Here is a 55,444-nt window from a genome sequence, read left to right as displayed (position 1 = left end):
TTCTCCACCCGCACGGCTCCGTCGGCGCCGACCGCCACCTCGGCGACCTCGGCGAAATAGCCGAGATGGCTGTAGTGGAAGGCCACGCCCTTGCCGCGGCGCGGCTCCGACGGCTTCTGGTCCCAGCCGGACTTCTCCGCCACCAGACGCAGGACGGCGGCCATGCGGCCGGCGTCGTAGCCGCCACGGCCGGGCTCGCCCACCAGGCCCCGGTCGCCCAGGAGCTGCAGGCGGAAGGCCACGGGGTCGGCCCCGGCGGCATGGGCCAGTTCGTCGATGAAGGACTGCACCACGAAGGCGATGGCGTTGCTGCCCGGCGCCCGAAGCGGCCCCGTGGGCACGCCCAGCGGCATCATCGAGACGTCGAGCCGGTAGTTGTCGACGAACCGCGCCGGGAACTCGGTCGGGGCCATGCCGGCGCTGCGGGCGGTCTCCTCGCCCTGGCCGAAGGTGACAAAATGGTCGGCCCAGGCGGCGATCTTGCCGTCGGCGCTCACCCCGCCCCGCAGGAAGTGGAAGCCGGCCGGGCGGTAGAAGTCGTGGCGCATGTCGTCTTCGCGCGTCCAGACGAGCTTCACCGGCGCGCCGGTGCGGTGCGCGATGGCCGCGGCCTCGACCATGTAGTCGTTCATCAGCCGGCGGCCGAAGCCGCCGCCGATGCGCGTCATGTGGACAATGACGTCCTCGGGCTTCAGGCCCAGCGTCTTGGCCACGATCTGACGGCCGGGCTCGGGCAGCTGGGTCGGCGCCCAGATCTCCATCTTGCCATCGTGGAAGTGGGCCGTGCAGTTCTGCGGCTCGAGCGTCGCATGGCTGAGGAAGGGGTAGAAGTACTCCGCCTCCACCGTCTTGGCGGACGCGGCCAGACCTGCGGCCACGTCGCCGTCCTGGCGCAGCGTCTTTCCGGGCGCGCCGCCCGCCAACGCCTGGGCGCGGGCGGCGTAGCCGGCGCTGGACTGAGACGCGGTCGGATGGTCGGCCCACTTCACCTTCAGGGCCTCGCGGCCCTTGCGCGCCTGCCACCAGGAGTCTGCGACCACCGCCACCCCGGGGGCGAGGCCGTCGAACTCCTCGCCGCCCTCCAGCACGAAGGCGTCGCGCACGCCCTTCACCGCCTTGGCCGCCGCCAGGTCGGCGCTGGCCACCCTGGCGCCGAAGACCGGGGCCTTCTCATAGGTCGCATAGAGCATGCCCGGCAGACGCATATCGATGCCGAACAGGGGCTGGCCGGTGACGATGGCGTCGACGTCCACCTGCGGGGTGGGCTTGCCGATGATGCGGTACTGGGAAGCGTCCTTCAGCGGCACGCTGTCGAGCGCAGGCGCAGGCATGGTCGCGGCCTTGGCGGCCAGCGAACCGTAGTCGGCCCGGCGGCCGGAGGCGGCGTGGACCACCACGCCCGGTTCGGTGGAGAGCTCGTCCGCCGGCGCGCCCCAGTCGGCGGCCGCGGCGGAAATCAGCATGGCGCGCCCGGCCGCGCCCACCTGGCGCAGCTGGTCCCAGTGCAGGGGGGTGGCCATGCTGCCGCCGGCGAACTGGCGGCCATAGGCCTCCGGATCGTTGTCGGCCTGGACCGTGCGCACGCGCGCCCAGTCCACGTCCAGCTCCTCGGCGATCAGCATCGGCAGGGAGGTCTTGATGCCCTGGCCGATCTCGGGGTTCTTGGAGACGATGGTCACCCAGCCGTCCGGCGCGATCTGGACGAAGGCGTTGAGCTTGCCGGCCTCCTGGGCCGCAGCGTTCCTGCCGGCCAGGCTGAAGGCCAGGACGAGACCGCCGGCGCCGCCGCCGGCCAGGATCGCACGCCGCGAGGGGGTGAAGGTGGGAATGAGGCCCATGGTTCAGACCTCCTGGCCCGAGGCGCGCTTGATGGCGGCGCGGATGCGGACATAGGTGGCGCAGCGGCAGAGGTTGCCGGCCATGGCCGCGTCGATGTCGGCGTCGGTGGGCTTCGGATTCGCCGTGAGCAGCGCCGTGGCCGACATGATCTGGCCCGGCTGGCAGTAGCCGCACTGGGCCACGTCGAGCTCGCGCCAGGCCTGCTGGACGCGGGCGCCCGGCTCCAGCGCCGCCGCGCCCTCGATGGTGGTGATCTGGACCCCGCCGACCGCCTCGACCGGGGTCACGCAGGCGCGGATCGGCGCGCCGTCCGCATGGACGGTGCAGGCGCCGCATTGGGCGATGCCGCAGCCATACTTGGTCCCCACGAGGCCCAGCGTATCGCGCAGCACCCAGAGCAGCGGGGTGTCCGCCTCCACGTCGGCCTCATAGGCCCGGCCATTGACGTTGAGCTGGTAGGCCATGCCCCGTCCCCTGTTGTCGTTTCCTCGTCGGAAAGAGTACGGGCGCGGAAGCGGCGGTGTAAACGGCCGTTAGAGCGCCGGCAGCTCCACCACGGAATCGGGCAGCTCGTTGGGGTTGTCCGTCGCGTCGGCCGGGAAGCGGCGGGCGAGGATGTCGCCCACCATTTCGACGGCCTTGGCGAGGCCATCGGCCGGCCGCCCGGCGCGGGCCTCGGCCACCAGGGCGGCGACGGCGGCGTCCCACTCGGCCTGCTCGACGACCGCCGAGATTCCCTCGTCCGCCAGGATCTCGGCGGCGTGCTCGGCCAGAGAGACGAAGACCAGCACGCCGGTCCGCTCCCGCGTCTGGTGCAGGTTCTTGGCCAGGAACAGCTCCTCGGCGCGGCGTCGGGCGCGGTCCTGCTTGACGCTGCGCGGCGTCATGAAGCGGCGGAAGGGCGTGATCGAGCCGATCGCCGCCACCGCGACGAACAGGCCCGCCTGGAGCACCAGCGCCATGGTCAGGGCGCCGCGCACCGCCTGTTCGGCCGCCGCCCCGGCCTGGGCCGCGGTCCAGGGGACGAAGGCGTCAGGGACGGAGACCTCGACCCCGGCCAGCAGCAGGATGGCGGGCGCGGCCAGGGCGGCGAGGCCCGCCCAGATGAAGGGGGTTTCGCGATAGTCGGAGGATTCCTCGGCGATCACGCAATAGAGCTCGCCGGTGGTGCGCCGCTCGGCCGCGCGGACGGCGGCCTTCACCTTGGCGCGATCTTCGTCGTTCAACATCTCACCAGCTCCCCGAGGATCCGCCGCCGCCGAAGGAGCCGCCCCCGCCGGAGAAGCCTCCACCGCCGAAGGAGCCGCCTCCGAAGCCGCCGCCTCCGCCGCGATGACGATGGCCGCCGCTGGAGATCAGCAGCGGCAGGAGCCACCAGAGGCCGCCCCGCCGGCGCCGGCCCCGGCCGAAAGCGCCCATGAAGCCGCCGATGATCCAGAAGACGATGAACAGGACGAAGATGATCGGCACGGCGACGCCGCCGTCGTCGTGACTCGCCTGCCGCTCGGCGGCCTGGGCGGCGAGGGCGCGCGCCTCCTCCTCCGGCAGGCCGAGCTGGCGGATGATGGCCTCGGTCCCGGCGACGACGCCCGCCTCCATCCGCCCCTCGCGGAATTCGGGCAGGACGATGCGCTGCAGGATGGTGGACGACAGGGCGTCGGTCAGGATCGGCTCCAGGCCGTAGCCGACCTCGATCCGCACCTTCCGCTGGTTGGGCGCGACGATGAAGAGGGCGCCGGAGTCGGTTTCAGCCTGGCCGATGCCCCAGGCGCGGCCGAGCTGATAGCCATAGTCCTCGATCTCATAGCCCTGCAGGTCCGCAAGCGTGACCACGACCAGCTGGCGGCCGGTCTGGGCCTCCAGGGCGGCGAGCTCGCCGGTGAGCTGCGTCTCGGCCTGGGGCGAGAGGATGTCGGCCCCGTCGACGACGCGGCCGGTCAGCTCGGGAAAGGTCGGCGCCGCCAGGGCCGCCGGGGCCCCGGCGAAGGCCAGAACCACCGAAAGCGCCAGCCCGCGGACGGCGCGGGCCAGAAGCGTCATTGGGCCGGCGCGGGCTCAGGCGCGGGCTGAGCGGCCGGTGCAGGCGCAGGCTGGGCGGCCGGCGCCGCGGGCTGGTCGAAGGACACGGTCGGCGCGGTCTGGGCCGCGGGCGAGGCCTCGAAGGTCTGCATGGGCTCGGCCCAGCCGTGCACGGTGTTGGCCCAGATCGCCCCCGGGAAGGTGCGGATCTCGGTGTTGTAGTCGCGGACGGCCTCGTTGTAGTCGCGCCGGGCGATGGCGATGCGGTTCTCCGTGCCTTCCAGCTGGCTCTGCAGGGCCAGGAAGTTCTGATTCGAGCGCAGCTCGGGATAGCGCTCCTGGATCATCATCAGGCGGCCCAGCACGCCGGTGAGCTGGTCCTGGGCCTGGGCGAAGCGCTGGAACTGCTCGGGATCGGTGATGGTGGAGGCGTCCACCTGCACCTGGGTCGCCGAGGCGCGGGCCTCGGTGACGGCGGTCAGCACCTCCTGTTCCTGGTCGGCGTAACCCTGAACGGTGGCCACCAGGTTGGGGATCAGGTCGGACCGGCGCTGATACTGGTTCTGCACCTCGGCCCAGGCCGCCTTGGCCTGCTCGTCCTTGGTCGGAATGGTGTTGATCCCGCAGCCGGCGAGCGCCAGCGGCAGGAGGACCAGCGCGGCGGCGCGGGCGAGACGGGCGGCGAGACTTTTCAAGGCGGGCGCTCCGAGTTCGAACCTGAAAGGCGCAGTTTCGCGGGGGAATGTGGGCTGCGCCTTGAGCGGGCGCAATGCCGGACCTTGCCTTTCCCTCAGGCGCGGCCTCTCCTTCACGTCCAGGGAGTGAAAATGGCCGAGGTCAAACCCTATTATTCGCCCGGCGGTCTGTCGGCGCCCTTCTACGACCTGACCACGGCGCTCGACCCGGACCTCTCCGGGGACGTCGACATCTATGCGCGCCTCGCGCCCGAGGGCGGCCGCGTTCTGGAGCTCGGCGCCGGCACGGGCCGCGTCTGCCTGGCCCTGGCCGAGCGCGGCTTCACGGTGGTCGGCCTCGACCTCTCGCCCCTCATGCTCGCCCAGGCCGAGGCGCGGCGCCAGGCGGCGCCGCCGGAGATCGCCGCGCGGGTGACCCTCGTGCGGGGCGACATGGCCGCCCTGTCGGTTCCAGGGCCGTTCGATGCGATCGTCTGCCCCTATTTCGGCCTCGCCCACCTGCCGGCGGGCGCCGCCTGGAAGAACGTCTTCGGGGGCGTGGCGGCGCGGCTGGCGCCCGGCGGCCGGGCCGCCTTCCACCTCCCCCGGGCCGACAGGCTGGCCGCGGCCCCGGCGCCGCCGCCCGATCGGCCCGTGCTGCGCGCGCCCTTCAACGACCAGGGTCAGGAACTGCTGGTCTTCGTCCACGACCGGCGCGCGCGGCCGGAGATCGGCCGTTTCGACCAGGTGCTCGACTATCAGGTCCGCGACGCCCAGGGACGGGTGCAGGCGTCCTCGCGCGAGCGCCTGACCTACTACGCCGCCGATCCGGCGCCCTTCGCCCGTTCCGCGGGCCTGGAGCCGGACGGCGATCTCATCGCCCTGGGCCAGGTGGGCGACGTCCACGTGTTCCGGCGCCCCTGAGCGTCAGGCGGCGAGCTCGGCCTCGACCTGATCCAGCCGGTCCTTGCCGAAGAACATCTCCGCGCCGACGAAGAAGGTGGGCGCGCCGAACGCCCCGCGGGCGGCGGCGGCCTCGGTGGCGGCCATCAGCTCGGCCTTCACCGCCGGGTCCTGGGTCGCCTCCAGAAGGACGCGGGAATCCAGACCCGCAGCGTCCAGAACCTGGGCGACCACCGCCGGGTCGTCCATCTTCAGCCCCTGCTCCCACATGGCGGCGAGGACGGCCTCCCGATAGGCCTCGGCCACGCCCGCGCGCCCGGCCGCCACGAGGCCGCGCTGGATCAGCAGGGTGTTCACCGGGAAGTGCGGATTCATGCGGAAGGCGGACAGGCCGTGCCGCGCCACGAACCGCTGCGTCTCCAGGTTCTCATAGGCCAGCTTGCCCTTCACCCCGGCGAAGGCCTCCACCGGCGAGCGGTTGTCGGTCAGTTTGAACAGCCCGCCCAGCAGGATGGGCGTCACCTGCAGCGAGGCGCCCGTGCGCCGCAGGATCGGCGGCAAGGCCTTCCAGGCCAGATAGACATTGGGACTGCCGAAATCGAAGAGGAATTCCAGGGTCTTGGCCACGGCCGACCTCCTTTCGCTCACCACTTCTCCGCCCACGGACGAAGATCGAGCTCGTGCGTCCAGGCGCTTCGTGGCTGGCGGTGCAGCGCCACATAGGCCGCGGCGACGTCGGCGGGGTTCAGAATCCGATCCTGCGCCGCCCGCTCTTCCACGTCGGGAATGTTCCCGCGGCTGAACACGCCGTCGACCGCTCCGTCGATCACCACATGGGCCACGTGCAGGCCCTGCGGCCCCACCTCCCGCGCCAGGCTCTGCGCGACGGCGCGCAGGCCGTGCTTGGCCGCAGCGAAGGCGGCGAACCCCTCGCGCCCGCGGACCGAGGCGGTCGCGCCGGTGAAGATGATCGTGCCCCGCCCGCGCGGCAGCATCACCCGCGCCGCCTCCCGTCCGGTGAGGAAGCCTGCGAAACAGGCCATCTCCCACACCTTGGTGAAGACCCGGCTGGTGGTCTCCAGGATGGGAAAGCGCACGTTCGCCCCGATATTGAAGACCACCACCTCCAGCGGACCCACATCGGCCTCGATCTCATCGAAGAGAGCGATCATCTCGCCCTCCTCCCGGGCGTCCACGCCGTAGGCCCGGGCCTTCCCTCCAGCCTCTTCGATCTGGCGGGCCAGCGCGTTCAGCGCGTCGCGGCGCCGCGGGCGGCGCGTGACGCAGGCCGTCAGGCCCTCGGCGGCGAAGGCGCGGGCCGTCGCTCCGCCCAGCCCGTCGCCGGCGCCGACCACGAGACAGGCTCCGGCGCGATCCTGCGGCTGCGACATGGCTACTCCGTTCGGTTTCTGGACTGACGTTCGTATTGAATCCGGACGGAGTCAATGGGATCATGCGCCGCCAACCGGAGGCCGCCGATGAAGTGGGAAGAACTGAGCCGCGAACCCTGCTCCGTCGCGCGCACCCTGGCCGTGATCGGCGACCGCTGGACGCTGATGATCCTGCGCGACTGTTTCCTCGGCGTGCGGCGGTTCGAGGCCTTTCAGGCGCGGCTCGGCATCTCCCGCAGCATCGTGGCCGAGCGGCTGAACCTGCTCGCGGCCGAGGGCGTGCTGGAGCGCCGGCCCTATCAGGAACGGCCGGTGCGGCACGAATATCGGCTGACGGCCAAGGGGCTGGATCTGCACCCGGTGATCATGGCGCTCGTGGAGTGGGGCGACCGCCATTACGCCGGAGAGGAGGGCCCGCCGATCCTGCGCCGGCACAAGGGCTGCGGCTGCGACTTCCACGCCGTGCAGGTCTGCTCCGAGTGCGGCGAGCCGGTCGCCGCGCGCGACGTCGAAGCGCGGCCGGGCCCCGGGGCGGTCGCCCGCGCCGCGCCGCTCAATCGCTGAGCGCCTAGGTTCGGGTGGCGAACTCCGCATCGCCCGTCTCGGCGACCTGGGCGTCGTCGAAGGAGGCGTGGGCGGAGGCGTAGAGACGGGCGTAGAGGCCGCCGTTCCGCATCAGCACCTCGTGCGAGCCCTGCTCGATGATGCGCCCCTGTTGCAGGACGATGATCTTGTCGGCGTCGCGGATGGTGGCCAGGCGGTGGGCGATCACCATGCAGGTGCGGCCGGCGAACAGCACCTTCAGCGCCTTCTGGATGGCCAGTTCGGTGAAGGAGTCGATGTTGGCCGTCGCCTCGTCGAGGATCAGGATCTGCGGGTCGGCGACCAGGGCGCGGGCGAAGGAGATCAGCTGCCTCTGGCCGAGCGAGAGGTTGCGTCCGCGCTGACCGAGCGGCGTCGCATAGCCCTCGGGCAGCCGCATGATGAAGTCGTGGGCCGAAACCGCCTTGGCCGCGGCGACGACGTCTTCCCGGGTGGCCCCTTCGGTGTTGTAGCGGATGTTCTCCTCGATCGTGCCCGTGAACAGGAAGGGCTCCTGCAGCACCATGCCGATCTTCCGGCCGAGGGAGTCGAGCGTCACGTCGCGCACGTCGCGGCCGCCGACCAGGACCTGGCCCTGGTCGACCTCGTAGAAGCGGTGGGCGAGCGCGATGATGCTGGTCTTGCCCGAGCCCGTCGGCCCCACCAGGGCGACGACCTCGCGGGGTTTCACGGTGAAGCTGACATCGTGCAGCACCGGCCGCGCCGGGTCGTAGCCGAAGGTGACATTGCGGAATTCCACCGTCGGCTCGACATCGCCCAGAGGTTCGGCGTCCGGCTTGTCCTGGATGGTCACGGGCACGTCCAGCACCTCGAAGATGCGATGGCCCGCCGCCATGGCGCGCTGCATGATCGTGTACTGCATCGACAGCATGCGGACCGGATCGAAGAAGCGCTGCACGTAGAAGATGAAGGCGACCATGACGCCCACGTCCAGCCGGCCGCCGAGCACCGCATTGCCGCCGACCACGATGACGATGGCCATGGCGAAGCCGGTCAGCACGTCGACCGTCGGAACCATGACCTGGGTCATGGCCGCGGAATTGGTCTGGGCCTTGAGGTTCTCCCGCGCCTTCTCCTCGTAGAGTTCGAAGTTGAGCGCCTCCCGCCGGCTCTCCTGCACGGTGCGCACGCCGTTGATGTTTTCGGCCAGAGCGCTGTTGGCGGTGGAGGAGGCGTCGCGCGCCTCCCGGAAGGTCTTCTTCGAGAACGGCAGCCAGATGGCCCGCACCACGATCAGGGCGGGGATCACCGTCAGGGTCAGCAGGCCAAGCTGCAGGTCCATGGACAGCAGCACCACCGTGATGCCGATCAGCAGGGCGATGTCGCCGACGGCGCCGGTGGTGCTTTCCAGGAATTCCTGCAGGGCGTTCACGTCGCCCTGCAGCCTCGCCATGATCCGGCCCACATGGGTCTTGTCCATGAAGGACAGGGACACGTCCTGGAAGTGGGCGAACATGGAGCGGCGGACGTCGAAGATCACCCGCTGGGCGAGCCGCGCGCTCATCCACTGCTCCAGGAAGAAGGCTCCGGCGTTCAGGATCACCACGGCGACGAAGGCCATGATGATGAGGTCCAGCCGGTCCCCGTCGCCGCCGCCCACCGAGGCGTTGACCGCCTGGCCGATCAGATAGGGAATGGTGATCGCCGTGGCGGCCGAGATCAGCACGGCGACCTGGGCGCCGATGGCGAAGCTCTTGTGCGGCTTCAGATAGTCCAGGAAGCGGCCGAGGATCTTCGGATCGATGGAGGCGAAGATCTCCTCGGCGTCGTCGCTGCCGAGGGTGGCGCGCGGCCGGCGCGGCGCCTGGGCCGGGTCGTCGGAGCCGCGGTCGAAGACGAAGTCGCTCACGCCCGTTCCTCCTGGCGGCTGGCCGGCGCTTCCTCCGGCAGGCCGGGATCGGCCTTGGTCTGCAAGGCGTAGAGATCGGCATAGGCGCCGCCGCGCGCGACCAGTTCGGCGTGCGTGCCGCGCTCCACCACCCGCCCCTCGTCCAGCACCACGATCTGGTCGGCGTGCATCAGGGAGGACAGGCGGTGGGCGATGATGATCGTCGCCTTGGTCCTGGTGGCGCTGGCCAGGGCTTCGCGCACCTTGCGCTCGGTCACCGCGTCGATGGCGGCGGTGGAGTCGTCGAAGATCATGACGCCCGGCCCCGGCACCACGCCGCGGGCGATGGACATCCGCTGGCGCTGACCGCCCGAGAGCGCCACGCCCCGCTCGCCCACCCGCGTCGAATAGCCGGTCGGCAGGCCCGCGATGTAGTCGTGCAGCTGGGCCGTGCGGGCGGCCCCGACGATGCGGTCCTCCTCGGCCCAGGGATCGGCATAGGCGACGTTGTTGGTCACGGTGGTGTCGAACAGGAAGGCTTCCTGCTGCACCAGACCCACATACTGGCGCAGGGAGGCGAGCGTCACCTCGCGGATGTCCTGGCCGTCGATGGTGATCCTGCCGCCGGTGACGTCGTAGAAGCGGGGGATCAGGTTGGCGATGGTCGACTTGCCGCTGCCCGGCGCGCCCACGACGCCCAGGGTCTGGCCCGGCCGGACCTCGAAGCTGACGTCGCGCAGGACGGGCCGCCCCTCGTCATAGGCGAAGTCCACATGCTCGAAGCGCAGGACGCCCTCGCCGGCCTTCAGCGGCTGCGCGCCCGGCGCGTCGGCGATGCCGGGCGCCAGGTCCAGGACCTCGAACACCCGGCCGCCGGACGAGGTCGCCCGTGCGGCCGAGGCGAAGATCATGGCGATCTGCCGGATCGGCGCCTGCAGCAGGGTCATATAGGTCAGGAATTCGGTGAGCCGGCCCACCGACATGGCCCCGTCGATCACCTGGTGGCCGCCATACCAGAGCAGCAGGGCCATGGAGCCGTAGTAGCTCAGCGTCATGGCCGTCACCGCGCGGAAACGCAGGGTGATGCGCTTGAAGGAGTACTGCAGGGCGTCGTTCGCCGCCTTGTCGAACTTCCCCATCTCGAAGGCCTTGGCGGCGAAGGCGCGCACCACGCGGATGCCCTGGAGGTTCTCCTCCATGGTCAGCGTCAGGACCGACATCAGCTGCTGCACGCGCAGCCAGGTGACGCGGAGCAGGACGCCCATGCGGGCCAGCGCCCAGCCGGCGATGGGCACGAAGGCCAGCGCCATCACCGCCATGACGGGGTTGGTGGCGAACATCATGAAGGAGGCGACCGACAGCAGCATGACCAGCGTCAGGCTCTGCATCATGCCGCCCTGGATGAAGGCGCGCGTCCCCTCAAGATCCAGCATGCCGCGGGTGATCAGGTCGCCGGAATGGATCTTGTCGTGGAACCCGAAGGAGAGCCGCTGCAGCTGCTGGAAGAAGGCCAGGCGCAGGTCGTAGGCCACTTTCTGGCTCACCTGTTCGGCCACATAGCCGCCATAGCCGGTGAGCAGGCCCCTCAGGCTGGCCGCGCCGATCACCAGCAGGGCGGTGGTGAGGAGCGCGTCCTGCGCCGCCTCGGCGGTCGCCGCCCCGCCGGTCAGCAGTTGGTGGGCCTGGTCGACCGCGTGGCCGAAGAGTTTGGGCAGGGTCAGACTGAAGAGGGCCGCGCCGATCGAGCATCCGATGGCCAGCGCCGTAAGGCCGCGATAGCGCAAGGCGAGACCGATGATCCGGCGCAGGACCCTGGGCGCCGCCGACATGTCGATCGACGCAGAATCCTCCGCCGCACCCCGCAGGGAGGGGCGTGAAACACTCATCTGAAAATGTCCAATTCTGGTATGGCGGACATCATGGGGCGCCACCAGGGGTCGCGCCAGCCCCCTTTTGACGCCGGCGTCAGATAGTCCGTCTACGTGACGGTTCGTGCCTTGCGCGGGCCCGAGAAGGACCGACAAGCGCGGTCGCCTGCGATCAACTCACAGGCTTTGGCCAGGCCACCGTGACAGGGGCTTTCGGCCGGGGCGGACGGGGCCGCAGGCGCTCGCCCTTCAGCCAGATCTTCAGCGCTTCCCAGTGGATGGCGGCCATGACGCCGAGGATCATCCAGGGGTGGCTGAGGACGGCGCCCGCCAGGGCCCGGTCGGTCAGGGGCCGCCGCCGGCCTGCGAAGGCGGCCGACAGCACCGGCCCCTCGCCGTCGGACACCTCGACGCCCACCGAAACCGCCTCGCCCGGCGGCTGGATGCGGAAGGCGTAGCGGAGGTCCATGTCCATGAAGGGCGAGACGAAGAAGGCCTTGTCCGCCCCCTGCTCCACCAGGTCCGCGCAGGCCGCCTCCGGCGCCGGGATCAGATAGCTGTGCCGCTCGCCGAAGGTGTTGTTGACCTCGTAGAGGATGGCGCTCAGCCGCCCGTCCGGCCCGTGGCAGAAGTAGACGGTCAGGGGATTGAAGACGCCGCCGAACACGCGGGGCATGCAGAGCACCTGGATGGGCCCGCCATGGCCGAGGCCGGCGGCGGCCAGGTGGCGCTCCACCTGCGACTTCAGCGGGGCGGGCGAGCCGTCGCCGTGGTCTCGGGTCTGCAGCGACAAGGGCGCGGCCCGGTCGAAGCCGAAGACCCTGAGCCTGCGCGACAGGGTTTCGACCTCGTCCAGGTCGGCGAGCAGCATAAAGATGCGGTAGCGCAGCACGTGACGCCGCGGCTTGAACCGCGCGTGCGTCACCAGGCCGGGATAGAGGCCGCTCCTCACGCGGCGACGCTCACCGGATCGACCTGCGTCCTCGGCAGGCGGATGCGGCCCGACTCGTCGGCGACCCTCCAGGGCCGCCGCACGCCGCCGAGCTGCTCGGCGACGGCCAGGCCCGACTGCAGGCCGTCCTCGTGGAAGCCGTGCCCGAAATAGGAGCCGCAGAACCAGGTGCTGCGCACCCCCTGCAGGGACCAGAGCTCGTCCTGGGCGGCGATGGCGCCGGCGTCGAACAGGGGATGGTCGTAGACGTCGGTGCGGACGACCGCCTCGGGCGCGATGTCGCGTGTCGGGTTCAGCGTGACGAACAGCTCCGGCTTCGCCGGCAGGCTCTGGAGGCGGTTCATCCAGTAGGTGACGCAGCCCTCCTCGGGCGCGCTGCGCTTTCCGATGTGGTTCCAGCTCGTCCAGGCGGCGCGGCGCTTGGGCATCAGGCGGCGGTCCGAATGCAGCACCGCCAGGTTGCGCGTGTAGCGGAAGGCCGAGAGGATTCGCCGCTCCTCGGGCGAGGGATCGTCCAGCAGGGCCAGCGCCTGGTCGCCATGGGTGGCGATGACCACGTGATCGAACCGCTCCACTTCGCCGCCGGCCAGCCGGACCTCGGCGCCGTGCGGCGTGCGGCGAACGCCGGCCACGCGGGCGCCGGTGCGCGTCTCGCCCCAGAACGCCTCGGCGAGCTTCTCCACATAGGCGCGGCTGCCGCCCTCCACCGTCCGCCAGAGGCCGCGGCCGAAGATGCGCATCATGCCGTGGTTCTGGAAGAAGCGGATCAGGGCTGCGGCCGGATAGTCCCGGATGGCCGAGAGCGGCGTCGACCAGATGGCGGCGGCCTGCGGCAGAAGGTGGTCGTCGCGAAAGGCCTGGCAGTAGCCCTTCTGCTTCAGATAGTCGTCCAGGCTGGTCAGGGGCCCCTCGAGGGCGGCGATGTCCCGGGGGCCATGGCGGTAGAAGCGGGTGACGTCGCGCAGCATGCGCCAGAAGCGCGCGCTGAAGAAGTTCCGCCGCTGCGCGAACAGCGAGCCCGACGAGTACTCGAACGCGCCGTCGTCCAGAGAGACGCTGAGCGCCATGTCGGCGTCGAGCGTCCGCACGCGCAGATGCGCCAGCAGGGCCGTGAAGTTGGGGTAGTTTTCCTCGTTATAGACGATGAAGCCCGTGTCCACGGGCGTCTGGCCGCCCGCCCCGTCCGGCGCCTGGACGGTGTTGGCGTGCCCCCCCAGCCGGCCGTCGCCCTCGAACAGGACCACCTCGTGGCGTTGCGAAAGCAGCCAGGCTGCGGAGAGGCCGGAGATGCCCCCGCCCACGACGGCGATCCGCAAGGGGCGGGTTGAACGGTCTGGGCGCACGGAGTCTCCTCAAGATCTTCTGCGGGCGGGCGCCGGAGCGGCGCCTGCGGTGTGAAGCTGTACGGGGCGAGTGCGGGGCCGGATGCAGCCGCAGGCTTCGCATCCGAAGGCTCGGCCGCCGCGTACCGGGAAGGCAACGACCGGCTTGGCCGTTGATCCGCCATGCGAGGGACCGCGCCCATGAGCTTCATCAGTTCGACGATCCAGGCGTTCGAAGGGGCGCCCCTGCCCGACGCCATGCGGCGCGCGGCCATCGACTTCCTGGTGGCCAACGCCCGGCGGCAGCTGAACGCCGCTCCGCCGGACGCAGAGGCCGTCTTCGCGCGGGAGATGGCCGCCCGGCCCATCGCCGAGCACGTCCAGGCGGCCAACGAGCAGCACTACGAACTGCCGGCCGCCTTCTTCGAGAAGGTCCTTGGGCCGCAGCTGAAGTACTCCAGCTGCCTCTATGGCGAGGGCGTCGACACCCTGGCCGCGGCGGAGGAGAACGCCCTGTCCGAGACCGCCGCCCACGCCGATCTGCGCGACGGCCAGACGATCCTGGAGCTTGGCTGCGGATGGGGCTCGCTGAGCCTGTGGATGGCGCGCGCCCTGCCCAAGGCGCAGATCACCTCGGTCTCGAATTCGGCCAGCCAGGGGGACTTCATCCGCGCCCGCGCCCGCTCGGCGGGCCTGACGAACCTGACCGTCGTGACCGCCGACATGAACGACTTCGACGCGCGGCGCCGCTTCGACCGGGTCGTTTCGGTGGAGATGTTCGAGCACATGGCCAACTGGCGCGCCCTGCTGGACCGCACGCGGAGCTGGCTGGAGCCCGACGGCCGCGCCTTCATCCACGTCTTCACCCACGCGGCCACGCCCTACCGCTTCGACGTCGAGGACGAGGCCGACTGGATCGCCCACCACTTCTTCTCCGGCGGGGTGATGCCCAGCCACGGTCTGATGCGGCAGTTCCCGGACCTGTTCGAGGTGGAGGCCGACTGGCGCTGGTCGGGGCGACACTACCAGCGCACGGCGCTGGACTGGCTGGAGAATTTCGACCGCAACGACGCCGCCATCCGGGCCGTTCTGGCCGACGTCTACGGCGACGCCGCACCGCTCTGGCGTCGGCGCTGGCGGCTCTTCTTCCTCGCCACGGCCGGGCTCTTCGGCCACCGCGGCGGGGACGAGTGGGGCGTCAGCCATTACCGCCTGAAACCGGTCGCCTGAGGAGCCTCAAGACCATGCTCAAATACGTCATCGGCTACCTGGGAACGGGCCTCGCCTTCGCCATCGTCGACGCCGTCTGGCTCAGCACCGTCGGCCCGCGGCTCTACCGCCCGACCCTTGATCCCGTCCTGGCCGAGGAGTTCGCCCTCGCGCCGGCGATCGCCTTCTACGTCATCTACATCGCCGGCGTCATGATCCTGGCCGTCACGCCGGCCGTCCGGGAGGGGGAATGGACCCGCGCCCTGTTCACCGGCGCGGTGCTGGGCTTCCTTTGCTACGCCACCTACGACCTGACCAGCCAGGCGGTGCTCAAGGTCTGGTCGACCAAGATCAGCGTGGCCGACATCGCCTGGGGGACCTTTCTCACCGCCGTCTCCGCAGTCGCCGGCTATTTCGCCATGCGCTGGGGCGAACGCGCCTTCTGAGTCGCAGTTCGGTTTCAGCAGACCCGTCAGATTCTCAGCCCGATCCGGCCGCCGTTCGGATCGGGCGGCGTTGTCGTCGCGGAATTCCGCTGCCATTGTAGGAGCAAGGATGGCCCGGGGGCGCCGCAGGCATATTGCGTCTGCGTCCTCCGACAAAAACGGCCGCCGCCAACGATAATGCTAACGCGTCCGCCCCCGGGTCCGCCGGCCAGCGGCCGCGGGGAGGAATTTGATGGAAGATTTGAAAGAGCGCGTGGGTCTGGAAGACCGTCTGAACGAGGCGGCCGTGACCGGCATGACCATGGCCGTCTGGGCCGACGTCCAGCCCGACAAGGTGGCGGTCGTCGATCCGTCCGGCCGCGAGAAGACCTTCGCCGAGGTCAACGCCAACGCCAACAAGCTCGCCCGCCTCTTCCGTCAGCACGGCCTTGAGCCGGGCGATTCCCTGGCGCTCGTCTGCTCCAATCGCGCCGAATTCGTCGAAGTCCTCTCCGCCACCATGCGCACGGGCGTCCGCATCACGCCCGTCAACTGGCACCTGACCGCCGATGAGATCGCCTACATCATCAACGACTGCGAGGCGAAGGTGCTGGTCGGCGACGCCCGCGTCGCCGCCGTGGCGGTCGCGGCCAAGCAGTGCGACAACCTGGTCCTGAAGCTGGCCGTCGGCGGGCCGATCGAGGGCTTCCAGGACTACGACGCCGCCCTCGCGCCCCTCGACGGCGGCGACATCGCCGACCCGGTCCTGGGCAACCAGATGATGTACACCTCGGGCACCACCGGCCGTCCCAAGGGCGTCTTCCGGCCCAACCCCGTGGTCACGCCGGCCAACGTCCTGGCCGGCCGCGGCTATGACGCGACCTCCATCCAGCTCTGCGCCGGCCCCGCCTACCACGCCGCTCCGCTCGCCTTCGACGTGCGCGCGGCCATGGGCACCGGCTCGACCCTCGTCTTCATCGACAAGTGGGACTCCGAGCTCGTCCTGCGGACGATTTCGGAGAGGAAGGTCACCCACCTGCACCTGGTGCCGATCATGTTCCAGCGCCTGCTGGACCTGCCGGCCGAGGTGAAGGCCAGGTATCCCGTCGACCATGTCCGCTACATCGTCCACGGCGCGGCGCCCTGCCCGCCCGAGGTGAAGATGGCCATGATCGACTGGTTCGGCCCGGTGCTGTCGGAATACTACGCCGGCTCGGAAGGCGGGGCGGGCTTCGCCATCTCCTCCGAGGAGTGGCTGAAGAAGCCGGGCAGCGTCGGCAAGCGTCCGGCCCTGCTGCAGGTCCGGATCATCGACGAAGAGGGCAACGACTGCCCCAACGGCGTTCCGGGCACCATCTACCACCAGCTGCCCCCGGGCGGCGGCTTCCAGTACTACAAGGACGAGAAGAAGACCCAGGCCTCCAGGCTCGGCGATTTCTTCACCATGGGCGACGTCGGCTATTTCGATGAGGACGACTATCTCTTCCTCACCGGCCGCAGCGCCGAGACGATCATTTCGGGCGGGGTGAACATCTACCCGCAGGAGATCGACAACGAGCTGATCAAGCACCCGGCGGTCGCCGACTCCTCCACCGTCGGCATCCCGCACGACCAGTGGGGCGAGGAGGTTCGCGCCGTGATCCTGCTGAACCCCGGCTATGAGCCCAGCGACGACCTGGCCCAGGAGATCCTCGGCTTCGCCCGCCAGGCCCTGCCCGGCTTCAAGGTGCCGCGGGGGCTCGACTTCGTCGACGACCTGCCGCGCAGCGAGGCCGGCAAGATCCAGCGCAACAAGGTGCGCGCGCCCTACTGGGAAGGCCGCGCCCGCCAGATTTGAGTGTTCGAGAGCAGGGAAACGCCGCGTCGGGGCCGTCCCCGGCGCGGCGAAACCTTGCGAAAACATCCGTGTTTGGCGTGACTGCGGCCGTCGTGGCATGTACCGCGGCCTTCAGAGCAGCGAGTTTGCGCCATGCCCATCCCCTTCATCGACCTGCAGGCCCAGCGCCGCCGACTGGGCGAACCGCTGGAGGCCGCCATCCTCGAGGTGGTGCGTTCGGGCGCCTACATCATGGGGCCGCAGATCGCGCAGCTGGAGGCCGCACTGGCGGAGTTCGGCCAGGCGCCGCACGTGCTGTCCTGCGGCTCGGGCACCGAGGCCCTGGTCCTGCCGCTGATGGCCTGGGAGATCGGGCCGGGCGACGCCGTCTTCTGCCCCTCCTTCACCTTCGCCGCGACCGCCGAGGCCATGCCGCTGGTCGGCGCCTCGCCCGTCTTCGTCGACATCCTGCCCGACACCTACAACATGGACGCCGAGCACCTGGATGCGGCCATCGAGGTGGTGAAGCGCGAAGGCAAGCTTAGGCCCAAGGCGGTGATCGCCGTCGACCTGTTCGGCCAGCCGGCCGACTATCCGGCCATCAGCGAGGTCTGCCGCAAGCACGGCTTGAAGCTGATCGCCGACTCCGCCCAGGGCTTCGGCTGCACCCTGGACGAGCGCCATCCGATCTTCTGGGCCGACGTGGCCACCACCAGCTTCTTCCCGGCCAAGCCGCTGGGCGCCTATGGCGACGGCGGCGCGGTGCTGTGCAAGGACGCGCGCCTGCACGACCTGCTGGTCTCGCTCCGCGTCCACGGCCAGGCGGTGAAGTCGGATCTCGAGGGCCGCACCTTCGAGCACGATCCGAAGTACCTGAACATGCGGGTGGGCATGAACAGCCGCATGGACACCATCCAGGCCGCCGTCCTGCTGCAGAAGCTGTCGATCTTCTCCGACGAGATCGCCGCCCGGAACCGCGTCGCCGACCGCTATGCGCAAGGGCTCTCCGACGTCGTCACGGTCCCGAAGGTCATCGAGGGCGGCGTTTCGGTCTGGGCGCAGTACACGATCGAATGCGACGACCGCGACGGCCTGGCCGCCCACCTGAAGGCCGCCGACATTCCCACCGCCGTCTATTATCCGATCCCCATCCACAAGCAGGGCGTCTATTCTGGCTATCCCGTGGGCCCGGGCGGCCTGCCGGTGACGCAGGCCAAGGCCGAGCGCGTCATCAGCCTGCCCATGCACCCCTATCTGGAGCCGGACGTGCAGGATCAGATCATCGCCGCCGTGCGGGCCTTCGCCGGCCGTAACGCATGAATTCCATGACGCGCCCGCCCGGGACGGGCCCGACGCCGGAGGCCATGGCCGAAGCCTTCGAGGCCCGCGCCGAGTCGCGCGAGCTGGTGATCGGCATTCTGGGCCTGGGCTATGTGGGCCTGCCGCTGGCCGAGGGCTTCCTCGGCAAGGGTTTCCACGTCCTCGCCTATGATCCGGACGCCGCCAAGATCGAGGCGCTGAACGCCGGCCGGTCCTACATCAAGCACATCTCCGACGCCCGCGTGGCCGCCATGGGCGGGACCGGCCGCCTGGAGGCGACGACCGACGAAGCGCGCCTCGCGGCCGCCGACGCCCTCCTGATGTGCGTCCCGACGCCGCTGAACGTGCACCGCGAGCCGGACCTGACCTATGTGGCCGACTGCGCGAAGACGATCGCGCGCCACCTGCGTCCCGGCCAGCTCGTGGTCCTGGAATCGACCACCTATCCCGGGACCAGCGAGGAGCTGATCCGACCGATCCTGGAAGAGGCGACGGGCCTGAGGTCGGGCGTCGACTTCGCCATCGCCTACAGCCCCGAGCGCGAGGATCCCGGCAATATCGACTTCGGGACCACGTCGATCCCCAAGGTGGTCGGCGCCGACACCGAGGCCGAGCGGCGCATGGCCGTCGCCGTCTATTCGCCGCTCACCCAGGTGGTGCCGGTCAGCGACCTGAAGACGGCCGAGGCGGTCAAGCTGACCGAGAACATCTTCCGTCTGGTCAATATCGCCCTCGTCAACGAGCTGAAGATCGTCTTCGAGAGCATGGGCATCGACATCTGGGAGGTGGTCGACGCGGCCAAGACCAAGCCCTTCGGCTATATGCCCTTCTATCCGGGGCCGGGCCTGGGCGGTCACTGCATCGCCATCGACCCCTTCTACCTGACCTGGAAGGCGCGCGCCCACGGCGAGGCCACCCGCTTCATCGAACTGGCCGGCGACGTGGTCGCCGCCCTCCCGCGCCGCGTGGTCGAAGCCGTTTCCGAGGCCCTGTCGAGCCGCTTGGGCAAGGCGGTCAACGGCGCCCGCATCCTGGTGGTGGGCCTGGCCTACAAGAAGAACGTCGACGACATGCGCGAGAGCCCTTCGCTGCACGTCATCCGCCTGCTGCGCGAGCGGGGGGCGAAGGTCGACTATTACGACCCGCACATCCCCGCGGTTCACGACAATGGCGAGCATCCGGAAGTCGCCGGCATGACCTCCATCGCCTGGGACGAGGCGGCGCTGTCGGCCTACGACTGCGCGGTCATCGCCACCGACCATGACGCCGTGGACTATGCCGCGCTGACCAAGGCCGTCCCCCTGGTCATCGACACCCGTAACGCGGTGGGCCGCCTGGCGCCGGACTTCGTGGACCTGGTGCGGAAGGCCTGATCTCTGTTCCGCGTCATTCCCGGCCTTGTGCCGGGAATGACGAAGACGGGGCAGCCCCTATTTGAACCAGCAGAGCTGTTCGGTCGTCGCCAGCAGGACGCCGTCGCGGGACCACAGCGCGCCGTGCTGGTCGAAGAAGCCGCTCTCGAAGCGCCGGGCCTTGGCCTCGGCCAGGACGAAGTCGCCGGCGACGGCTTCCAGCTCCCCGGGCGTCGCATGGAAGTAGACGCTCATGCTCACCGTCGAGGCCGGCCGCCGCTCGGCGCTGCGATAGAAGATGCGCGGGGCGAAGACGTCGGCGAGGCCGGCCAGCAGCACATAGTCCAGAGGCCGGGCCTGATGGTCGCGCACCCAGTTGCGGGTGAGGCTGTCGGGGTTCTCCTGCAGGGGCGCCGAGCCCTGGACCGGGCGCTGCTCGAACATGGCGGTGAAGAAGCCCGGCCGCGTCGGCACGCTCTCGATCGCCTCGGGCGGCTTCACGCCCTCGGGGAAGCTCGCCTCGTGGGTGGAGAAGGTCTCGCGCCGCTGGCCGAGCGTGACCATGGCCATGGCCACAGGCGCGTTGTTCTGGAGAAGCTCCGAGGTCCAGAACTCCACCGACTTGCCCTGACGGACCGGGCGGGTGGAGAGCTGCAGCGGGCTTTCGTCCAGGCCGCCCATCAGGTTGACCGTCAGGCCCACGGGCGTGCCGCCGTGATCGGACTCCGCCAGCACCGCCTTCAGCAGCAGGGCCGCCGTCCAGCCGCCCCACGGGCCGATCATGTTCCAGTAGCGCTTGTCGATGCGCGAGTCCCACAGGCGCGGGCCGGCGGGGCTGAGGGGCAGGGATTCGTCGAAATCGTGCAGGCGCACGGACGCAGCGTCGTCCACGGGCAATTCCTCGAATGAATGCGGGCGCGGCGGGGAGGCCGCGATGAATGCCCCCGCTTCTAGAAAGGGCGCCGTAAGGGAAGGCTAGGCGAAGGGCCGTCGCAAGGGCGCAAACGAATGAGAGCGCAGCCAAGGACTGCGCTCTCTCCGTCAGGATGAGGCCGGTACTCCCCCAAGCCCGGCTACGTCACAGCAGAGGATGTGACGCTCCTAACAGCCCTTTTCGCGGTAGATGACCAGCAGGTGGTTCATCCGCTGCTGCTCTGGCGAGACGGTGGCGACGGGGACATCCCCGCCCTGGGCGATGGCCTGGCCCACCGCCTGCGACGAGGACTCGGCCACGGACGCCATGGCCTGGGCCGCATAAGGGCTGAAGGCCCCGCCCACCATGCCGCGGGCGAGGCCATAGCGCGCGGCGCCGCCGAGCACGCCGCCAGCCAGACCGCCCATCACGCCCCGACCCTGCTTGGCGCGCTGGGCCTGCCGGGCCTGCTCCTGCTGCTGGGTCATGAGAAAGGCGTTGAGCGTGTTGGCTTCGGCCCCGAGCTGGGCGCAGCTCATCTGCCGGTCGCCCGGGCGCAGGACCTGATAGATATTGGGATCGATCGCCGGAGCGGCCGGCGCCGCGGGCGCGGCAAGCGGCTCAGGCGCCGCGGAGGGCGCGGGCGCCGGCGCCGGAACAGCCCCGGCCGGGTCCGTGGCCGGCGGGGTCGCGGGCGCGGCGGGTGCGGCGGGCGCCGTCTGGGCGACGGCGCCGCCGGCGACGGCCAGCAGGGCTGCGGTGGCGCAAAGCAGGCGCTTCATGGGTTGATCTCCGAACAGCTTGTGGATGGGGACAGGCGCGGCGCGGGTCATGCGCCGCGCGCCTTGCGGATTTCAGCGACCAGGGCGGCGTTGAAGCCGCGATAGGCCGCACGGGCGAGCGCGCTGTAGCGGCGGGGCGAAACCTCGGCGTCAAAGACGAGGCTCTGGCGGTAGACCGAGTTGACGCCGACGGTGACCAGGGCGTTGTGCATGGCGACCGAGTCCGAGCGGTCGGCGGTCTGAGCCAGGATGCCGAAGGGCTGGGGGGAGCTGGCGCCCTTGGTGGTGAACCAGCCGGGCATGGCGCCGCCGTGGTCGTTGCCCCAGACGAAGTCGATGCGGCTCAGCGGATGGATGGCGAAGCGCAGGTCGGCGTCCACCGAAGCCGAGCCGCTGAAGGTGCGCCGCCCGCTGCTCTCCATATCGACATAGTCGATCATCAGCCGCGGATTGACGATGACGGCGTCCAGTTCCTGGCTCGCCTTGCCGAAGGTCAGCAGAGCGCCGGACGCCGCCACCGCGCCCAGGCCCTGCTCGAAGGCGTAGCCCTTGATCGGCGGCAGGGCGCGGGGGCCGTAGGCGACCCAAGCCTTGGTCGCCCGGCTGTCGATGACGCCCTGGCCGCCCACCGGCTGCGCGTAGCGGGGGAGGTTGCGCATCCGCTCGGACACTTGCAGCGCGCCGAGGTCGAGGACCTCGAAACCGGCGGCCTCAAGCTGGCGCACGAGGTCCGCATGGGCCTCGTCCGTCAGGTCCTGCGCCATCTGGTCGGTCAGGCCCACGAGGCGCGTGGCGACCTTGGTCGCGCGGCCGTTCCGCTCCAGGCCGGCGCCGGCGCCGTAGGCGCTGGCGCTGGCGGCCTGGATGAAGCCGATGGTGTAGCCCGGCACGGCGATCTTCGGCCGGTTCTTCAGATATCGCGTCGCCCCGCCGTCGAGGGCCACCGGCAGGGCCGGCAGATCGGCGGGCATCATGTCGAGCTGGGCGAGGCTGACCGCCCCACCGGTCTCGGAATTGGCGTAGGAACGGCCCACCGCGCCGCTCACCGAGGTCGCGCCGCTCCGTCCGGACGACGCGTCCCTTGCCGGCGCGCCGCCCCCTGGCGGGGCGTAAAGGGCGCCGAAGGGGTCGGCCTGGGCCGACGCAGGGCCGGCCGCCGCCAGACTGAGGAGAAGGGCGCCCACAGCGGCGCTGACGGTTTCGTGGCGCATGGGGGTGCGGCCTTCGACGGACAACAGATTGAATCGCCTGGAGAGTCGTGACGCCTGCGGCGGCCTGCCGCATGATCCAAACGGACTATGCCGACCGCCCGTGCGGCCGGCCGGGGCCCGGGCGCCTTGCGAAGGCCCTTCCCGCGTGGGAAGTCTCAGGCCTCAAACAATTGTTTTAAGCCATTAGGGAGAAGGCGCATGAAGGCGGCTGTCTATTACGAGAACGGCGGTCCCGAGGTCCTCAAGTACGAGGAGATTCCCGACCCCACCTGCCACCCCAAGGGCGTCATCATCCGCGTCGAGGCCATCGCCATCGAGGGCGGCGACACCCTCAACCGCTGGCGCGGCCCGCTGATGACCAATCCGCATGTGGTCGGCTACCAGGCCGCCGGCGAGATCATCGAGGTCGGCGAGCAGGTCACCAATGTGAAGGTCGGCCAGAAGGTCGCCACGGTGAACAACTGGGGCAGCCATGCCGCCCTGCGCTCGGTCCCGGCGCGCAACTGCTGGCCCATTCCCGAGGGCTTCGACGTGCGCAAGGCCGCCGCCATCCCGGTCACCTTCGGCACGGCCCATGACTGCCTGTTCGAATTCGGCCGCATGAAGAAGGGCGAGACCGTGCTGGTCCAGGCCGGCGCCTCGGGCGTGGGCGTCGCCGCCATCCAGCTGGCCAAGCGCGCCGGCGCGGGCCTGATCCTCGCCACCGCCTCCTCCGACGAGCGGCTGGAGAAGCTCAAGCGCCTCGGCCTCGACCACGGCATCAACTACACCCGCGACGACGTGGTGAAGGAGGTCAAGCGCCTGACCGACAACAAGGGCGTCGACGTGGTCGTCGATTCCGTCGGCGGCTCGACCCTGCAGGGCTCGATCAACGCGCTGGCCTATCGCGGCCGTGTCTCCATGGTGGGCGCAGCGGGCCGCGAGCCCATGGTGGTCGACGTCGGCTCGATGATGGGCGGCAACCGCTCGCTCTCGGGCGTCTTCCTGGGCGCCGAGATCGGCACGGACCGCGTGCACGACAACATCCAGCAGCTGATCGAGGACGCCGCCAGGGGCGAGCTGGAGGTCGTCATCGACCGCGAATTCCCCCTGTCGGAAGCCGCTGCGGCCCACGCCTACATCGAGAGCCGTCAGGCCGTCGGGCGGGTGGTGATGGTCCCGTAAGAGGGCCGGAAACGAAAAGACGAAGCGAGGAGGACGCCATGCCCCGGGCCAAGGCCAACGGAATCGAGATCGAGTACGAAACCTTCGGCCCGGACGACGCGCCGGCCGTCCTGCTCATCAACGGGCTGGGGTCGCAGATGACGCGATGGCCCGCGCCCTTCTGCGAGAAGCTGGTCGCCCGGGGGTTCCGGGCGATCCGCTTCGACAATCGCGACGTGGGCCTCTCGACCTGGTTCCAGTCCGGCGACCGCTACACCCTGTCCGACATGGCCGCCGACGCCGTCGGGCTGCTGGACCACCTGAAGGTCGGCCGCGCTCACATCGTGGGCGTCTCCATGGGCGGCATGATCGCCCAGACCGTCGCCATCGAGCATCCTGATCGGGTGCTCTCGCTGACCTCCATCATGTCGGCCACCGGCGCGCCCGGCACGCTGGACTCCACGCCCGAGGCCGCAGCGGTGCTGAACACGCCGGCGCCCGACCCGGCGGCCGACGAGGAGGCCTTCGTGGCCCATGGCGTGCGCAATGCGCGCGTCATCGGCAGCCCGGCCTACCCCTGGGCCGACGCGCCCCTGCGCGAGCGCGTGCTCTCGGACATGCGCCGGGCCTTCAATCCCAAGGGCGTGCAGCGCCAGCGCGGCGCCATCGGCGCCAGCGGCGACCGCACCGAAAAGCTGAAAACGCTGAAGGTCCCCACCGTCGTCGTCCATGGCGAGGCCGACCCCCTGGTGCCCCTGGCCGGCGGGCAAGCGACCGCCGCGGCGATCCCCGGCGCGGAACTTCGCATCATCCCGGGCATGGGCCACGACCTGCCGGAGGCCCTCTACGACACCTTCATCGACGCCATCGCCGACGCCGCTGCGCGCGCCGGCTGACGCCATTCCAGAACCCGCATTCCGAAGGAGAGATTCATGGGACGTCTCGAAGGCCGCTCGGCCGTGGTCACCGGCGCAGCCAGCGGCATCGGCCGCGCCAGCGCCGCCCTGTTCGCCAAGGAAGGCGCCCGCGTCGTCTGCGTCGACCGCGCCGACGCCGTCGAGGAGACCGTCGCCTCCATCAAGGCCCATGGCGGCCAGGCCGTGGCCATGACCGGGGACGCCGGCGACGAGGCCTTCGTCCAGTCCTACATCCAGCGCGCGGTGGACGAATTCGGCGGGCTGGACGCGGTCTACGCCAACGCCGGGATCACCGGCGGGCCGACCCCCTTCTTCGAACTGACGCCTGAGATCTGGACCGAGGTGCTGCGCATCAACCTGATCGGGCCGTTCCTGGCCATCAAGCACGCCACCAAGGTGATGATCCCGGCCGGCAAGGGCTCGATCATCTGCACGGCCTCGGTGGCCGGCATCCGGTCGGGCGCCGGGCCGGCCTCCTATTCGGCCTCCAAGGCCGGCGTCATCAACCTGGCGACCACGGCGGCCAACGAGCTCTACGGCACCGGCGTCCGGGTCAACGCCATCTGTCCGGGCCTGATCGAGACCGGCATGACCAAGGGGGTCTTCGACTTCGCCCGCTCGCGCGGCAGCGAGGACAAGATCGGCCAGCTCAATCCGCTCAAGCGCGCCGGCGTCCCGGAGGAGATCGCCTATACCGCCCTCTTCCTGGCCAGCGACGACTCCTCCTACGTCAACGGCCAGGCCATCGCCGTGGACGGCGGCCTGTCGTCGTCGCACCCGGTGGGCAAGCGCCAGGGCCCGCGCTAGACGGCGCCGGCCGGGGGCGCAGGGCCTTTGCCTTGCGCCCTGTGCGGCGTTAGAAGCGGCGCTTCCGTTTCTTCGCCAGCTTCAAAGCCAGCCCAAGACCCAACCAGGACCCATGGCCGGACATTCGAAATTCAAGAACATCATGCACCGCAAGGGTCGCCAGGACTCGATGCGGTCGAAGCTGTTCTCCAAGCTTTCGCGCGAGATCACCGTGGCGGCCAAGTCGGGCCTGCCCGACCCGACGATGAACGCCCGCCTGCGCCTGGCCGTGGCCAACGCCAAGGCCGAGTCCATGCCCAAGGACAACATCGACCGGGCGATCAAGAAGGCGTCGGGCGCCGACGCCGAGACCTATGACGAGGTCCGCTACGAAGGCTTCGGCCCCGGCGGCGTGGGCGTGATCGTCGAGGCCCTGACCGACAACCGCAACCGCTCGGCGGCCAATGTGCGGGCCATCTTCGCCAAGAACGGCGGCAATCTGGGCGAGACCGGCTCGGTCTCCTTCATGTTCGATCGCGTGGGCCAGATCGTCTACGCCGCCGCCGTGGGTTCGGAAGACAAGGTCATGGAGGCCGCCATCGAGGCCGGCGCCCAGGACGTGGAGTCCGACGAGGAGACCCACACCATCTTCACCGCCTTCGAGGACCTGTCCGACGTGGCCCAGGCGCTGGAGGCCGCGCTCGGCGAGCCCAAGTCCACCGCCATCGCCTGGCGGCCCAAGACGCTCACGCCCGTCGAGGGCGAGCCGGTCGGCACGCTCATGAAGCTGATCGACGCCCTGGAAGAGGACGACGACGTCCAGAACGTCTACGGCAACTACGACGTCTCCGACGAGGACGTGGAAAAGTACGCCGGCTGACGGCTTTCGGCGCGGGCCGGGGAAGCTCGGCCGCGCCTTCTGCGTTCTCCTGGAATGGAGGCGCTCGACAAGTTCATCCTGCCGGTGATCGGCGCCGTCCTGGCGGGCGGGTTGATCGGTTTCGAGCGGGAGTATCGCGGCCGGCCGGCGGGTTTTCGCACCCACATCCTGGTCAGTCTCAGTTCGGCCCTGCTGATGCTGGCCGCCGTCCACCAGATGGAGTGGATGGAGAACGCCACCGACGAGATCATCCGCATCGATCCCGTCCGTATGGCCCACGGCATCCTGACCGGCATCGGCTTCCTCTGCGGCGGCGTGATCTTCCGCCAGGGGCTCAGCGTCCATGGCCTGACGACGGCCGCCTCGCTCTGGATCACCTCGGCGCTGGGCACCCTCTACGGCGTCGGCTTCTACGGCCTGGCGATCGGCGGGACGGCGGTGACGGTGGTGGTGCTGGGCGTGCTGCGCTGGGCCGACCGCCACATGCCGCAGCTCAACATCATGGACGTCGCCGTCTGCTACCGGCGGGCCGAGGCGGTCGACGAGAGCGCCTTCCGAGAACTGATGGCCGAGTTCGGCCTGCACACCGGCGCGGTCTCCCAGCGCCTGTGGGCCGGCGACGGCGGGCCGGGCCGGGTGGAGTACCGCGCCACCCTGCACGGCAGCGGCCGGCTCGCCGTGGAGCGACTGGCCCAGCGCCTGCGGGAGGACGGGCGCGTCATCGAATACAACCTCTCGCCCCGCAAGGACTGAGGGCGACAGGCGCCGGCCCGCAGTGATAAGGACCGCCCCCTCATGAGCGTGAAGATCTGGATCGAGACCGAGCACCAGCCGGTCTACCGGGCCGGCGGATTCGCCTGGCTTCGTCACGGCGCCGAGGGGCTGAGCGGCGCGGCCGGCGGGTTCCGCGACGTGGACGCCGAGGATCTGGCGGCGCGGTCGCTTCTGTCGGCGGTGAAGGGCCTGCCGCCCGGCGAGGCCGTCGCCCTGCACCTCTCCGAGCCGCGGCTGATCGAGGGCGTGCGCCAGCTCGGCGCCCGCCGCGCCGCCGGATGGAAGGATGCGGAAGGCGCGCCGCTGCCGGCGGCGGAGACCTGGGAGGCGGTCGCCAAGGCGCTGGCCGGCCGGGGCCTGAGCCTCGCCCGCACCGACCGCGCCGACGCGCGAAAGCCCGCCAGCTTCTGCGCCGCCTGGGCCGAACTCGGGCTCGACCGCGCCAAGTCGCGCGGCGATGTCCAGAACCCGATCCCCCGGCCGAACCTGGCCAAGGTCCCGGGCCTGCCGAAGGGCTGAAGGCCGTCTTAACGCGGGGCTAACCCTGTCCGCGGCCAATAGGGCGGTAGGAACAATCCCCGAACAGACCTATAGAGACGCCATGGCCGCCCTGCGAATCCTCGGACTGGACCCGGGCCTCCGCCGCACCGGCTGGGGGGTGATCGCCGTGCAGGGCGCGCGCATCAGCCATGTGGCGCACGGTGTGATCGCGCCTTCGGACAAGCTGCCCTTCGCCGACCGGCTGCTGACCCTCTTCGAGGAGATCACCGCCCTGGTCGCCGCCCACGCCCCGGCCGAGGCCGCGGTGGAGGAGACCTTCATGAACAACAACGCCGCCAGCGCCCTGAAGCTCGGCCACGCCCGGGCCATGGCCATGGTGGCGCCGGCGCGCGCCGGCCTGCCCGTGGCCGAGTACGCCGCCACCGTTGTCAAGAAGGCCGTGGTCGGCACCGGCGCGGCCGACAAGGACCAGGTGGCCTTCATGATCGCCCGCCTGCTGCCCGGCGCCGGGGGCGCGACGGCTGACGCCGCCGACGCGCTCGCCGTCGCCATCGCCCATGCGCACGCCCGCAGCGCGCGCGACCTGTCGGCGAGGCGGGTGGCGTGATGATCGGACGCCTGCGCGGGACCGTCGCCGAGATCGGCGAGGAGGACGCCCTGATCGACGTCATGGGCGTCGGCTATGTGGTCCGCTGCGGATCGCGCACCCTCTCGCGCCTGCCGCCCGTGGGCGAGGAAACGGTCCTGCACATCGAGACACAGTGGAGCGAGCAGGCGGGCATGCGCCTCTACGGCTTCCCCACGCGGGACGAGCGGCGGACCTTCCTGATCCTGAAGGAGATCCAGGGCGTGGGCCCCAAGGCCGCGCTCGCCGTCCTCGACGTGCTTTCGCCGGCCGAACTGGCCGCCGCCGCCGGCCGGCAGGACAAGGCCGCCGTGGCCCGCGCCCAGGGCGTGGGGCCCAAGCTCGCCGTCCGCATCGTCACCGAGCTGAAGGACAAGGCGCTGACCGACCTGCCCGTCAGCGCTTTCGTACCGGCCGGCGAAACGCCGACGCCGACGCCGGCGCCTTCGGCCGCAGGCGAGGCCGTCGCCGCCCTGATGGGCCTGGGCGTCACCGAGCCCCAGGCCCGCCGGGTGGTCGAGGCCGCCGCCGCCCGCCTGGATGAGGACGTGCAGCCCGCCGCCCTGATCAAGGCGGCGCTGCAGGAGCTCGGCCGGTGACCCGCCTCGTCTCGGGCGAGGCCGCGCCGATGGAAGGCGCCGACCGCGCCTATCGGCCCCAGACGCTTTCCGAGTTCGTCGGTCAGCAGCAGCTCAAGGCCAATCTGAAGATCTATATCGACGCCGCCCGCGCCCGGGGCGACTCGCTGGACCACGTGCTGCTGTTCGGGCCGCCGGGCCTGGGCAAGACGACCCTCGCCCAGATCGTGGCCCGCGAGCTCGGCGTGAACTTCCGCGCCACCTCCGGCCCGGTCCTGGCCAAGGCCGGCGACCTGGCGGCCATCCTGACCAATCTCGAGCCCAACGACGTCCTCTTCATCGACGAGATCCACCGCCTGCCCTCGCAGGTGGAGGAGATCCTCTATCCGGCCATGGAGGACCATGTGCTGGACCTGATCATCGGCGAAGGGCCCTCGGCGCGGTCCATCCGCATCGACCTTTCGCCCTTCACCCTGGTGGCGGCGACGACGCGGGCGGGCATGCTGGCCACGCCCCTGCGCGACCGGTTCGGCATTCCGCTGCGGCTGGAGTTCTACACGCCCGACGAGCTGATGAAGGTGCTGGCCCACGCCGCCGGCAAGATGGGCGTGAACCTGGCGCCGGACGGGGCGGCCGAGATCGCCGCCCGGGCCCGCGGTACGCCGCGCGTGGCCGGCCGCCTGCTGCGCCGGGTGCGCGACTTCGCCGCCGCCGAGGGCGCCGATCCGATCGACAAGGCCGCCGCCGCCCGCGCTCTGGCGCGGCTGGAGGTGGACGAACTCGGCCTCGACAGCCTGGACCGCCGCTATCTGCGGGCGCTGATCGAGAACTATGCCGGCGGGCCGGCCGGGGTGGAGACCATCGCCTACGCCATCGCCGAGGCGCGCGACGCCGTGGAGGACGTCATCGAGCCCTATCTGATGCAGCAGGGCTTCATCCAGCGCACCCCCCGCGGCCGCGTGGCCTGCGCCAAGGCCTATGGCCACCTCGGCCTTTCCGCCCCGCCCCAGCCGCCCGGCGCGGGGCAGGCGAGCCTGTTCGACGAATAGAGGCCGCCTGCGGCTTGACCCGCCGCCCTCACCTGCGGTCAGACCAGACGGACGCAGCAGAGGAGGCGCGGCATGGCCGACAATCCGGGCGAACCCTCGGCGGGCTTCATCGAGGGCCGCGAGCACGTGCTGCCGGTGCGGGTCTATTACGAGGACACCGACTTCACCGGCGTCGTCTATCACGGCAGCTATGTCCGCTTCTTCGAGCGCGGGCGCTCGGACTTCCTGCGGGTGGCCGGCGTCCGGCACGCCGAGCTGCTGGACCGCGAGGATCCGGCCGCCTTCACCATCGTGCGGATGGAGATCGACTTCCGGCGTCCGGCGCGCATCGACGACGCCCTGCAGGTCCGCACGGTCTATGACCGCGTGAAGGGGCCGCGGCTCTTCATCGGCCAGCGCATCCTGCGCGGCGGCGACCTGATCGCCCAGGCCGCGGTGCAGGCCGCCTGCATCGGGATGGACGGCCGGCCCCGCAAGCCGCCGCCAGGCATGGCCCAGGCGCTCGCGCCCTACTTCGCCGAGCCGGAAACGCCGGCATAAGAGCGGCATAGGTGACGCCGGACGTCGCCTGATTCATCTTGCCGTCGGCTGTGCGATTCGGCGCCCGGACGTCCTGTGCGACGGGGCCGGGGCGCCCGATGGACGAAAAACCTGTTCTACCGCCGGGGGTGCGGGCGTGATCGTCATCGTCGGGCGCCTTAAGTTCGCCACCGCCGCGTTTCACTGCACCCTGGGGCGACTCCCTCGCCCGGCCGCCAACGGAGCCCAGACCGAATGGACCCCGCCGCCCAAGCGACCCTGACCGCCGAGAGTTTCTCCTTCATCTCGCTCTTCCTGCGCGCCGACTGGGTGGTGAAGGCGGTGATGATCGGGCTTGGCCTGGCTTCGCTCTTCTCCTGGGCGGTGATCATCGACCGGCTGCTGCGCTTCGCCGCCCTCAACCGCCAGGCCGACCGGTTCGAGGACGAGGTCTCCTCCGGCCGGTCCCTGGAGGACATCGCCCAACAGGCCGGCGAACGTCCCCGCCACGCCCTGCCGCGCATGCTGCAGGCCGCCCTGCGCGAGTGGCGGGAGGCCCGCGCCAAGGGCCTGTCGAGCGACACCCAGTCGGCCCTGCTGATCCAGCGCATCGATCGGGTGATGGATTCCATCATCGCCCGCGAGACCGCACGCGTGGAGGAGGGCCTGCCCCTGCTGGCCATCGTCGCCACCGCCTCGCCCTTCATCGGCCTGTTCGGCACCGTCTGGGGCATCATGAACGCCTTCCAGGAAATCGCCATCCAGCAGAACACCAACCTGACGGTGGTGGCGCCGGCGATCGCCGAGGCCCTGTTCGCCACCGCCATCGGCCTGGCCGCGGCCATTCCGGCCTATATCGCCTACAACAAGTTCTCCTCCGACGCGGGCCGCTACGCCGGCCGGCTGGAGGGCTTCGCCGACGACCTCGCCACCGCCATCCAGCGGCGGCTGGCCGAGCGGGGCTGAGCCATGGCGCTGTCGGCCCACGACGCCTATTCCGCCGGCGGCGGCCGCCGCCGACGCCGGGGCAGCCGCAGAGGCGCCCTGTCGGAGATCAACGTCACGCCGCTGGTCGACGTGATGCTGGTGCTGCTGATCGTCTTCATGGTCTCCGCCCCCCTGCTGACCGTGGGCGTGCCGCTGGAGCTGCCCAAGACCGAGGCCAGCGCCATCCCCGACCAGTCCGAGCCGCTGACCGTCTCGGTCCGCGCCGACGGGACCATCTTCATCCAGGAGGAGGAGACACCCTTCTCCGCCCTGGCGCCGCGCCTGGTGGCCATGGCCGACGGCGCGACCGAACGGCCCATCTATGTGCGCGCCGACGGTCGGGCCTCCTACGCCACGGTGGCCCAGGTCATGGCCGCCCTGTCGAGCTCGGGCTTCACCTCGATCAACCTGCTGACGGATACGGGCGGCCCGTCCTCGGGCGGCGACCAGGCCGCGCGCTAGGGACGCCGCCATGCGCCGCGAGCGGTCCCCACTCACCACGGCCCTGATCGTTTCGGCCATCGCCCACGCGGCGGTGATCGGAGCGGCCCTGATCCCGTGGCCCTGGGCGCGTGAACTGAAGGTCGGCGCCGTCGTTCCGGTCAACATCGTGAGCAACATTCCCGCCAATCCTCGGCCGGCCGTGGAAGGTCCCCTCGAGCAGCCGGCGCAGACCGAAAGCCCGGAGCCCGACGCCCCGCTGGAGGCGCCCGCCGCCGCTCAGCCGGAGCTCGCCGAGCCTCAGCCTCAGCCTCAGCCGCAGCCGAAGACCCCGGCGCCCCGGCCGGCGCCCGCGCCCAAGCCCGCCCCGGAAAAGGCGCCGCCGAAGAAGGCCGAGCCCGCCAAGAGCCCGCCGGCCAAGCCCGCGCCGGCCAAGAAGGAGAGCGGCCTCGACCTCGACGCCCTGGCCGACAGCCTGAAGGGCTCGCAGAGTTCCTCGGCCTCGAAAGGCCGCAACCGGCCGGAGACGGCGCGGGAGGCCCGGAACACCAGCGGCTCCGGCGTTTCCGGCGCAGCCATGTCCGGCCTGGCCGAGGAGCTGCAGCGGCGCTGGAACCCCAATTGCGAGGTCGACGGCGCCCGCGACGTGCGCGTCCGCGTGACCTTCCGCCTGAGCAGCGACGGCCGCGTGGTCGGCGACGTCGAGGCCGGCGGCCAGGAGCGGTCCTCCGATCCAGTGGTCCGCGCCGCCGCCGAACGCGCCATCCGCGCCGTCTATGGCGCAGCCCCCTTCACCACCCTGCCCCGCGAGTTCTACGGCGCCCCCATCGTCGTGAGCTTCAACGCCGCCCAGGCGTGCGCCGACAACTGAGGAGTTCGAGGCCGATGCGATTGAAGAGCCTGTTTGCGGCCGTCCTGGCCGCCGTCCTGTCGGTGGGCGCGTTCGCCCTGCCGGCCCGCGCCCAGATCGAGGTGGACGTCAACCGCGGCGACGTCCAGCCCCTGCCCATCGCCGTGCCCGGCTTCCGCGGCGAGCGCGGCGCCGAGATCGCCCAGGTGATCACCAGCAACCTGGAGCGGTCGGGCCTTTTCCGCCCCATCGACCAGGCCGCCTTCATTGAGCGCGACCTCGACATCCGCTACCAGCCGCGCTTCGGCGACTGGAAGACGATCAACGCCCAGGCCCTGGTCAATGGCGAGGTGAGCGTCGATCCCACCGGGCGGCTGACGGTCAACTTCCGCCTCTGGGACGTCTTCGCCGAGCAGCAGCTCCTGGGCATGCAGTTCACCTCCACCTCGGAGAACTGGCGGCGCGTGGCCCACAAGATCTCCGACGCCGTCTATGAGCGGTTGACGGGCGAGAAGGGCTATTTCGACACCCGCGTGGTCTTCGTGGCCGAGAGCGGCGGGCGGATCGACCGGGTCAAGCGCCTGGCGATCATGGACCAGGACGGCGCCAATCCGAGCTACCTGACCGATGGCTCCTATATCGTCATGACGCCCCGGTTCTCCTCGACCAGCCAGGAGATCACCTACATGGCCCTGCGGCCGGAGGGGTCGTCCATCTACCTGTTCAACCTGGAGACGGGCCGCCGGGAGACGCTGGGCAACTTCCCGGGCATGGTCTTCGCCCCGCGCTTCTCCCACGACGGGGGCAAGGTGGCCTTCTCGGTCGAACGCAGCGGCAACACCGACATCCACGTCATGGACCTGCGCAGCCGCTCCTCGAGCCGGCTGACCGCCGACCCCTCCATCGACACCTCGCCCTCCTTCTCGCCGGACGGGGCGCAGATCACCTTCAACTCCGACCGGGGCGGCAGCCCGCAGATCTATGTGATGAACGCCGACGGGTCGGGGGTGCGGCGCATCTCCTTCGGTTCGGGCCGCTACATGACGCCGGTCTGGAGCCCGACCGGGGAATACATCGCCTTCACCAAGCAGGAGGGCGGACGATTCCACATCGGCATCATGCGTCCCGACGGGTCGGGCGAGCGCCTGCTCACCTCCTCCTATCTGGACGAAGGCCCCACCTGGGCGCCCAATGGCAGAGTTTTGATGTTCTCCCGTGAAACGCCCGGCGGCCCTCCGCGTTTGTGGACCGTCGATGTGACGGGACGCATCGTCCGCCCGGCTCCCTATCCGCAGTCCGGATCGGATCCGGCGTGGTCGCCGTTGCTCAACTGACAAGTGAATATAGGAGAAAGGCTTGTCCGATCTTGGCTTCCATAGCACTAGCCAGTTAAATCGGTTCAGCCTGCAGTGATTTCGGCGCTTGGCGCGCCGCGTGTTGGAAACCTAGCCAAGGAAAAGACTGAGTGATGACCTCCAGCCTCACCACCCCGCGCGTTGCGAAGTTTGCGCTCATCGCGCTCGCCGCCGCTTCGGTGACCGCCTGCGCCTCGCGCCCGAAACCCGAGCCCGCCACGCCCACCCAACCCACGCCGCCGCCGGCGACGCAGCCGGGCACGACCACCCCGCCGCCGCCGGTCTCCCAGGGCCCGCTTCCGGGCACCATGCAGGACTTCGTCATCAACGTCGGGGACCGGGTCTATTTCGACTTCGACTCCTACGCCGTTCGCGCCGACGCCGAACCGGTCCTGGCCGCCCAGGCCGCCTGGCTGAACCGCTATCCGTCGGTCATGGTCCGCATCGAAGGCAACGCCGACGAACGCGGCACGCGCGAATACAACCTCGCCCTGGGCGCCCGCCGCGCCAACGCGGTCCGCGACTTCCTGGTCTCGCGCGGCGTCTCGGCCAGCCGCATCACCACCGTGTCCTACGGCAAGGAGCGGCCGATCGATCCGGGCACCTCGGAAGCCGCCTACCAGCGCAACCGGAACGCCCACACGGCGATCATCTCCGGCGCCCGCTGATCGCGCGCGCCGTAGCCTGAGGAGAGCTGAGGGGACCCTTCGGGGTCCCCTCTTTGCTGTCCGGCCCCTGGCCAGACCGCGCCGCGCCCGCCATTCTGCCCTCGTCCACCGCCGCAATTTCGGCTCTCGCGCCCGCTAGATGCAGATCATGACGCCCAATCGCCCGCTCCTTTCCGCCGCCCTCGTCCTGATGATGAGCGTCTCCGGCGCCGCGCTCGCCCAGACGCCGATGGACGACCCGCTCGACGCCCGCGACGCGCGTCGCGTGGACCGGATGGAAAAGGTGGTGCGCGAGTTGCGGGCCATCGTCTTCCAGGGCCGCGACACCGGCCGGCCGGTGGTCGTCCAGCCGGCGGAAACCGATTACCGGCTGGAGGAGCTGAACCGCCGCGTCTCCGACCTTGAGGCCGTGCTGACCCGGCTCAACGGCCAGATCGAGACCACCAATTTCGAACTGCGGCAGCTGAAGGACAAGAACGCCGCCCTGGAGAGCCAGCTGAAGGGGCTGACCGACCGGCTGAACGCGCTCGAGGCCTATACCGGCGCGCCGGAGGTGACCGGGACGGGCGGCTCGACGCCGCCCCCTGGCCTGGGCGCCACGCCGGCCCCCGTCAACGCCCCCCCCAGGGAAGCCTTCGACCGCGCACGCGGCCTGATGCTGAGCGGCGACTACGACGGCGCCGAGGCGGCCTTCGAAGGGTTCGTCAGCCGGCACGGGGACTCCAACCTCGCGCCGGAGGCCAACTACTGGCTCGGCAAGACCCTGGTGGTGCGCGGCGCCGATGGCGAGGCGGCCAGCGCCTTCATCAACGCGATCCGCGGATGGCCGGCCACGCCCTGGGCGCCCGACGCCGTGCTGGAGCTGTCGCGGTCGCTGATCGCCCTCGACAAGGCCGCCGACGCCTGCCAGGCGCTGGGCGAGCTCTCGCGCCGCTATCCCAACGCCGCGCCCTCCATCAAGGCGCGCGCGTCGGCCGCGCGCACCGAAGCGCGGTGCGGCTGACCCAGGGCCTGCGCCCCGACCTCCAGACGGCGATCGGCGCCGTCCTCGACCGGCGCCTGTCGCGGACCTCCGCCGCGCCGGTCTGCGTCGCCTTCTCCGGCGGCGGCGACTCGCTCGCCCTGCTGATCGCCGCCGACGCCTGGGCGCGCGGCGTCGGCCGCGACCTGCTCGTGCTGCATGTCGATCACGGCCTGCAGGCGGACGCCGCCGACTGGGCCCGACGCTGCGCGGACGTCGCCCGCCGCCTGGACCGCAGGTTCGTTCGCCGGGCCTGGTGCGGCCCGAAGCCCCCCCGCGGGCTGCCGGCGGCCGCGCGCGCCGCCCGACATCGCCTGATCGCCGAGGCCGCGCGAACGGCGGGCGCCCGCGTCGTACTGATGGGCCATACGGCGGACGACCTGGCCGAAGCCGCGGCCATGCGGGCGGCCGGGTCGAGCACGCCCGATCCCAAGGTCTGGGCGCCCAGCCCCGTCTGGCCGGCGGGACGGGACGTCTTTCTGCTGCGTCCCATGCTGGGCCTCCGTCGGGGCGAGCTGCGGGAGGCGCTGGTCGAGGGCGGCTGGTCGTGGATCGAGGATCCGGCCAACGCCGACCTCGCCTATGCGCGGAGCCGCGCGCGCCGGCAGCGACCGGTCCCGTCGGCGGACGCCGCGCCCCGCCCCGACCCGAGCGGTCTGGCCCGTCAGACCCGGGAGCCCTGGCCGGGCGTTCTGAGCCTTCCGCGCGCCGCCCTGCGGCGGCATCCGGCGGCCGACGTGTTCGTGGGCGTCGCCGCTTTGTGCGCCGGCGGCGGGAGCCGGCCGCCGGCGCCGGCGGCGCGGCGACGCCTGGCGGAGGCTCTGTCGGGCGAGGGGCCCGTGGCCGCCACCCTCGCCGGGGCGAGAGTCGCGGCCGACGCCGAGCGGGTGCTGTTCTTTCGCGAGGCGGGCGAGGCCGCGCGCGGCGGTCTGGCGTCCCGGCCTCTCGCGCCGGGCGTGACCGAGGTCTGGGACGGCCGCTTCGAGATCGAGGCTCAGGCCCCGGGCCTGTGCGTGCGTCGCCTGGCCGGCGTGGCGCGGCGGCTGCCGCCGGCGGCCCGCACAGCCTTGCAGGAGGTCCCCCAAGCCGCACGGGGCGCCCTGCCCGTCTGGGCGAAGGCGGCCGACCCTCTGGCGGTCAGCGTCGACCCCGCGCTTGCGCGCGCCACGAGCCTCGTCCTGCCGCGCCTGCAGGCCGCCTGCGGCCTGATCGACAGGGAACCGGTGGCCGCGCGCACGGCTTAGGCTATCTTCCCGCAAGCTAGGGCCGGGCCCACCCCGGCCAGGGAGGCATCATGTTGCGTCTGGCGCTCGGCGTCGTGGCCGGCCTGCTGGTCGGCGTTCTCGTCATCTTCGCGGTCGAGAGCGTGGGACACATGCTGTTCCCGCCGCCGGAGGGGATGAACCTGACCGACCCCCAGGCCATGCGTCAGGTGATGATGGTGATCCCCTGGCAGGCCAAGGCGATGGTCCTGATCGCCTGGTTCCTCGGCATTCTGGCGGGCGCCTCGACCGCCTGCCTGGTCGCCGGCCGCCGCGCCCTGGCCGGGCGGGTCACGGCGGCGCTGCTCTTCGCCTTCGCGGTGTGGACGATGATCTCCATCCCGCATCCCGCCTGGTTCGTGGTCGCCGCGGTGGTCGCCACACTGGCGGCGGCCTTCCTGGCCGACAAGGCGTTCGGCCGGGTCAGGGCCTAGTCGCCCGCCTCCGAAAGAAGTCCCTTGCGGATCATGATCTCCCGCTTGGAGTCCGGGATGCTGGAGACGTAGGCCAGCCGCACGCGCGGCGAGACCTTGCCTGCAGGCTCGATCGGCAGGTCGTCGGCCTCGGCGAAGGTGCGCCCCAGGAAGAAGAGCGGGTTGAGCGGGCGGTCGTCGGCGTCGCGGATCTCGAAGTGCAGATGCGGGCCGCTGGAGACGCCGGAGGAGCCGACCCGGGCCAGGGGCGCGCCGGCCTTCAGCGCGACGCCCGGGCGGATGGCCGCGTCGATGCGCCCCAGATGGCCATAGCGGGTGACCAGACCCTCGGCGTGCGTCAGCTCCACCATCTGGCCGTAGCCGGCGGCGTAGCCCGCGCGGGTGACGACCCCGTCGGCGGCGGCGAGCACGGGCTTGCCCGGATCGGCGGCGATGTCGACGCCCTCGTGCAGGCGGCCGGCGTCCTCCCAGGGCAGCCGGCGCAGGCCGAAGGGGGAATTGACCGTCTCCCCGGGCAGCGGGTGGCGGAAGGCGATCAGGACGGGCTCTTCTTCGGCCGCCGGCGTTGCGGCCGGCGCCGGCGGCGCGGCCGCCTTGCGCGGGATGGCGGCGTTGGCGGCGGTCAGGGCGGCGAGAGCGATCAGCCCCCCAAGGATCAATCCCGGCGCGCGGCGGCGGGCTTGGCCGTTCTCGGCCAGGCTCGTGTCGGTCAAGGGGCGGCGTCCCTGTCTGTTGTGCGGCGGAGGCGACGTCTTCTGACGGCGCAGCTCCGTGTGTCGGCGATCCGTTAGTCCGGCTGGGGTTAAGGAGTCTTCTCGACGCGAGCATGGCGGGCTTCGCCGTCAATTCGCCGCACCACGGCGCCGCTTGGGCGGCGCAATGACGAAGGGCCGCGCCCTGGCGGACGCGGCCCCTGACGGAGAAGAACGCGAGCGCGGTCTCAGAGCGACTTGAGGATGCCCTCGACCATCTTCTTGGCGTCGCCGAACAGCATCATGGTGTTGTCGCGGAAGAAGAGCTCGTTCTCCACGCCGGCATAGCCCGAGCTCATGCCGCGCTTCACGAAGAGCACCGTGCGCGCCTTCTCCACGTCGAGGATGGGCATGCCGTAGATGGGCGACTGCGGGTCGGTCTTGGCCGAAGGGTTGGTCACGTCGTTGGCGCCGATGACGAAGGCCACGTCGGCGGTGGAGAACTCCGAATTGATGTCCTCCAGTTCGAAGACCTCGTCATAGGGCACCTGGGCCTCGGCCAGCAGGACGTTCATGTGCCCGGGCATGCGGCCCGCGACCGGGTGGATGGCGTACTTCACGTCCACGCCCTCGGCCTTCAGCACGTCGGCCATTTCCCGCAGGGCGTGTTGGGCCTGGGAGACGGCCATGCCGTAGCCGGGGACGATGATGACCTTCGACGCGTTCTTCATGATGAAGGCCGCATCGTCGGCCGAACCCTGCTTGACCGGCCGGGTCTCCACCTTGCCGCCGGCGGCGGCCGCGGAGTCGTCGGCGCCGAAGCCGCCGAGGATCACCGAGATGAAGGAGCGGTTCATCCCCTTGCACATGATGTAGGAGAGGATGGCCCCCGAGGAGCCCACCAGGGCCCCGGTGATGATCAGGGTCGTGTTCTCCAGCGTGAACCCCAGCGCGGCGGCCGCCCAGCCGGAATAGGAATTCAGCATCGAAACGACGACGGGCATGTCGGCCCCGCCGATGGGGATGATCAGGGTCACGCCGATCAGCAGGGACAGGCCGAAGATCGCCCAGAAGGCCCAGATGGCCGAGCCGCCGCTCATCACCAGCACCACGACGAGGGCCACGATGGCGACGGCGATGGCGATGTTGAGCAGGTGCCGGGCCGGCAGGAGGATCGGCGCGCCGGACATGTTGCCGTTGAGCTTGGCGAAGGCGATGACCGAGCCGGTGAAGGTCACCGCGCCGATGGCCAGCCCCAGCGACAGCTCGATCAGGGACGCCCCGTGGATCGCGCCGGCGACGCCGATGCCATAGGCCTCGGGCGTGTAGATGGCGGCCACGGCCACGAGGCAGGCGGCCAGGCCCACCAGGCTGTGGAAGGCCGCCACCAGCTGCGGCATGGAGGTCATGGCGACCTTGCGCGCGATGACCGCCCCGACCCCGCCGCCGAGGGCCACGCCGCCGACGATGAGGGCCAGGGTCAGGCCGTCCAGCGCGCCCTGGCTGAAGAGGGTGGCCAGCACCGTGCCGACGGCGATGGCCATGCCGATCATGCCGTTGCGGTTGCCCGCCCGGCTGGTCTCCGGGCTGGAAAGCCCGCGCAGGGCCAGGATGAAGAGGACCCCGGAGACGAGGTAGAGGATGGCCGCGAGATTGGCGTTCATGGTGTTTGCCCCGAGCCCGCTCTACTTCTGCTTCTTCTTGTACATGGCGAGCATGCGCTGGGTGACCAGGAAGCCGCCGAAGATGTTGACCGCGGCCAGGGCCGCGGCCAGGGCGCCCGCCCCCTTGGAGATCATCACGCTGGAGGTCAGCTCGCCGCCCGCGCTGTGGGCCGCGGCGGCCAGCAGGGCGCCGACGATGATCACCGAGGAGATGGCGTTGGTGACGGCCATGAGCGGCGTGTGCAGGGCCGGCGTCACGCTCCAGACCACGTAGTAGCCCACGAAGACGGCGAGCACGAAGATCGCCAGGCGGAAGACGGTGGGATCGACAGCTTCCATGGGTCGTCCTCTCTCTCTTTCTCGTGTGGGCTCAGCCGGCCAGGGCGGGGTGGACCACCGCGCCGCCCTGGGTGACCAGGGCGGCCTTGAGGATCTCGTCCTCCAGGTCCGGGGCGAAGGCGCCTTCCTTGTCGAGGAAGAGGCCGGCGAAGGCGAACAGGTTGCGCGCGTAGAGGGCCGAGGCGTCGGCGGCGATGCGGCCGGGCAGGTTGGCGTAGCCGACGATCTTCACGCCGCCTTCGGTCTCGACCACCTCGCCGCGCTTGGAGCCGGCCACGTTGCCGCCCTGCTCCACGGCCAGGTCGACGATCACCGAGCCCGGGCGCATGGAGGCCGCCTGTTCGGCGCTGACCAGCCTGGGCGCCGGCCGGCCGGGGATCAGGGCCGTGGTGATGACGATGTCCTGCTTCCGGATGTGCTCGGAGACCAGCGCGGCCTGCTTGGCCTGATACTCCGGGCTCATCTCCTTGGCGTAGCCGGCGGCCGTCTCGGCGGCCTTGAACTCCTCGTCCTCGACGGCGACGAACTTGGCGCCCAGGCTCTCCACCTGCTCCTTGGCGGCGGGCCGGACATCGGTGGCGGTGACGACGGCGCCCAGACGGCGCGCCGTGGCGATGGCCTGCAGGCCGGCGACGCCGGCGCCCATGACGAAGACCTTGGCCGCGGCCACGGTGCCGGCGGCGGTCATCATCATCGGCATGACCTTGCCATAGGCGTTGGCCGCCTCGATCACCGCGCGATAACCGGCGAGGTTGGCCTGGGAGGACAGCACGTCCATCACCTGGGCCCGGGTGATCCGCGGCACGAACTCCATGGTGAAGGCGCGAACCCCCTTGGCGGCCAGCGCCTGCAGGGTTTCCTTGTCCTGGTGCGGATTGAGCATGCCGACGACGATGGCGTCGGCCTTCAGCGCGGCGATCTCCTCGGCCACTGGCCCGCGGACCTTGAAGAGGATGTCCGCCTTGCCGATGGCGGCCGCCGGATCGGACGCCATCTCGGCGCCTGCGGCGGCGTAGTCGGCGTCGGGATAGGAGGAGGGCGCGCCGGCGCCGGCCTCGACCACCACCGAATAGCCGGCGGCGATCAGCTTCTTCACCGTGTCCGGCGTGGCGGCGACACGCGTCTCGCCGGCCTGACGTTCCTTCGTGACGGCGATGACTGGCATGCCCTGATCCCCCGGTGATGAAGCCGGCGGACCTTAGGGAGGTTGTCGGCGCCTTGTCCAGAAGCCGATCAGCGATTTTCGAACAGGCGTTTGAACTGATCGCCGTTCATGGGAGGCCGCCATGCGATGCGAAAGGCTCCGCCGGACCCGACGGAGCCTTGATCGTGCGACAGCCGCGCCGGACGGGCGCTAGTGCGCCGCAGCCGCCTCCGGCTTGGCGCGCAGGACCAGGACGCCGATCACGGTGACCACCACGGCCGAGGCCGCCGCGCCGATGAAGCCCGCGCCGGTGCAGAAGAAGAGCGTCAGAAAGAGCACGCCCGCGATCACGGCCAGGGATCCCCACTTGGTCAGGCCGATGAACAGGTCGAAAGTCGCCTTCTGTTCGTGGATGTCCATTTCGCCGCGGTGATAGTCGGAAGCCTGTTCGCCCATGGCGGCCGGTCTCTCTGTCTTGCGAAGATCCAATTTCAAGCGGTGCTACACGAGAGCGCGCCGACGCTCAAGACGGCCAGACCGCGAGCAATGCGCGCAGGGCCGCGACCAGGGCGAGGGGCTGATCGACCATGACGTGATGGTTCGAATCCGGGATGGCGATCTCGATCAGGTCCTTCGGCAGCGGGCTCGGCTGGCCGTCCTGCCGGCGCGCGATCACCTGCGAGTCGGCGCCGTAGATGTGGGCGAGCGGCGTCGTGACCTTGGGGGGCGCCTCGGTGACGAAGGCGTTCATGGCGCTGCGGTCGAGCTTGTTCCACATGGACGGATCGAACATCCAGGTCCAGCCCTCGCCCGAACCGTCCTCCAGCGGCGCCCGCTTCAGAGAGCGGCGGGCGATGAAGTCGGCGACGAAGAGGTTGCCCGGCGCCTGGGGCGGCATGAAGCGGAAGCGCGCCAGCGCCGCGGCCAAGGTCGGATAGACGCGCTTGGGCCGGTCGGGCGTGGGGATGTTGCGGACCTGCGCCATCCGGCGCTCCATCTCCTCCCGCTCCTTGGGCGGCGGACCGCCGAAGCCGGTGTCGACCATCACCGCCGCATGCATGCGCTCGGGATGCTTGACCGCCGCATAGAAGACCTGCGAGCCGCCGAAGGAGTGGCCGACATAGATCGGCTTGCGGCCGCCCTCATAGAGGCCCGTCGCGCGGGCCACGGCCTCGGCGTCCTCGGCGAAGTCCTGGAAGGAGTAGGTCTCGCGCCAGTCCGAGGCGCCCATGCCGGCCAGCGACATGGAGGCGATGCGGAAGTCGTCGGCCAGGAACGGGGCGATGAAGCTCCACCAGTCGGCGTGCGCGCTGTTGCCGTGGACCAGCAGCAGGCCGGGCTTGCCCACCTCGCCCCAGGTCAGCACCTCGATCCTGCTGCCCAGGGAGGTGACGAAGCCGCGCTCCGGCTCCTGGGCGATGGCGTCTTCGAACCACTTGGGCGCCGGCGGCGCCTCGCCGTTGAAGGGCAGGAGAGGCGCCTGAACCTCGGGCGGCAGTTCGCCCGGCTCGGTGTGGACGGGACGGTCGTCCTCGAACTCGGCGACGGCCTTGGCGTCCTGGGGCTTGGTCTGATCGGTCATGGTGTTCAAGCCTGCGCCGCCTGGCGGTCGCCGGGCTTGCGCGCGATGTTGCGCAGGCCCTTGAAGACGCCGGTTCCCGTCATGAGCGTCCGGTCGGCGCACCAGATGCGGCCGCGGACGGTGAAGATGTCGTCCTGCTCGGAGATGATCTCGCTCGAGCCCTCGACCCAGTCGCCCATCTGGGCGCCGGAGAGGAAGTCGGTGGTCAGGCGGACGGTCACCCAGCCCATCTGCCGCTGGTTGGACACCACCCGGCCCCAGGCCATGTCGGCGAAGCTCATCAGCATGCCGCCGTGGCAGTTGTTCATGCCGTTGGCGTGATGCTCCTCCACCCGGAAGGCCATGACCTCCACGTTCGTCGCCTCGTCGCGCTTGGAATAGAAGGGCCCGACCGTCCGGCCGAAGCCGCGCTGCCAGAGGTTGATGACGTAGCCGTCCGGAACGACGGCGGCCTGCACGGGTGTGAGATCATCGGACATGGGCAAGCTGACTAACGCCCGTTTGAGAAATGACAAGGCTTGACCGCCGGGCGCGGCCCCCTCGCAAGACCGTTTGACGGCCGATGGGGGCGCAATAGTCTCCTGCGATGCTCAAGCTCGCGCCGCCCGCCGCCGTCCTCGCCCTCGCCCTCGGCGCCCTGCCCGTCCAGGCCGAACCCGCCGCCGACGCCCTTTTCTGGGGCGGCCCGATCCACACCGGGGCGCAAGCCTCCCCCACCGCCCAGGCGGTGGCGGTGAAGGATGGTCGGATCGTCTTCGTCGGCGACCGCGCCGGCGCCGAGGCGCTGCGCGGCGAGGAGACGCAGGTCGTCGACCTGGGGGGCGCGGCCCTGTTCCCCGGCTTCGTCGACGGGCACGCCCACCTGCGGGGGATCGGCGAACGGGAGCTGACCCTGAACCTGGAGGGCTCTGTCTCGGCGGCGCAGGCCATGGAGCGTCTCGCCGAACATCTGAAAACGGCGCCGGCGGAGGGGACGGTGGTCGGCCGCGGCTGGATCGAGACCGGCTGGCCGGAGGGGCGTTTCCTGAACCGGCAGGACCTCGACGCCGTCGCGCCCGACCGGCCGGTGTTGCTGATCCGCGCCGATGGGCATGCGCTCGTGGCCAACAGCGCCGCCCTGGCGGCCGCCGGGATCGACGCGACGACGACCGCGCCCGAGGGCGGCGAAATCCTGAAGGACGAAGACGGCGCGCCGACGGGCATGCTGATCGACAACGCCATGGGCCTGGTGGCGAAGCTGAACACGGGCCCGACCGAGGCGCAGAAGCTCGCCGCCTATCGCGCCGCCTTCGCCGTCGAGACCCGCTACGGCTGGACCGGGGTCCACAATATGAGCGTCGACTTCGCCGATGTTCCCCTGCTGGAGGCGATGGCGGCCCAGGGCCAGGCGCCGATGCGCGTCTACAACGCCGTGGACCTGGAGAGCGCCGGGCCGCTGCTTAAGTCCGGTCCGCGCCCCGGCTCGGACGGCCGGATCGTCACCCGCGCCGTCAAGCTCTACATCGACGGCGCGCTCGGCTCGCGCGGGGCGGCGCTGCACGAGCCCTATGCCGACGCGCCCCACAGCCGCGGCATGCTGGTGAGCGATCCGGCGGAGGTGGCCAAGGCGCTGGCGCGGGCCAAGGACGCCGGCGTGCAGGTGGCCACTCACGCCATCGGCGACCGCGGCAACACCGTCGTGCTGGATCTCTACCAGGACGCCTTCAGGGACGATCCGCACGCCGCCGGGCTCGCCCGCTGGCGGATCGAACACGCCCAGATCATCCGTCCCGGCGAGATCGAACGCTTTGCGGACCAGCAGGTGATCGCCTCCATGCAGCCGAGCCACGCCATCGGCGACCTCCACTTCGCACCCGCCCGCCTGGGCATGGCGCGGCTGGACGGCGCCTATGCGTGGAAGAGCCTGGAGGACGCCGGCGCCCTCGTCGTGGGCGGGTCCGACGCGCCGGTGGAGCGGGGCGATCCGCTGATCGAGTTCTACGCCGCCGTGGCGCGCAAGGACCTGAAGGGCTTTTCCGCCGAAGGCTGGCGCCCGGAGGAGGCGCTGAGCCGGCCCGCCGCGCTCGCCCTCTTCACCACGGCCCCGGCCTACGCCGCCTTCGCCGAGGACGAACTCGGGACCATCGAGGTCGGCAAACGCGCGGACTTCAGCGCCTTCTCCGTCGACCTGATGAGCGCTCCGGTCGAAGAGATCCCCAAAGGCCGCGCCGTCCTGACGGTGGTGGACGGTCAGATCGTTTACGACGGCCGCTGAGGCTCAGGGCGCGAAGGTGCGGGCCACGAGCTCCACGGCCCCGCCGAGCGCCTCGGCCAGCGCATTCGTCCGTAGACTGACAGACACCGGCCCGCCGGCGATCCGCCAGCCGGGGACGGTGACGTCGTAGGCGGCGAGAAGGCGGGGATCGGCGAGGATCTCAACCTCCCGGCGCTCGCCCGGCGCGAGCTCGAGCCGCGCCCATCCGATCAGGCGCAGGGTCTCGCGGCCGTCGGCGCCGGCCACGCGGGCGTAGAGCTGCGGAACCGCCACGCCCGGGCGCTCGCCCACATTGGCTGCGACGAAGCGGGCGCGCACCGTCTCGCCGCCCTCCAGCCTCAGGTCCTCGAAGGCGAAGCGCGTATACGAAAGGCCGAATCCGAAGGGAAAGAGGACGTCCTTCCCCTCGCGGTCGAACCAGCGGTAGCCCACGGCCGCGCCCTCCGGATGGTCGATGGAGAAGCGGCCCTTGTGCTGCTGCACGTTCGGATAGGAGGTGGGGATGGTCTTCCCCTCCTCCGGCGGGCCGAAGATCATGCCGGGCACCTGCGGCCGCGGCAGGTCGTCGGTCGACTTCGGATAGGTGATCGGCAGGCGGCCGGCGGGCTCGGCCTCGCCGAACAGCAGGCGCGCCATGGCCTCGCCCCCCTTCGAGCCCGAATACCAGGCCTGCAGCACGCCCTGGACGTCCTCGAGCCAGGGCATGGTCACCGGCCCGCCGGTCTCCAGCACCACCACCGTGCGCGGATTGGCCGAGGCGACGGCGGCGATCAGGGTGTGCTGGTCGTTCGGCAGGGCGAGCGTCGGGACGTCCTCGGCCTCGGTCGTCCACTGCTCGGCGAAGACGATGGCCACGTCCGCCTGACCCGCGATGGCCATGGCGGCGGCCAGGTCCTGGCCGTCGGCATAGAGGGCCTCGCCGGCCCGTGCGGCGATGGCCGCCAGCGGCGCGGACGGATGATAGGTGATGCGGGAGAAGGCCGAGGACGGCCCGATCTCCACCGGAATCTCCAGCGACGGTCCGCCCACCGGGATGACCTGCGAGGAGCCGCCGCCGGAGAGGACGCCCACATCGGCGTGGCCGCCGATGACCGCGACCTTCACGCCCGGCTGCAGCGGCAGCAGATCGCCCTCGTTCTTCAGCAGCACGCAGCCGGCCTCGGCGGCCGCCTGGGCGACGGCCTCGTGTGCGGCGTAGTCGATCTCCGCCCGTTCGCACGGCCGGTCGAGGAAGCCGCGGGCGATCAGGCTGCGCAGGATGCGATGGGCCATGTCGGCCAGCCGCTCGAACGGGACTTCGCCCGCCTCGACCGCCGCCTTCAGCAGGGCGCCGAAATAGACCTGCTTGTCGAGCTGGTAGCCGGACTCCTGGTCGAGGCCGGCCAGCGCCGCCTTGGCCGTGGAGTGGCAGCCGCCCCAGTCGGACATGACCCAGCCGGGATAGGCCCAGTCGCCCTTCAGCACCCGGTTCAGCAGGAAGTCGTTTTCGCCGCACCAGTCGCCGTTCACCCGGTTGTAGGCGCTCATCACCGAGCCCGGCTCGCCGCGCTCGATGGCGATCTGGAAGGCCAGCAGATCGCTTTCGCGCAGCGCCGCCTCGTCGATGCGGACATCGACCACATGGCGGCAGGTCTCCTGGTCGTTGAGCGCGAAGTGCTTGACCGTGCAGACGATGTCGTTCGACTGGGCGCCGGCGACGGCCTCGCCGCAGAGCACGCCGGCCAGCAGCGGATCCTCGCCCAGATATTCGAAATTGCGGCCGCAGCGCGGCTCGCGCGTCAGGTTCACACCGCCGCCCAGCAGGACGTTGAAGCCCTTGGCGCGCGCCTCGGCGCCGACCATGGCCCCGGCCTGACGGGCGAGTTCGGGGCTCCAGGTCGATGCGAGCGCCAGGCCCGACGGCAGCGCCGTGGCGCCGTCGCCTTCCCGCACCTTGCGGGGATTGGCCACGCCGAGGCTCGCATCGGTGGCGTTCTGAGCCGGGACGCCCAGCCGCGGCACGCCGGGGACATAGCCCGCCCCGCGGGCGGCGTCGGTCGGGACCTCATCCAGCAGGTTGGGCATGGGGCCGTGGACGAGGCCGATCAGCTCGTCCAGCGTCATGGCCGCGATCAGCAGGTCGGCGCGCTCGTCAGGGGAGCGGGCAGGGTCCATCCACGGCCGGTTCTCGGCTTGGCTCATTGCGTCCATTTCCTCCCGCGCCCGTGCGTCGGGCGCTTATCGTCCGTCTACGGACGTATTGTCAGACCAGGGCCTCGAACTCGTCGACCAGCCGCTCGATCTGGGTCATGCCGGCGGCCCAGAAGGCCTTCTCCCGCGGGTTCAGGCCGAAGGGCTTGAGCGCCTCCACATAGGTCCGCGAGCCGCCGGCGGCGAGCAGGTCCTCGTAGAGCGGGGCGAAGCCCTTGGGGTCCTCCCGCCGCTTCTCCATCAGGCCGCGCACCAGCAGGTCCCCGAAGGCGTAGGCATAGACGTAGAAGGGGGCGTGGGCGAAGTGGCTGACATAGGCCCAGTAGTGCTCGTAGCCCGGATTGAGCCTGATCGCAGGGCCGAGGCTCTCGCCCATGACGTCAAGCCAGATCTCCGAGATCTGCTCGGGCGCCAGCTCGCCCTGCAGGCGGGCCGCGTGAAAGGCCGTCTCGAACTTGTGGAAGGCGATCTGGCGCACCACGGTGTTGAGCCCGTCCTCGATCTTGCCGGCCAGCAGGCCGCGCCGCTCCTCGTCGCTGGCGCTCTCCAGCAGGCGCTCGAAGACCAGGCCCTCGCCGAAGATGGAAGCGGTCTCGGCCAGGGTCAGCGGCGTGTCGGCCAGCAGGGTGCCGAGCGGCGCGCAGAGGGTCTGGTGGACGGCGTGGCCGAGTTCATGGGCGAGGGTCAGCACGTCCCGGCGCTCGCCCATATAGTTCATGAAGACATAGGGGTGCCGGTCGGCCGCCACGGGGTGCGAATAGGCCCCCGACTGCTTGCCCGCGCGCGGGCGGGCATCGATCCAGGGCTGGCTGAAGAAGGTCTGGGCGGTGTCGGCGAAACGCGGGGCGAGCGCGGCGAAGGACTCCAGCACCATGGCCTGGGCCTCGTCCCAGCCGTAGGTCCGCGGCGGGGCGCTGTCGAGCGGCGCATTGCGGTCCCAGTAGTCGAGCTTCTTGCGGCCCATGACCTTGGCCTTGAGCGCATAGTAGCGATGGCTGACGGCGGGATAGGCCTCGGTCACCGCCTCCACCAGGGCTTCGACCGCGTCGGCGTCCACCTCATTGGCCAGGTGGCGCGAGGCCGCAGGGCTGGCGTACTTGCGCCAGCGGTCGTCCACCTGCTTCTCGAAGGCGAGCGTGTTGAGGCAGAGCGCCAGCGTCGGCGTCCGCTCCTCCAGCGCCTTGGCCAGGCCTTGCGCCGCGCGCTTGCGCTGAGCGGCGTCGGGGTCGGAGAGGCGGTTCAGCGCCTCGGGCAGGGTCAGCGTTTCGGTCCCCACCTTGGCGGTCAGACGGGCCAGGGTTTCGTCATAGAGGCGCACCCAGTTGGCCACGGCCGGGCCGCGGTCGACCATCATCCGCTCCAGATCGGCCGACAGCTCGTGCGGGCGCGACAGGCGCACGCGCCGCAGCCACGGCCGCCAACGGGCCGCCGGGGCGTGGGCCGACAGCGCAGCCTCGAGCTCGGCCTCCTCCAGCTCGTTGATCTCCAGCGTGAAGAAAAGGGTCTCGGCGGCGATCATCGCCGCCTTGGCGCGGAAGTCGGCCTCGAACTTCGACCAGGCCGGATCGTTGCGCGCCGTGCTCGACGACAGCGAGGCATAGGCGCCGACGCCGTAGAGGGCGTTGGTCCCGATCTCATAGAGGCCGATCGTCTCGTCCAGCCGCCGGCCGAGCGTCTCCGGTTCGGCGCGGGCGGCGACGAGCTGGCCCTTATAGGCGGCCAGGTCTTCGGCGGCCTTGCGGGCCTTGCCGAGGTCGGCCTCGATCTGCGGGTCGTCGCGCCCGACATAGAGGTCGTCGAGGCGCCACTGGGGCAGGGTGTCGGTCTTCACGGGAGCGTTCATGGGGCCGATCTAATCACGCCCTGCGACGCGCGCCACCACCTCTCGCCACGGAAGGCTCAGAGCCGCGTCGTCGCCAGCAGGATCGAGGTCTCGGTCGCCGAGATGCCGGGGATGCGGCGGACGCCGTCCAGCAGTTCGCTGAACTCGCCCAGGCTGCCGGTGTCCAGTTCGGCGACCAGGTCCCACCGGCCGTTGGTGGTGTGGACCGCCACCACCTCGGGAAAGCCGTGCAGGCCGCGCAGCACCCGCGGTCCGCTCTCCCCCTCCACGGCGATGGTCATGATGGCGCGGACACGCTGAGCCTCCACGTCGGGGCGGGTGCGGACGGTGAAGCCCTGGATTTCGCCGCGCTCGCGCATGCGGTCGATGCGGTTCTGCACCGTCCCGCGCGAGACCTTGAGCTGGGCGGCCAGCGCCGCGACGGGCGCACGGGCGTCGGCGCGCAGCAGGGCCAGCAGGCGGCGGTCGAGTTCATCCATATCGTCAGCCCCTCCTGTCGAAACGCCAGATATTCGATCAAAACTATTACGCTCTGCTGCTTTTCGCTAGCGCGACCGCCGCCCAGACTCAGGGTCCCAGCGTGAGTTCAAGGGAGGCCCGCCATGCGCAAGCCGCACTACCTGATGACCGACCCGGCCCACTTCGAGGTGTGCTACCAGATCAATCCGTGGATGGATCCCTCGGTCTGGCGGGCTGACGAGAGCGCCTGCGAGCGCGCCTTCGCCGCTTCGGCGGAGCTGCGGGCCGCCATCGAGGCCATGGGCGCGAAGGTCGACATGATCCCGGCCGAGGCCGGCCTGCCCGATCTCGTCTTCCCGGCCAATGCGGCCACTGTGCTCGACGGCCGCGCCCTGATGGCCCGTTTCGCCCATCCCGAACGGCGCGGCGAGGAGGCCCCCTTCCTGAAGGCCTTCCAGGCCCTGCGGGACCGAGGCCTGCTGAAGGAAGTGGCCGAGTTGCCCGACGGCGTGGTGCACGAAGGCGCCGGCGATGCGCTCTGGGACAAGGGCCGCGATCTCTTCTTCGGCGGTTACGGCCAGCGCTCGACCAAGGAAGGCCTCGACGCGGTCGCCGACTTCTTCGGCAAGGAGGTGGTGGCCCTCGAACTGGCCACGCCGCACTTCTACCACCTCGACACCTGCATGCGGCCGCTCGACGGCGGCCACATCCTCTACTACCCGCCGGCCTTCACCGATCAGGCCCTGAAGACCCTGCGCGAGCGCGTCGCGCCCGACATGCTGATCGAGGCCGACAAGGCCGACGCCGAGGCCCTGTGCGTCAACGCGGTCAACCTCGGCGAGACGGTGGTGATGGCCAAGGCCCCGCCGGCCCTGAAGGCCAAGCTGGAGGCCAAGGGCTATCGCCTGGTCGAGGTCGACCTCTCCCCCTTCATCATGTCCGGCGGCGCGGCCTTCTGCATGACGCTGCGCCTGGACGTCAGCTCGCAACCCGCCCCCGCGCTCGCCGCCGCCGAATAGTCCAGGAGGACGCCATGACCGACGCCGCCATCCTCGAACGCCCCCGCCTCGCCACCGCCGACGACTACATCTCTGTGGAGGCCCGTCTGGGCGCCAAGAACTACAAGCCCCTCGACGTCGTGCTCAGCCGCGGCGAAGGCGTCTATGTCTGGGACGTCGACGGCAAGCGCTATCTCGACGCGCTCTCGGCCTATTCGGCCGTCAACCAGGGCCACTGCCATCCGAAGATCCTGGAGGCCATGGTCGAGCAGGCGAAGAAGCTGACGCTCACCAGCCGCGCCTTCCGCAACGACCAGCTCGCCCTCTTCTATGAAGAGATCTGCGCGCTCACCAACTCCCACAAGGCGTTGCCGATGAACTCCGGCGCCGAGGCCGTGGAAAGCGCCCTGAAGGTCGCCCGCAAGTGGGGCTATCAGGTCAAGGGCGTGCCGGCCGACAGGGCCGAGGTGATCGTCTGTTCGGAGAACTTCCATGGCCGGACGCTGGCCATCGTCGGCTTCTCCACCGACGACCAGGCCCGCGGCGGCTTCGGCCCCTTCGCCCCGGGCTTCAAGGTCGTCCCGTTCGGCGACGCGGGGGCCCTGGAGGCCGCGATCACCGAGAATACGGTCGCCTTTCTGGTCGAGCCGATCCAGGGCGAGGCCGGCGTCATCATCCCGCCGGCCGGCTATCTGAAGACCGCCCGCGAGCTTTGCACCAGGCACAACGTCATCTTCATTCTGGACGAGATCCAGACCGGCCTCGGCCGCACCGGCAAGCTGCTGGCTGAGCAGCACGAGGGCGTCGAGGCCGACCTGACCCTGGTGGGCAAGGCGCTGTCGGGCGGTTTCTATCCGGTCTCGGCCGTGCTCTCGAACGACGAGGTTCTGGGCGTGCTGAAGCCCGGGGAGCACGGCTCCACCTTCGGCGGCAATCCGCTGGCCTGCGCCGTGGCCCGTGCGGCCCTGCGGGTGCTGGTGGAGGAAGGCATGGTCGAGAACGCCGCAAGGGTGGGCGAGCGGCTGAAGGCCTCGCTCGCCGGCATCCGCCATGACGCCATCAAGGAGGTGCGCGGCCGGGGCCTGATGCTGGCCGTCGAGCTGCACGCCGAAGCCGGCGGCGCCCGCCGCGTCTGCGAGAATCTCCAGCGCCGCGGCCTCCTCTGCAAGGAGACCCACGACCACACCATCCGCATCGCGCCGCCGCTGATCCTGACCGACGACCAGGCCGACTGGATCGCCGAGCAGTTCGACGCCGCCCTCCGCGACTGAGCGGCGGCGGCTACTTCGCCCCGGCCGAGGGCGGGACCGGCGTCCCGCCCTTGCGCGCCTCGGCGAGCACATAGGCGCGGACGTCCTCGGCCTGCTGCGGCGTGAGGAAGCGGGAGAAGCTGGCCATGCCGCGGGGCGCCAGCGCCCCGTCGATCAGCACCGAACGCCAGCTCTCCTCCGACAGCAGCATCTGCGAGCGCTTCAGGTCGGGGAGGAACCGGCCCGAGACGTTGGGCCCGTGGCAGACCTGGCAGTACTGCTGGAAGGTCGCAAAGCCGGCCTTGGGATCGCCTGACGAGGTCACGCCCGCCAGATCGAGCGCCGGCTGTCCGGGCATGTCATAGGCCGGCGCCTGCGCCTTGCCGCCCAGCTTGAAGACCAGCAGCCGCCCCGGCAGGCGCGAGCGGTCCGGCAGCAGGGCCGGCGATGAGAGCGCGCCCGCCCCGCCATAGCCGACCATCAGGGCCACGTACTGCTCGCCGTCCACCTCGTAGGTCGAGGGCGGGGCGATGACGCCGTTGACCGTCTCGTAGGACCAGAGCTTGTCGCCGGTGGCCGCGTGATAGGCCGCGAACTGCCCCTCGGCCGCGCCCTGGAAGACCAGCCCGCCGGCCGTGGTCAGCACGCCCGCGTTCCAGAAGAAGGGATGCTCGACGGTCCAGCGGGCCTTCTGCGCCACGGGATCCCAGGCGATCAGCTGGCCCTTCACCATGGCCTTCAGCGCCGCCATCTGGGCCGCGTCGTCGGGCAGGGAATTGGCCAGGAAGTCGGTGCCCACGTTCCAGCCGCCGGGCCGATGCCTGTAGGCCGCGTCGCTCACATAGGCGAAGGGCACGACCTGGGCGGGGATGTAGACCAGCCCGGTCTGCGGGTTGAAGGCCATGGGGTGCCAGTTGTGCGCCCCAAACGGCGCGGGGACCTGCAGCGAGGGCGCGTTGCGATAGCGGGCGCCGGGAGTCTCGATCGGCCGGCCGGTGGCCTTGTCCACGCCGCTCGCCCAGGTGATCGGGACATAGGGCTCGGCCGAGATCAGCTCGCCGGTCGCCCGGTCGAGCACATAGAAGAAGCCGTTCTTCGGCGCCTGCATCAGCACCTTGCGCGGCGCCCCGTTCACCGTCAGGTCGGCCAGGATGATGTGCTGGGTCGCCGTATAGTCCCAGCTTTCGCCGGGCGTCGTCTGATAGTGCCAGACGTACTCGCCGGTGTCGGGCTTGAGCGCCAGGATCGAGGAGACGAAGAGGTTGTCGCCCTTGCCGTCCGAACGCTTCTGGTGGTTCCAGGGCGTGCCGTTGCCGACGCCCACATAGAGAAGGTCCAGCGCCGGATCATAGGCCATGGCGTCCCAGACCGTCGCCCCGCCGCCGGTCTTCTTCCAGCCGTCCCCGAACCAGGTGGGGCCGGCCAGATCGGCCAGGATGCGGTCTGACGCCGCCCCGTCGGCTTTCCCCTCCGGATTGGGCGCGGTGTAGAACCGCCAGACGAGGTCGCCGCTCTGCGCGTCGTAGGCCGAGAGGTAGCCGCGCACGCCGTACTCGGCGCCGCCATTGCCGATCAGCACCTTGCCCTTGATGACCCGCGGGGCCCCCGTGATCGTGTAGGGCTTGGCCTCATCGGTGGTCTGGACCGACCAGACGACCTCGCCCGTGCCGGCGTCCAGCGCGATAAGACGCCCGTCGAGCGCGCCCACATAGACCTTGCCGCCCCACACCGCGACGCCGCGGTTGACCACGTCGCAGCACGCGTCGAAGCCCTTCTCGCCCGGCACCTGCGGATCGTACGACCACAGCAGTTCGCCCGACTTTGCGTTGAAGGCGTAGACCTTGGACCAGGCCGTGGTGGTGTAGAGCACGCCATCGACCACCAGGGGCGTCGCCTCCTGTCCGCGGTCGGTGTCGAACTCGTGGAACCAGGCCAGGCCCAGTTCGCCGACGCTCTCGGTGTTGATCTGATCGAGCGGGCTGAACCGCTGCTCGGAATAGGAGCGGCCGTAGGAGAGCCACTCGCCATTGCCGTCGGCCGCCTCCAGCCGGGCCTGGTCGACGGCGCCCGGCTCGGGCCGGTCCTGACAGGCGGTGAGCAGGCCCGCGCAGGCGAGCGCGAGCAGAGCGATCCTGGTCTTCATGCGGCCCTCCCCGGCCGGCCGTGTCTCCGGCCTTTCGGCCACTATGGCCCCGCTCGGCGGCGAGGTGAACCGTGACGCTAGGGCGCCTGCGGGCGGCGCGGCCGGTCTGCGAAGGCGGCGGCCAGCGTCACGGCGAGATAGGCCCCGAGGGCCGACAGCCCCATGCCGGCCGCCCCGCCTTCCGCCGGCAGCAGCATGGCGACGATCTGCAGGGCGACCAGGAAGCCCAGGAAGACCACCGGAGCGCGCCAGCCCTGCCCTTCCACGCCGCGGCGCCAGCCCCAGGCGGCGGCGGCCATGGCGATCAGCCCGATCTCCAGCGCCTGTTCGGGGACCGGATGGTTCCAGAGCGCGAAGCCGACCTTGGGCCCGCCGAACCAGAGGCGAGGTCGGGCCGATGGACGATCAGGTCGAGCAGCCAGTGCGAGAAGACCACCGCCCCCAGCATCCCGGCCGCCACGGCCGGCAGGCGCAGCAGGAAGCGTGCGGCCGCCGCCGCGCCGACGGACCACAGCACCGCCGCCGGCAGGCTGTGGGTGTAGGGCATGTGCTCCAGGACGAGGGCGCTGCCCGGCAGATCGGGATCGAGGCTGAGCCGCTCCACGCCGGCGATGACGAGGCCGCCCCAGGCCACGTCCACCAGCTGGGCGGCGAGCGCATAGGTCCAGAGCGGCGCGCGCGGCTCGGCCGCCCTGGCGGCGATCGCCGCCGCATAGTGTCCGACGAACATGGGCGGCCCTCCCCGGCCTTTTCGCCGAGCTTACCCTTCATCGCCGCCAGCGCCAGCGGCGCTCGGAGGCCTGCGGCGCCTGCGGCCGGCGGTCGCGGCGTTAACCCCCGACTCAGGTCTGCGAAACCCTGCCTTTACCCCGCCCCTGTATCAAAGCCGGACAAATGAGCCCCGCACGAAGAGGCGGGCGTCCGATCCAGGTGGGTGTGTCCGAATGACCAAGACCGTTCTCGTCGTCGACGATGATCCGACGCAGCGCCGGCTGATCCAGGCGGTTCTGGAGCGCGACGGTTTCGCCGTGGCGCAGGCCGAATCCGGCGATGCGGCCATCGATCACCTGACGGCGGGCGCCAAGGCCGACATCATCCTGCTCGACCTCGTCATGCCCCGCCTGTCGGGCCAGGACACGCTGAAGGAGCTGCGCGCTCGCGGCTTTTCCCAGCCGGTGATCGTGGTCACCGCCCAGGGCGGCATCGACACCGTGGTCCAGGCCATGCAGGCCGGCGCCTGCGACTTCTTCGTCAAGCCGGCCAGCCCGGAACGCATCATCGTCTCCATCCGCAACGCGCTCTCCATGGGCGACCTGCGCGGCGAGGTGGACCGGCTGAAGAAGCACAAGACCGGCCGCTTCACCTTCGCCGACATGGTGGGAAGCTCTCCCGCCATGGCGCTGGTCAAGCGCATGGGCGAACGCGCGGCCAAGTCGGCCATCCCGATCCTGATCACCGGCGAAAGCGGCGTCGGCAAGGAGGTCATCGCCCGCGCCGTCCACGGCTCCTCCGATCGCGCCGGCAAGCCCTTCGTGGCGGTCAACTGCGGCGCCCTGCCCGAGAACCTGGTCGAGTCCATCCTCTTCGGTCACGAGAAGGGCAGTTTCACCGGCGCCACGGACAAGCACCTGGGCAAGTTCCAGGAGGCCAATGGCGGCACCCTGTTCCT

Annotated in this window: 56 protein-coding genes (2 of these 56 running past the window's edge); 29 read left to right on the top strand and 27 right to left on the bottom strand. The window is 70.7% G+C overall.

What is annotated here, in order from left to right:
- From H2041_RS11030 to H2041_RS11010, 5 genes are all read right to left on the bottom strand, one after another.
- Positions 1–1,838: the 5' portion of a xanthine dehydrogenase family protein molybdopterin-binding subunit gene (locus tag H2041_RS11030; protein WP_293412584.1), read on the bottom strand. Its footprint begins 343 nt before the window's first position; the window shows 1,838 of its 2,181 coding nt (coding positions 1–1,838); the start codon lies at positions 1,836–1,838; its stop codon lies off the left edge, out of view.
- Positions 1,839–1,841: 3 nt separating this feature from the next.
- Positions 1,842–2,303, bottom strand: coding sequence for a (2Fe-2S)-binding protein (locus H2041_RS11025; protein ID WP_293412582.1), 462 nt, complete (start codon positions 2,301–2,303; stop codon positions 1,842–1,844).
- 69 nt (positions 2,304–2,372) lie between these two features.
- A complete protein-coding gene (locus H2041_RS11020) occupies positions 2,373–3,068 on the bottom strand; it encodes a TPM domain-containing protein (protein ID WP_293412580.1) in 696 nt (231 codons plus the stop codon).
- A 1-nt stretch (position 3,069) separates the two neighbouring features.
- Positions 3,070–3,879, bottom strand: coding sequence for a YgcG family protein (locus H2041_RS11015; RefSeq protein WP_293412578.1), 810 nt, complete (start codon positions 3,877–3,879; stop codon positions 3,070–3,072).
- Positions 3,876–4,553 (bottom strand): LemA family protein, encoded by a 678-nt coding sequence (locus H2041_RS11010; protein WP_293412576.1) that lies wholly within the window; start codon positions 4,551–4,553, stop codon positions 3,876–3,878. Before H2041_RS11010 ends, H2041_RS11015 begins: the two co-directional genes overlap by 4 nt.
- A 132-nt stretch (positions 4,554–4,685) precedes the next feature.
- Here H2041_RS11010 and H2041_RS11005 point away from each other — a divergent pair, with 132 nt between their 5' ends.
- The gene (locus H2041_RS11005) at positions 4,686–5,456 is read left to right on the top strand and encodes a bifunctional 2-polyprenyl-6-hydroxyphenol methylase/3-demethylubiquinol 3-O-methyltransferase UbiG (RefSeq protein ID WP_293412574.1); all 771 of its coding nucleotides are present in this window, start codon (positions 4,686–4,688) and stop codon (positions 5,454–5,456) included.
- A 3-nt stretch (positions 5,457–5,459) separates the two neighbouring features.
- On the opposite strand, the gene H2041_RS11000 is transcribed toward H2041_RS11005, so the two are convergent.
- Both H2041_RS11000 and H2041_RS10995 read right to left on the bottom strand, forming a co-directional pair.
- Positions 5,460–6,062, bottom strand: a complete 603-nt coding sequence (locus H2041_RS11000; protein WP_293412572.1) for a 2-hydroxychromene-2-carboxylate isomerase — start codon at positions 6,060–6,062, stop codon at positions 5,460–5,462.
- Positions 6,063–6,079: 17 nt separating this feature from the next.
- Complete coding sequence (locus H2041_RS10995) at positions 6,080–6,826, bottom strand: SDR family oxidoreductase (RefSeq protein WP_293412570.1); 747 nt, start codon at positions 6,824–6,826, stop codon at positions 6,080–6,082.
- 87 nt (positions 6,827–6,913) lie between these two features.
- Between H2041_RS10995 and H2041_RS10990 the strand changes: the two genes are divergently transcribed.
- Entirely contained in the window at positions 6,914–7,390 is a 477-nt protein-coding gene (locus H2041_RS10990; protein WP_293412568.1) for a helix-turn-helix domain-containing protein, read from the top strand.
- A 4-nt stretch (positions 7,391–7,394) separates the two neighbouring features.
- Here H2041_RS10990 and H2041_RS10985 read toward each other — a convergent pair whose 3' ends face one another.
- From H2041_RS10985 to H2041_RS10970, 4 genes are all read right to left on the bottom strand, one after another.
- Positions 7,395–9,278, bottom strand: coding sequence for an ABC transporter ATP-binding protein (locus tag H2041_RS10985; protein WP_293412566.1), 1,884 nt, complete (start codon positions 9,276–9,278; stop codon positions 7,395–7,397).
- Positions 9,275–11,143: an ABC transporter ATP-binding protein gene (locus H2041_RS10980; RefSeq protein ID WP_293412564.1), complete on the bottom strand. Its 1,869-nt coding sequence runs from the start codon at positions 11,141–11,143 to the stop codon at positions 9,275–9,277. Before H2041_RS10980 ends, H2041_RS10985 begins: the two co-directional genes overlap by 4 nt.
- A gap of 154 nt (positions 11,144–11,297) precedes the next feature.
- Positions 11,298–12,077, bottom strand: a complete 780-nt coding sequence (locus H2041_RS10975) for a DUF1365 domain-containing protein (protein WP_293412562.1) — start codon at positions 12,075–12,077, stop codon at positions 11,298–11,300.
- On the bottom strand, positions 12,074–13,420 hold the full coding sequence (locus H2041_RS10970) for an NAD(P)/FAD-dependent oxidoreductase (protein WP_293412561.1): 1,347 nt from the start codon (positions 13,418–13,420) through the stop codon (positions 12,074–12,076). The genes H2041_RS10975 and H2041_RS10970 overlap by 4 nt, the downstream gene beginning before the upstream one ends.
- A 180-nt stretch (positions 13,421–13,600) precedes the next feature.
- Here H2041_RS10970 and H2041_RS10965 point away from each other — a divergent pair, with 180 nt between their 5' ends.
- From H2041_RS10965 to H2041_RS10945, 5 genes are all read left to right on the top strand, one after another.
- Positions 13,601–14,629, top strand: coding sequence for a cyclopropane-fatty-acyl-phospholipid synthase family protein (locus H2041_RS10965; protein WP_293412560.1), 1,029 nt, complete (start codon positions 13,601–13,603; stop codon positions 14,627–14,629).
- Positions 14,630–14,643: 14 nt separating this feature from the next.
- On the top strand, positions 14,644–15,054 hold the full coding sequence (locus tag H2041_RS10960) for a DUF2177 family protein (RefSeq protein ID WP_293412559.1): 411 nt from the start codon (positions 14,644–14,646) through the stop codon (positions 15,052–15,054).
- 232 nt (positions 15,055–15,286) lie between these two features.
- Positions 15,287–16,870: an AMP-binding protein gene (locus H2041_RS10955; protein WP_293412557.1), complete on the top strand. Its 1,584-nt coding sequence runs from the start codon at positions 15,287–15,289 to the stop codon at positions 16,868–16,870.
- Between the two features lie 132 nt (positions 16,871–17,002).
- Positions 17,003–18,169 carry a DegT/DnrJ/EryC1/StrS aminotransferase family protein gene (locus H2041_RS10950; protein WP_293412555.1) on the top strand — a complete coding sequence of 389 codons (1,167 nt, stop codon included), beginning with the start codon at positions 17,003–17,005 and terminating at the stop codon, positions 18,167–18,169.
- A gap of 5 nt (positions 18,170–18,174) precedes the next feature.
- Positions 18,175–19,542: a nucleotide sugar dehydrogenase gene (locus H2041_RS10945; RefSeq protein ID WP_293412553.1), complete on the top strand. Its 1,368-nt coding sequence runs from the start codon at positions 18,175–18,177 to the stop codon at positions 19,540–19,542.
- Positions 19,543–19,599: 57 nt separating this feature from the next.
- Here H2041_RS10945 and H2041_RS10940 read toward each other — a convergent pair whose 3' ends face one another.
- The 3 genes from H2041_RS10940 to H2041_RS10930 all read right to left on the bottom strand — a co-directional run bounded on the left by H2041_RS10940 (position 19,600) and on the right by H2041_RS10930 (position 22,427).
- Positions 19,600–20,412: a thioesterase family protein gene (locus tag H2041_RS10940; protein WP_293412551.1), complete on the bottom strand. Its 813-nt coding sequence runs from the start codon at positions 20,410–20,412 to the stop codon at positions 19,600–19,602.
- A gap of 210 nt (positions 20,413–20,622) precedes the next feature.
- Positions 20,623–21,216 carry a hypothetical protein gene (locus H2041_RS10935; RefSeq protein ID WP_293412549.1) on the bottom strand — a complete coding sequence of 198 codons (594 nt, stop codon included), beginning with the start codon at positions 21,214–21,216 and terminating at the stop codon, positions 20,623–20,625.
- 47 nt (positions 21,217–21,263) lie between these two features.
- The gene (locus tag H2041_RS10930) at positions 21,264–22,427 is read right to left on the bottom strand and encodes a hypothetical protein (protein WP_293412547.1); all 1,164 of its coding nucleotides are present in this window, start codon (positions 22,425–22,427) and stop codon (positions 21,264–21,266) included.
- Between the two features lie 198 nt (positions 22,428–22,625).
- On the opposite strand from H2041_RS10930, the gene H2041_RS10925 reads away from it, so the two are divergent.
- The 18 genes from H2041_RS10925 (at position 22,626) to H2041_RS10840 (ending at position 37,217) form a co-directional block, all read left to right on the top strand.
- Entirely contained in the window at positions 22,626–23,591 is a 966-nt protein-coding gene (locus H2041_RS10925) for a zinc-binding alcohol dehydrogenase family protein (RefSeq protein WP_293412545.1), read from the top strand.
- A 38-nt stretch (positions 23,592–23,629) separates the two neighbouring features.
- On the top strand, positions 23,630–24,466 hold the full coding sequence (locus H2041_RS10920) for an alpha/beta hydrolase (protein ID WP_293412543.1): 837 nt from the start codon (positions 23,630–23,632) through the stop codon (positions 24,464–24,466).
- A 36-nt stretch (positions 24,467–24,502) separates the two neighbouring features.
- Positions 24,503–25,294, top strand: a complete 792-nt coding sequence (locus H2041_RS10915) for an SDR family NAD(P)-dependent oxidoreductase (protein ID WP_293412541.1) — start codon at positions 24,503–24,505, stop codon at positions 25,292–25,294.
- Positions 25,295–25,406: 112 nt separating this feature from the next.
- The gene (locus tag H2041_RS10910) at positions 25,407–26,153 is read left to right on the top strand and encodes a YebC/PmpR family DNA-binding transcriptional regulator (RefSeq protein WP_293412539.1); all 747 of its coding nucleotides are present in this window, start codon (positions 25,407–25,409) and stop codon (positions 26,151–26,153) included.
- Between the two features lie 54 nt (positions 26,154–26,207).
- Positions 26,208–26,906 (top strand): MgtC/SapB family protein, encoded by a 699-nt coding sequence (locus H2041_RS10905; protein ID WP_293412537.1) that lies wholly within the window; start codon positions 26,208–26,210, stop codon positions 26,904–26,906.
- A gap of 42 nt (positions 26,907–26,948) precedes the next feature.
- Positions 26,949–27,446: a hypothetical protein gene (locus H2041_RS10900; RefSeq protein WP_293412535.1), complete on the top strand. Its 498-nt coding sequence runs from the start codon at positions 26,949–26,951 to the stop codon at positions 27,444–27,446.
- Positions 27,447–27,528: 82 nt separating this feature from the next.
- On the top strand, positions 27,529–28,035 hold the full coding sequence (gene ruvC / locus H2041_RS10895) for a crossover junction endodeoxyribonuclease RuvC (protein ID WP_293412533.1): 507 nt from the start codon (positions 27,529–27,531) through the stop codon (positions 28,033–28,035).
- Positions 28,035–28,652, top strand: coding sequence for a Holliday junction branch migration protein RuvA (ruvA, locus tag H2041_RS10890; protein WP_293412712.1), 618 nt, complete (start codon positions 28,035–28,037; stop codon positions 28,650–28,652). The genes ruvC and ruvA overlap by 1 nt, the downstream gene beginning before the upstream one ends.
- Positions 28,649–29,680, top strand: a complete 1,032-nt coding sequence (gene ruvB / locus H2041_RS10885; protein ID WP_293412531.1) for a Holliday junction branch migration DNA helicase RuvB — start codon at positions 28,649–28,651, stop codon at positions 29,678–29,680. Before ruvA ends, ruvB begins: the two co-directional genes overlap by 4 nt.
- Before the next feature lie 72 nt (positions 29,681–29,752).
- Positions 29,753–30,220, top strand: a complete 468-nt coding sequence (locus H2041_RS10880; protein ID WP_293412529.1) for a YbgC/FadM family acyl-CoA thioesterase — start codon at positions 29,753–29,755, stop codon at positions 30,218–30,220.
- A gap of 234 nt (positions 30,221–30,454) precedes the next feature.
- A complete protein-coding gene (gene tolQ, locus H2041_RS10875) occupies positions 30,455–31,165 on the top strand; it encodes a protein TolQ (RefSeq protein WP_293412527.1) in 711 nt (236 codons plus the stop codon).
- A 3-nt stretch (positions 31,166–31,168) separates the two neighbouring features.
- On the top strand, positions 31,169–31,648 hold the full coding sequence (locus tag H2041_RS10870) for an ExbD/TolR family protein (RefSeq protein ID WP_293412525.1): 480 nt from the start codon (positions 31,169–31,171) through the stop codon (positions 31,646–31,648).
- A gap of 10 nt (positions 31,649–31,658) precedes the next feature.
- Positions 31,659–32,498: an energy transducer TonB gene (locus tag H2041_RS10865; protein WP_293412523.1), complete on the top strand. Its 840-nt coding sequence runs from the start codon at positions 31,659–31,661 to the stop codon at positions 32,496–32,498.
- Positions 32,499–32,512: 14 nt separating this feature from the next.
- Complete coding sequence (gene tolB, locus H2041_RS10860) at positions 32,513–33,811, top strand: Tol-Pal system beta propeller repeat protein TolB (RefSeq protein WP_293412521.1); 1,299 nt, start codon at positions 32,513–32,515, stop codon at positions 33,809–33,811.
- A 134-nt stretch (positions 33,812–33,945) separates the two neighbouring features.
- Complete coding sequence (gene pal / locus H2041_RS10855; RefSeq protein ID WP_293412519.1) at positions 33,946–34,500, top strand: peptidoglycan-associated lipoprotein Pal; 555 nt, start codon at positions 33,946–33,948, stop codon at positions 34,498–34,500.
- A gap of 148 nt (positions 34,501–34,648) precedes the next feature.
- A complete protein-coding gene (ybgF, locus tag H2041_RS10850) occupies positions 34,649–35,503 on the top strand; it encodes a tol-pal system protein YbgF (RefSeq protein WP_293412517.1) in 855 nt (284 codons plus the stop codon).
- Positions 35,494–36,765, top strand: a complete 1,272-nt coding sequence (gene tilS, locus H2041_RS10845; RefSeq protein WP_293412515.1) for a tRNA lysidine(34) synthetase TilS — start codon at positions 35,494–35,496, stop codon at positions 36,763–36,765. The genes ybgF and tilS overlap by 10 nt, the downstream gene beginning before the upstream one ends.
- Before the next feature lie 50 nt (positions 36,766–36,815).
- Positions 36,816–37,217, top strand: a complete 402-nt coding sequence (locus H2041_RS10840; protein WP_293412513.1) for a hypothetical protein — start codon at positions 36,816–36,818, stop codon at positions 37,215–37,217.
- Here H2041_RS10840 and H2041_RS10835 read toward each other — a convergent pair.
- The 7 genes from H2041_RS10835 to H2041_RS10805 all read right to left on the bottom strand — a co-directional run bounded on the left by H2041_RS10835 (position 37,214) and on the right by H2041_RS10805 (position 43,117).
- The gene (locus tag H2041_RS10835; RefSeq protein WP_293412511.1) at positions 37,214–37,930 is read right to left on the bottom strand and encodes a M23 family metallopeptidase; all 717 of its coding nucleotides are present in this window, start codon (positions 37,928–37,930) and stop codon (positions 37,214–37,216) included. The two genes, H2041_RS10840 and H2041_RS10835, sit on opposite strands and share 4 nt — an antisense overlap.
- Before the next feature lie 227 nt (positions 37,931–38,157).
- Complete coding sequence (locus H2041_RS10830; RefSeq protein WP_293412509.1) at positions 38,158–39,573, bottom strand: NAD(P)(+) transhydrogenase (Re/Si-specific) subunit beta; 1,416 nt, start codon at positions 39,571–39,573, stop codon at positions 38,158–38,160.
- Between the two features lie 21 nt (positions 39,574–39,594).
- Complete coding sequence (locus H2041_RS10825) at positions 39,595–39,912, bottom strand: proton-translocating transhydrogenase family protein (protein ID WP_293412507.1); 318 nt, start codon at positions 39,910–39,912, stop codon at positions 39,595–39,597.
- A 31-nt stretch (positions 39,913–39,943) separates the two neighbouring features.
- The gene (locus tag H2041_RS10820; RefSeq protein ID WP_293412505.1) at positions 39,944–41,077 is read right to left on the bottom strand and encodes a Re/Si-specific NAD(P)(+) transhydrogenase subunit alpha; all 1,134 of its coding nucleotides are present in this window, start codon (positions 41,075–41,077) and stop codon (positions 39,944–39,946) included.
- 189 nt (positions 41,078–41,266) lie between these two features.
- Positions 41,267–41,512 carry an aa3-type cytochrome c oxidase subunit IV gene (locus H2041_RS10815; protein ID WP_293412503.1) on the bottom strand — a complete coding sequence of 82 codons (246 nt, stop codon included), beginning with the start codon at positions 41,510–41,512 and terminating at the stop codon, positions 41,267–41,269.
- Between the two features lie 67 nt (positions 41,513–41,579).
- Positions 41,580–42,638, bottom strand: coding sequence for an alpha/beta hydrolase (locus H2041_RS10810; protein WP_293412501.1), 1,059 nt, complete (start codon positions 42,636–42,638; stop codon positions 41,580–41,582).
- Between the two features lie 5 nt (positions 42,639–42,643).
- Positions 42,644–43,117, bottom strand: coding sequence for a PaaI family thioesterase (locus H2041_RS10805; protein ID WP_293412499.1), 474 nt, complete (start codon positions 43,115–43,117; stop codon positions 42,644–42,646).
- Between the two features lie 107 nt (positions 43,118–43,224).
- Between H2041_RS10805 and H2041_RS10800 the strand changes: the two genes are divergently transcribed.
- Entirely contained in the window at positions 43,225–44,892 is a 1,668-nt protein-coding gene (locus H2041_RS10800; RefSeq protein ID WP_293412497.1) for an amidohydrolase, read from the top strand.
- 3 nt (positions 44,893–44,895) lie between these two features.
- On the opposite strand, the gene H2041_RS10795 is transcribed toward H2041_RS10800, so the two are convergent.
- From H2041_RS10795 to H2041_RS10785, 3 genes are all read right to left on the bottom strand, one after another.
- Positions 44,896–47,073: a beta-glucosidase gene (locus tag H2041_RS10795; RefSeq protein WP_293412495.1), complete on the bottom strand. Its 2,178-nt coding sequence runs from the start codon at positions 47,071–47,073 to the stop codon at positions 44,896–44,898.
- A 61-nt stretch (positions 47,074–47,134) separates the two neighbouring features.
- Positions 47,135–48,925, bottom strand: a complete 1,791-nt coding sequence (locus tag H2041_RS10790) for a M3 family oligoendopeptidase (RefSeq protein WP_293412493.1) — start codon at positions 48,923–48,925, stop codon at positions 47,135–47,137.
- 56 nt (positions 48,926–48,981) lie between these two features.
- Complete coding sequence (locus tag H2041_RS10785) at positions 48,982–49,404, bottom strand: Lrp/AsnC family transcriptional regulator (RefSeq protein ID WP_293412491.1); 423 nt, start codon at positions 49,402–49,404, stop codon at positions 48,982–48,984.
- A gap of 123 nt (positions 49,405–49,527) precedes the next feature.
- Here H2041_RS10785 and H2041_RS10780 point away from each other — a divergent pair, with 123 nt between their 5' ends.
- Together H2041_RS10780 and rocD are read left to right on the top strand one after the other, a co-directional pair.
- A complete protein-coding gene (locus H2041_RS10780; RefSeq protein WP_293412489.1) occupies positions 49,528–50,403 on the top strand; it encodes a dimethylarginine dimethylaminohydrolase family protein in 876 nt (291 codons plus the stop codon).
- 14 nt (positions 50,404–50,417) lie between these two features.
- A complete protein-coding gene (gene rocD / locus H2041_RS10775; RefSeq protein WP_293412487.1) occupies positions 50,418–51,653 on the top strand; it encodes an ornithine--oxo-acid transaminase in 1,236 nt (411 codons plus the stop codon).
- Between the two features lie 10 nt (positions 51,654–51,663).
- On the opposite strand, the gene H2041_RS10770 is transcribed toward rocD, so the two are convergent.
- The 3 genes from H2041_RS10770 to H2041_RS10760 form a co-directional block, all read right to left on the bottom strand.
- A complete protein-coding gene (locus tag H2041_RS10770) occupies positions 51,664–53,775 on the bottom strand; it encodes a PQQ-dependent dehydrogenase, methanol/ethanol family (protein WP_293412485.1) in 2,112 nt (703 codons plus the stop codon).
- 77 nt (positions 53,776–53,852) lie between these two features.
- Positions 53,853–54,074: a hypothetical protein gene (locus tag H2041_RS10765; RefSeq protein WP_293412483.1), complete on the bottom strand. Its 222-nt coding sequence runs from the start codon at positions 54,072–54,074 to the stop codon at positions 53,853–53,855.
- Positions 54,075–54,079: 5 nt separating this feature from the next.
- Positions 54,080–54,505: a hypothetical protein gene (locus H2041_RS10760; protein ID WP_293412481.1), complete on the bottom strand. Its 426-nt coding sequence runs from the start codon at positions 54,503–54,505 to the stop codon at positions 54,080–54,082.
- A gap of 214 nt (positions 54,506–54,719) precedes the next feature.
- On the opposite strand from H2041_RS10760, the gene H2041_RS10755 reads away from it, so the two are divergent.
- A protein-coding gene (locus H2041_RS10755; RefSeq protein ID WP_293412479.1) for a sigma-54 dependent transcriptional regulator crosses the window boundary here: on the top strand, positions 54,720–55,444 show its 5' end (the start). 766 nt of this gene lie beyond the right edge of the window; the window shows 725 of its 1,491 coding nt (coding positions 1–725); its start codon is at positions 54,720–54,722; its stop codon lies off the right edge, out of view.

The sequence above is a fragment of the Phenylobacterium sp. genome (assembly GCF_013911965.1).
Classification (GTDB): domain Bacteria; phylum Pseudomonadota; class Alphaproteobacteria; order Caulobacterales; family Caulobacteraceae; genus Phenylobacterium.
Note: the sequence above shows the minus strand (reverse complement) of the source record. Positions and strands in the feature narration are given on the sequence as shown.

Bases quoted from the DNA above. Each gene is read 5' to 3' on its own strand.
- H2041_RS10965 (WP_293412560.1), top strand. From the start codon at position 13,601: ATGAGCTTCATCAGTTCGACGATCCAGGCGTTCGAAGGGGCGCCCCTG.
- H2041_RS11015 (WP_293412578.1), bottom strand. From the start codon at position 3,879: ATGACGCTTCTGGCCCGCGCCGTCCGCGGGCTGGCGCTTTCGGTGGTT.
- H2041_RS10935 (WP_293412549.1), bottom strand. From the start codon at position 21,216: ATGAAGCGCCTGCTTTGCGCCACCGCAGCCCTGCTGGCCGTCGCCGGC.
- ybgF (WP_293412517.1), top strand. From the start codon at position 34,649: ATGACGCCCAATCGCCCGCTCCTTTCCGCCGCCCTCGTCCTGATGATG.
- H2041_RS10930 (WP_293412547.1), bottom strand. From the start codon at position 22,427: ATGCGCCACGAAACCGTCAGCGCCGCTGTGGGCGCCCTTCTCCTCAGT.
- H2041_RS10830 (WP_293412509.1), bottom strand. From the start codon at position 39,573: ATGAACGCCAATCTCGCGGCCATCCTCTACCTCGTCTCCGGGGTCCTC.
- H2041_RS10815 (WP_293412503.1), bottom strand. From the start codon at position 41,512: ATGGGCGAACAGGCTTCCGACTATCACCGCGGCGAAATGGACATCCAC.
- H2041_RS10805 (WP_293412499.1), bottom strand. From the start codon at position 43,117: ATGTCCGATGATCTCACACCCGTGCAGGCCGCCGTCGTTCCGGACGGC.
- H2041_RS10795 (WP_293412495.1), bottom strand. From the start codon at position 47,073: ATGAGCCAAGCCGAGAACCGGCCGTGGATGGACCCTGCCCGCTCCCCT.
- H2041_RS11020 (WP_293412580.1), bottom strand. From the start codon at position 3,068: ATGTTGAACGACGAAGATCGCGCCAAGGTGAAGGCCGCCGTCCGCGCG.
- tolB (WP_293412521.1), top strand. From the start codon at position 32,513: ATGCGATTGAAGAGCCTGTTTGCGGCCGTCCTGGCCGCCGTCCTGTCG.
- H2041_RS10785 (WP_293412491.1), bottom strand. From the start codon at position 49,404: ATGGATGAACTCGACCGCCGCCTGCTGGCCCTGCTGCGCGCCGACGCC.
- tolQ (WP_293412527.1), top strand. From the start codon at position 30,455: ATGGACCCCGCCGCCCAAGCGACCCTGACCGCCGAGAGTTTCTCCTTC.
- H2041_RS10880 (WP_293412529.1), top strand. From the start codon at position 29,753: ATGGCCGACAATCCGGGCGAACCCTCGGCGGGCTTCATCGAGGGCCGC.
- H2041_RS10905 (WP_293412537.1), top strand. From the start codon at position 26,208: ATGGAGGCGCTCGACAAGTTCATCCTGCCGGTGATCGGCGCCGTCCTG.
- H2041_RS10770 (WP_293412485.1), bottom strand. From the start codon at position 53,775: ATGAAGACCAGGATCGCTCTGCTCGCGCTCGCCTGCGCGGGCCTGCTC.
- H2041_RS10810 (WP_293412501.1), bottom strand. From the start codon at position 42,638: ATGACCGATCAGACCAAGCCCCAGGACGCCAAGGCCGTCGCCGAGTTC.
- H2041_RS10960 (WP_293412559.1), top strand. From the start codon at position 14,644: ATGCTCAAATACGTCATCGGCTACCTGGGAACGGGCCTCGCCTTCGCC.
- H2041_RS10980 (WP_293412564.1), bottom strand. From the start codon at position 11,143: ATGAGTGTTTCACGCCCCTCCCTGCGGGGTGCGGCGGAGGATTCTGCG.
- H2041_RS10780 (WP_293412489.1), top strand. From the start codon at position 49,528: ATGCGCAAGCCGCACTACCTGATGACCGACCCGGCCCACTTCGAGGTG.
- H2041_RS10825 (WP_293412507.1), bottom strand. From the start codon at position 39,912: ATGGAAGCTGTCGATCCCACCGTCTTCCGCCTGGCGATCTTCGTGCTC.
- H2041_RS10760 (WP_293412481.1), bottom strand. From the start codon at position 54,505: ATGTTCGTCGGACACTATGCGGCGGCGATCGCCGCCAGGGCGGCCGAG.
- H2041_RS10840 (WP_293412513.1), top strand. From the start codon at position 36,816: ATGTTGCGTCTGGCGCTCGGCGTCGTGGCCGGCCTGCTGGTCGGCGTT.
- H2041_RS10820 (WP_293412505.1), bottom strand. From the start codon at position 41,077: ATGCCAGTCATCGCCGTCACGAAGGAACGTCAGGCCGGCGAGACGCGT.
- H2041_RS10950 (WP_293412555.1), top strand. From the start codon at position 17,003: ATGCCCATCCCCTTCATCGACCTGCAGGCCCAGCGCCGCCGACTGGGC.
- H2041_RS11025 (WP_293412582.1), bottom strand. From the start codon at position 2,303: ATGGCCTACCAGCTCAACGTCAATGGCCGGGCCTATGAGGCCGACGTG.
- rocD (WP_293412487.1), top strand. From the start codon at position 50,418: ATGACCGACGCCGCCATCCTCGAACGCCCCCGCCTCGCCACCGCCGAC.
- H2041_RS10915 (WP_293412541.1), top strand. From the start codon at position 24,503: ATGGGACGTCTCGAAGGCCGCTCGGCCGTGGTCACCGGCGCAGCCAGC.
- H2041_RS11005 (WP_293412574.1), top strand. From the start codon at position 4,686: ATGGCCGAGGTCAAACCCTATTATTCGCCCGGCGGTCTGTCGGCGCCC.
- H2041_RS10945 (WP_293412553.1), top strand. From the start codon at position 18,175: ATGACGCGCCCGCCCGGGACGGGCCCGACGCCGGAGGCCATGGCCGAA.
- H2041_RS10925 (WP_293412545.1), top strand. From the start codon at position 22,626: ATGAAGGCGGCTGTCTATTACGAGAACGGCGGTCCCGAGGTCCTCAAG.
- H2041_RS10900 (WP_293412535.1), top strand. From the start codon at position 26,949: ATGAGCGTGAAGATCTGGATCGAGACCGAGCACCAGCCGGTCTACCGG.
- H2041_RS10870 (WP_293412525.1), top strand. From the start codon at position 31,169: ATGGCGCTGTCGGCCCACGACGCCTATTCCGCCGGCGGCGGCCGCCGC.
- H2041_RS10765 (WP_293412483.1), bottom strand. From the start codon at position 54,074: ATGGCCGCCGCCGCCTGGGGCTGGCGCCGCGGCGTGGAAGGGCAGGGC.
- ruvC (WP_293412533.1), top strand. From the start codon at position 27,529: ATGGCCGCCCTGCGAATCCTCGGACTGGACCCGGGCCTCCGCCGCACC.
- H2041_RS10920 (WP_293412543.1), top strand. From the start codon at position 23,630: ATGCCCCGGGCCAAGGCCAACGGAATCGAGATCGAGTACGAAACCTTC.
- pal (WP_293412519.1), top strand. From the start codon at position 33,946: ATGACCTCCAGCCTCACCACCCCGCGCGTTGCGAAGTTTGCGCTCATC.
- H2041_RS10790 (WP_293412493.1), bottom strand. From the start codon at position 48,925: ATGAACGCTCCCGTGAAGACCGACACCCTGCCCCAGTGGCGCCTCGAC.
- ruvA (WP_293412712.1), top strand. From the start codon at position 28,035: ATGATCGGACGCCTGCGCGGGACCGTCGCCGAGATCGGCGAGGAGGAC.
- H2041_RS10910 (WP_293412539.1), top strand. From the start codon at position 25,407: ATGGCCGGACATTCGAAATTCAAGAACATCATGCACCGCAAGGGTCGC.
- H2041_RS10800 (WP_293412497.1), top strand. From the start codon at position 43,225: ATGCTCAAGCTCGCGCCGCCCGCCGCCGTCCTCGCCCTCGCCCTCGGC.
- H2041_RS10955 (WP_293412557.1), top strand. From the start codon at position 15,287: ATGGAAGATTTGAAAGAGCGCGTGGGTCTGGAAGACCGTCTGAACGAG.
- H2041_RS10990 (WP_293412568.1), top strand. From the start codon at position 6,914: ATGAAGTGGGAAGAACTGAGCCGCGAACCCTGCTCCGTCGCGCGCACC.
- H2041_RS10995 (WP_293412570.1), bottom strand. From the start codon at position 6,826: ATGTCGCAGCCGCAGGATCGCGCCGGAGCCTGTCTCGTGGTCGGCGCC.
- H2041_RS10865 (WP_293412523.1), top strand. From the start codon at position 31,659: ATGCGCCGCGAGCGGTCCCCACTCACCACGGCCCTGATCGTTTCGGCC.